Source organism: Frankia nepalensis (assembly GCF_016786325.1).
GTDB classification, from domain to species: domain Bacteria; phylum Actinomycetota; class Actinomycetes; order Frankiales; family Frankiaceae; genus Pseudofrankia; species Pseudofrankia nepalensis.
In genome coordinates this window covers 1-42,893 of record NZ_JADWYU010000151.1, presented here as the reverse complement: position 1 = coordinate 42,893, position 42,893 = coordinate 1, and the positions used below count along the sequence as shown (strand labels likewise).

At 74.9% G+C, this 42,893-nt stretch carries 32 protein-coding genes and 1 pseudogene; 13 read left to right on the top strand and 20 right to left on the bottom strand.

Annotation, left to right across the window (positions count from 1 at the left end; translation table 11 throughout):
* Nucleotides 1-280 (bottom strand): annotated as a pseudogene (locus I6A81_RS43800) (hypothetical protein); the annotation flags it as partial.
* Here I6A81_RS43800 and I6A81_RS23755 point away from each other — a divergent pair.
* Together I6A81_RS23755 and I6A81_RS23750 are read left to right on the top strand one after the other, a co-directional pair.
* The gene (locus I6A81_RS23755) at nucleotides 279-2,600 is read left to right on the top strand and encodes a sensor histidine kinase (RefSeq protein WP_203007608.1); all 2,322 of its coding nucleotides are present in this window, start codon (nucleotides 279-281) and stop codon (nucleotides 2,598-2,600) included. The pseudogene I6A81_RS43800 and the gene I6A81_RS23755 sit on opposite strands and share 2 nt — an antisense overlap.
* Before the next feature lie 103 nt (nucleotides 2,601-2,703).
* Nucleotides 2,704-3,354, top strand: a complete 651-nt coding sequence (locus I6A81_RS23750; protein WP_203007607.1) for a response regulator transcription factor — start codon at nucleotides 2,704-2,706, stop codon at nucleotides 3,352-3,354.
* Nucleotides 3,355-3,368: 14 nt separating this feature from the next.
* Here I6A81_RS23750 and I6A81_RS23745 read toward each other — a convergent pair whose 3' ends face one another.
* Both I6A81_RS23745 and I6A81_RS23740 read right to left on the bottom strand, forming a co-directional pair.
* Nucleotides 3,369-4,064 carry a DNA-3-methyladenine glycosylase I gene (locus tag I6A81_RS23745; protein WP_203007609.1) on the bottom strand — a complete coding sequence of 232 codons (696 nt, stop codon included), beginning with the start codon at nucleotides 4,062-4,064 and terminating at the stop codon, nucleotides 3,369-3,371.
* A 365-nt stretch (nucleotides 4,065-4,429) separates the two neighbouring features.
* Nucleotides 4,430-5,545 carry an adenosine deaminase gene (locus tag I6A81_RS23740; protein WP_203007606.1) on the bottom strand — a complete coding sequence of 372 codons (1,116 nt, stop codon included), beginning with the start codon at nucleotides 5,543-5,545 and terminating at the stop codon, nucleotides 4,430-4,432.
* A 213-nt stretch (nucleotides 5,546-5,758) separates the two neighbouring features.
* Here I6A81_RS23740 and I6A81_RS23735 point away from each other — a divergent pair, with 213 nt between their 5' ends.
* Together I6A81_RS23735 and I6A81_RS23730 are read left to right on the top strand one after the other, a co-directional pair.
* Nucleotides 5,759-8,119, top strand: a complete 2,361-nt coding sequence (locus tag I6A81_RS23735) for a serine/threonine-protein kinase (RefSeq protein WP_203010307.1) — start codon at nucleotides 5,759-5,761, stop codon at nucleotides 8,117-8,119.
* A gap of 111 nt (nucleotides 8,120-8,230) precedes the next feature.
* A complete protein-coding gene (locus I6A81_RS23730; RefSeq protein WP_203007491.1) occupies nucleotides 8,231-9,772 on the top strand; it encodes a serine/threonine-protein kinase in 1,542 nt (513 codons plus the stop codon).
* 144 nt (nucleotides 9,773-9,916) lie between these two features.
* Here I6A81_RS23730 and I6A81_RS23725 read toward each other — a convergent pair whose 3' ends face one another.
* The 3 genes from I6A81_RS23725 to I6A81_RS23715 all read right to left on the bottom strand — a co-directional run bounded on the left by I6A81_RS23725 (nucleotide 9,917) and on the right by I6A81_RS23715 (nucleotide 12,403).
* The gene (locus tag I6A81_RS23725; protein ID WP_203007490.1) at nucleotides 9,917-10,285 is read right to left on the bottom strand and encodes a hypothetical protein; all 369 of its coding nucleotides are present in this window, start codon (nucleotides 10,283-10,285) and stop codon (nucleotides 9,917-9,919) included.
* A 930-nt stretch (nucleotides 10,286-11,215) separates the two neighbouring features.
* A complete protein-coding gene (locus tag I6A81_RS23720; RefSeq protein WP_203007489.1) occupies nucleotides 11,216-11,716 on the bottom strand; it encodes a GNAT family N-acetyltransferase in 501 nt (166 codons plus the stop codon).
* A 63-nt stretch (nucleotides 11,717-11,779) separates the two neighbouring features.
* A complete protein-coding gene (locus I6A81_RS23715) occupies nucleotides 11,780-12,403 on the bottom strand; it encodes a LysE family translocator (RefSeq protein ID WP_203030094.1) in 624 nt (207 codons plus the stop codon).
* 143 nt (nucleotides 12,404-12,546) lie between these two features.
* Between I6A81_RS23715 and I6A81_RS23710 the strand changes: the two genes are divergently transcribed.
* Nucleotides 12,547-15,102 (top strand): RecQ family ATP-dependent DNA helicase, encoded by a 2,556-nt coding sequence (locus I6A81_RS23710; protein WP_203007487.1) that lies wholly within the window; start codon nucleotides 12,547-12,549, stop codon nucleotides 15,100-15,102.
* Nucleotides 15,103-15,180: 78 nt separating this feature from the next.
* On the opposite strand, the gene I6A81_RS23705 is transcribed toward I6A81_RS23710, so the two are convergent.
* The 3 genes from I6A81_RS23705 to I6A81_RS23695 all read right to left on the bottom strand — a co-directional run bounded on the left by I6A81_RS23705 (nucleotide 15,181) and on the right by I6A81_RS23695 (nucleotide 18,082).
* The gene (locus tag I6A81_RS23705) at nucleotides 15,181-15,456 is read right to left on the bottom strand and encodes an SCO4848 family membrane protein (protein WP_203007789.1); all 276 of its coding nucleotides are present in this window, start codon (nucleotides 15,454-15,456) and stop codon (nucleotides 15,181-15,183) included.
* A gap of 190 nt (nucleotides 15,457-15,646) precedes the next feature.
* Complete coding sequence (locus I6A81_RS23700) at nucleotides 15,647-17,113, bottom strand: D-alanyl-D-alanine carboxypeptidase family protein (RefSeq protein WP_307874862.1); 1,467 nt, start codon at nucleotides 17,111-17,113, stop codon at nucleotides 15,647-15,649.
* Nucleotides 17,114-17,239: 126 nt separating this feature from the next.
* Nucleotides 17,240-18,082, bottom strand: a complete 843-nt coding sequence (locus I6A81_RS23695; protein ID WP_203007787.1) for a DUF1003 domain-containing protein — start codon at nucleotides 18,080-18,082, stop codon at nucleotides 17,240-17,242.
* 670 nt (nucleotides 18,083-18,752) lie between these two features.
* On the opposite strand from I6A81_RS23695, the gene I6A81_RS23690 reads away from it, so the two are divergent.
* Entirely contained in the window at nucleotides 18,753-18,977 is a 225-nt protein-coding gene (locus tag I6A81_RS23690; RefSeq protein ID WP_203007798.1) for a type II toxin-antitoxin system HicB family antitoxin, read from the top strand.
* Between the two features lie 32 nt (nucleotides 18,978-19,009).
* Here I6A81_RS23690 and I6A81_RS23685 read toward each other — a convergent pair whose 3' ends face one another.
* Nucleotides 19,010-20,335 (bottom strand): NAD(P)/FAD-dependent oxidoreductase, encoded by a 1,326-nt coding sequence (locus I6A81_RS23685; protein ID WP_203007785.1) that lies wholly within the window; start codon nucleotides 20,333-20,335, stop codon nucleotides 19,010-19,012.
* Nucleotides 20,336-20,655: 320 nt separating this feature from the next.
* On the opposite strand from I6A81_RS23685, the gene I6A81_RS23680 reads away from it, so the two are divergent.
* Nucleotides 20,656-21,486 (top strand): serine hydrolase domain-containing protein, encoded by an 831-nt coding sequence (locus I6A81_RS23680; protein WP_203006420.1) that lies wholly within the window; start codon nucleotides 20,656-20,658, stop codon nucleotides 21,484-21,486.
* Nucleotides 21,487-21,595: 109 nt separating this feature from the next.
* Nucleotides 21,596-22,990, top strand: a complete 1,395-nt coding sequence (locus I6A81_RS23675; RefSeq protein ID WP_203006421.1) for a YhjD/YihY/BrkB family envelope integrity protein — start codon at nucleotides 21,596-21,598, stop codon at nucleotides 22,988-22,990.
* On the opposite strand, the gene I6A81_RS23670 is transcribed toward I6A81_RS23675, so the two are convergent.
* Nucleotides 22,987-25,206, bottom strand: a complete 2,220-nt coding sequence (locus I6A81_RS23670; RefSeq protein WP_203006422.1) for an NADP-dependent isocitrate dehydrogenase — start codon at nucleotides 25,204-25,206, stop codon at nucleotides 22,987-22,989. The two genes, I6A81_RS23675 and I6A81_RS23670, sit on opposite strands and share 4 nt — an antisense overlap.
* A 328-nt stretch (nucleotides 25,207-25,534) precedes the next feature.
* A complete protein-coding gene (locus tag I6A81_RS45050; protein WP_307874861.1) occupies nucleotides 25,535-26,026 on the bottom strand; it encodes a DUF3017 domain-containing protein in 492 nt (163 codons plus the stop codon).
* A 126-nt stretch (nucleotides 26,027-26,152) separates the two neighbouring features.
* Between I6A81_RS45050 and I6A81_RS23660 the strand changes: the two genes are divergently transcribed.
* On the top strand, nucleotides 26,153-26,485 hold the full coding sequence (locus tag I6A81_RS23660) for a hypothetical protein (RefSeq protein WP_203006423.1): 333 nt from the start codon (nucleotides 26,153-26,155) through the stop codon (nucleotides 26,483-26,485).
* A gap of 382 nt (nucleotides 26,486-26,867) precedes the next feature.
* On the opposite strand, the gene purH is transcribed toward I6A81_RS23660, so the two are convergent.
* The 8 genes from purH to I6A81_RS23620 all read right to left on the bottom strand — a co-directional run bounded on the left by purH (nucleotide 26,868) and on the right by I6A81_RS23620 (nucleotide 37,334).
* Nucleotides 26,868-28,517, bottom strand: a complete 1,650-nt coding sequence (purH, locus tag I6A81_RS23655) for a bifunctional phosphoribosylaminoimidazolecarboxamide formyltransferase/IMP cyclohydrolase (RefSeq protein WP_238430570.1) — start codon at nucleotides 28,515-28,517, stop codon at nucleotides 26,868-26,870.
* 146 nt (nucleotides 28,518-28,663) lie between these two features.
* On the bottom strand, nucleotides 28,664-29,248 hold the full coding sequence (purN, locus tag I6A81_RS23650) for a phosphoribosylglycinamide formyltransferase (RefSeq protein WP_307874860.1): 585 nt from the start codon (nucleotides 29,246-29,248) through the stop codon (nucleotides 28,664-28,666).
* A 183-nt stretch (nucleotides 29,249-29,431) separates the two neighbouring features.
* Nucleotides 29,432-29,995 (bottom strand): helix-turn-helix domain-containing protein, encoded by a 564-nt coding sequence (locus tag I6A81_RS23645; RefSeq protein WP_307874859.1) that lies wholly within the window; start codon nucleotides 29,993-29,995, stop codon nucleotides 29,432-29,434.
* Between the two features lie 203 nt (nucleotides 29,996-30,198).
* The gene (locus tag I6A81_RS23640; RefSeq protein WP_203006425.1) at nucleotides 30,199-31,647 is read right to left on the bottom strand and encodes a cell division protein PerM; all 1,449 of its coding nucleotides are present in this window, start codon (nucleotides 31,645-31,647) and stop codon (nucleotides 30,199-30,201) included.
* Nucleotides 31,648-31,749: 102 nt separating this feature from the next.
* A complete protein-coding gene (locus I6A81_RS23635) occupies nucleotides 31,750-32,610 on the bottom strand; it encodes a hypothetical protein (protein WP_203006426.1) in 861 nt (286 codons plus the stop codon).
* A gap of 522 nt (nucleotides 32,611-33,132) precedes the next feature.
* Nucleotides 33,133-34,005: a succinate--CoA ligase subunit alpha gene (gene sucD / locus I6A81_RS23630; protein ID WP_203006427.1), complete on the bottom strand. Its 873-nt coding sequence runs from the start codon at nucleotides 34,003-34,005 to the stop codon at nucleotides 33,133-33,135.
* Between the two features lie 22 nt (nucleotides 34,006-34,027).
* Nucleotides 34,028-35,194 carry an ADP-forming succinate--CoA ligase subunit beta gene (gene sucC / locus I6A81_RS23625; RefSeq protein ID WP_203006428.1) on the bottom strand — a complete coding sequence of 389 codons (1,167 nt, stop codon included), beginning with the start codon at nucleotides 35,192-35,194 and terminating at the stop codon, nucleotides 34,028-34,030.
* Between the two features lie 367 nt (nucleotides 35,195-35,561).
* The gene (locus tag I6A81_RS23620) at nucleotides 35,562-37,334 is read right to left on the bottom strand and encodes a serine/threonine-protein kinase (protein ID WP_203010306.1); all 1,773 of its coding nucleotides are present in this window, start codon (nucleotides 37,332-37,334) and stop codon (nucleotides 35,562-35,564) included.
* Nucleotides 37,335-37,853: 519 nt separating this feature from the next.
* Here I6A81_RS23620 and I6A81_RS23615 point away from each other — a divergent pair.
* The 4 genes from I6A81_RS23615 (at nucleotide 37,854) to groL (ending at nucleotide 42,771) form a co-directional block, all read left to right on the top strand.
* Nucleotides 37,854-39,380, top strand: a complete 1,527-nt coding sequence (locus I6A81_RS23615) for a carboxyl transferase domain-containing protein (RefSeq protein WP_203010305.1) — start codon at nucleotides 37,854-37,856, stop codon at nucleotides 39,378-39,380.
* 74 nt (nucleotides 39,381-39,454) lie between these two features.
* Nucleotides 39,455-40,405, top strand: coding sequence for a lipase family alpha/beta hydrolase (locus tag I6A81_RS23610; RefSeq protein WP_238431064.1), 951 nt, complete (start codon nucleotides 39,455-39,457; stop codon nucleotides 40,403-40,405).
* 202 nt (nucleotides 40,406-40,607) lie between these two features.
* Complete coding sequence (groES, locus tag I6A81_RS23605) at nucleotides 40,608-40,916, top strand: co-chaperone GroES (protein ID WP_041261824.1); 309 nt, start codon at nucleotides 40,608-40,610, stop codon at nucleotides 40,914-40,916.
* A 211-nt stretch (nucleotides 40,917-41,127) separates the two neighbouring features.
* On the top strand, nucleotides 41,128-42,771 hold the full coding sequence (gene groL, locus I6A81_RS23600) for a chaperonin GroEL (protein WP_203007732.1): 1,644 nt from the start codon (nucleotides 41,128-41,130) through the stop codon (nucleotides 42,769-42,771).
* Nucleotides 42,772-42,893: the final 122 nt, after the last annotated feature.

Sequence of the window (42,893 nt, the reverse complement as noted above, 5' to 3'; positions counted from 1 at the left end):
GGGGCGGCGGGGGGCCCCCCACCCCCCCGCGCGCCGCCCACCCCCCCGGGCCCCCCGCGGGCGCGGCCGGGGCGCCGCCGGCGGGCGGCGCCGCGACCCCGCCGCCGGAGGCCGGCGCGCCAACCGCCACGGCCACGGCCTCCGTACCCCTGACCGCGACGGTCCCGGCCACCACATCCCCGACCAGCGCATCCCCGGCCACCGTGTCCCCGGCCACCGTGTCCCCCGCCGCCGCGTCCCTGGCCGCCGCGTCCCTGGCCGCCAAGGTTCCGACCGCCATGGGTCCCAGCACCACGACGGCGACCGCCACCGCGCCGGCCGCCGGCCTGGCTGGGCCCGGCTCAGGCCGGCGCGCCGCCGGCGGGGAGAACGCGACGGTCGACGAGGCCGCGGGTGCCGCGCCCGCGGCCGCCACCCCTGTGGTGGTCGCGGGATCGGTGCTGGCCGTCACGCTGGCGCTGCTGTCGGTCTGTTGCGCGGTCGGCGCGATCGTCCTGCACCGCTACGTCATCGACCGGACGTCGCAGCCGGTCGGGCTCATGGCGGAGGACGTGGTGATGGCCACCGCGTTCCCGCTGGTCGCCGCCCTCCTGCTGCTTTACCAGCCGCGCAACCGGGTCGGCTGGGTCCTGCTGTCGACGGCGCTGACGGGCCCGTACCTGCTGGCGACGCAGTACGCGGCGCTCGCCCTGGTACCCGGCAAGGACGGGCTGCCGCTGCAGGAGGCCGCCACCTGGTTCGCGGTCTGGGGCTACGTCCCGTACCTGGTGCTGTGGGGGCTCGTTCCGCCGCTTTTCCCGGACGGGCGGCTCCCGTCCCGCCGGTGGCGCTGGGTCGTGGGCGCCATCGCCGTCATCATCGCCGGTCACCTGCTGGTCCGGATGTTCTCCCCCACGGCCACCGATGTCTCCGCGGAGCTGGCGAACCCGCTCGGGGTCGAGGGCGCCCGCTGGCTGCTGTACTCCACCCTGTACAGCTCCGTCGCCGCGATCCTCGGCGGCGGGCTGGTGGGGCTCGCGGCCGTGGTGACACGCCTGCGCCGGTCGGCCGGGCAGGAGCGCGCGCGGCTGCAGTGGCTGGTCGCCGGGGTCGCCGGCCTGATCGGCGCGCCCCTGGTCGGCGTGGTGCTCGAGGACGGCTCGACGCGCGACGGTGCCAGCATCGGCATCAGCATGGGCACCGGGATGGCGCTGCTGATCGCCGCGATCGGCGTCGGCGCCGTCCGCCACCACCTGTTCGACATCGGTACGGCGCTGTCCCGAACGGTCGTCTACGGGCTGCTCACCGCCTTCCTGTTGGTCGCCTACGCGGCGACGGTCGCGGCCGCCGGCGCGATCATGCCCGGGCACCGGGTCGCCTACGCCGTCCTCGCGGTCGCGGCGCTGGTCGCGGCGGCGGCCCGCGACCAGGTCCAGCGGGTCGTGGACCGGCTCCTGTTCGGCACGGGGCGCGACCCGTACGCGATGCTCGCCGTGCTGGGCGGCCGGCTCGACCTGGCCACCGGGCCGATGGACGCCCTGACCCAGCTGGCGGAGGGGACGCGCCGCGCGCTCAAGCTGCCCTACATCGCCGCCCTGGCCATCGACGAGCGGCTGCCCGTGGTGGAGGCGGGAGGGCCCGTGGAGGCGGTCGAGCGGCTGCCACTGCTCGCCAGGACCCGGCCGGTGGGCACGCTGGTGGTGGGCCGGCGCCACCCGGCCGACCTGTTCACCGACGCGGAGCGGGCGATCCTCGACGACGTGGCCCGGCGGGCCGGTGACCTGCTCGACGCGGCCGCCCTGCAGCACGACCTGCGCCGCAGCCGGGACCGGCTCGTCGTCGCGCGGGAGGAGGAGCGCCGCCGGCTGCGCCGGGACCTGCACGACGGCATCGGCCCGCAGCTCGCGGCGATGGCGATGCAGCTCGACCTGCTGGCGGACGGGCTCGAGGAGCGGGCCGACCCGGCGGCGGCGCGGGCCGCGCTGCTGCGCGACCGGCTGCGCGACACCGTGCGGGACATCCGTCACGTCGTCGAGGACCTGCGCCCGCCGGCGCTCGACGAGGGCGGGCTCGCCGTCGCGCTCGCGCAGGTGGTCGCCCCGTTCGCGCCGGTCGTGGCGTTCGAGGCACCGGCCGGCCTGGCCGACGTCGCGCTGCCGGCCGCGACCGAGGTGGCCGCCTATCGGATCGTCGCGGAGGCCGTGACCAACGCGGTCCGCCACTCGGGCTGCGAGCGTTGCGTGGTCCACGTCCGTCCCGAGGCGCCGTGGCTGGTGATCGAGGTGTCCGACGACGGCACGGGCCTCGCCGCCGACGCCGTGCCCGGCGTCGGCCTCCAGAGCATCCGCGAGCGCGCGAGCGAGGTGGGCGGCCGCCTGGAGGTCCTCACCCCGCGTGCACGACAGCGCGTCAGCCCTCAGGGCCAGGATTCGGCGCCCGCAGCGCCTCTGATGCCTGACACGATTGGCCCTGACGCCGGACGGGACGGGCTCGCGGCCCGCCGGGCAGCGCGGCCGTCGCCGCCGGGCACGGCATCGGACGCCCCGGGCCAACCGGGAACCGCGGGCGCCGCGGGCGGCGGGACGCTGGTCCGGGCGCGGCTGCCGCTGGACCCGGCGTGACCCGGCCCGCGGTTTCCGTGGGGTCAGCGCTCGTGAACCCAGCGCTCGTGAACCCAGCGCTCATGGAAGCGACGGCGCTCATGGAAGGGACGGTGGCTTCCTCATGACCGCGCCGCGGGTCGTCATCGCGGACGACCACGAGCTGTTCCGGGATGGCCTGCGCGGCCTGCTCACCGGGCTCGGCGCGACGGTCGTGGCCGACGTCGGGGACGGCCACGCCGCGGTGGAGGCCGCGGCGCTCCACCGGCCCGACGTGGTGTTCATGGACCTGCGGATGCCGGGCCTGGGCGGCATCGAGGCGACGGCCCGGATCGGCGAGCGGGCGCCCCAGACGGCCGTCGTCGTGCTGACCATGAGCGAGGACACGGCGTCGCTGCAGGCCGCGCTGCAGGCGGGGGCACGCGGCTACCTGCTGAAGGAGTCGTCGAAGGCGGACGTGGCCCGGGCGCTGGAGGCCGTCACCGGCGGGGGGATGGTCATCGGGACCGGTGTCGCGGACAAGGTCCGCCACGCCGTGGGCGGGCTGTCGGCGGGGGTGTTCCCGCAGTTGTCGGACGCCGAGGTGCGGGTGCTGGAACTGGTGGCGGACGGGCTGGACAACCGGGCGATCGCCGGCCGGCTGTTTCTCGCCGAGAAGACGGTCCGCAACCGGGTGTCGTCGATCCTCGCGAAGCTGGACGTGGCGACCCGCGCCGAGGCCATCGTCCGCGCCCGCGCCGCCGGCCTCGGCGGGGGCACCGAGAACGCCAGGTAGCGGCGTCGACCTCGTCAGGCCCGCGCCAGGGGACCCGGGGGTTCCAGCTCGGCGCCGCCCGAACCTCGAGCGAAGCAGTCGGCGAGGTGGTCGTCGACGAGGCCACAGGCCTGCATGAGCGCGTAGCCGGTGGTCGGCCCGACGAACACCAGGCCGCGCCGGCGCAGCTCCTTGGCGAGCGCCACGGAGGCTGGCGTCTTCGCCGGGACGTCGGCGAGCGTGCGCGGGGCGGGCGCGCCCGGGCCTGGCGCGAACGCCCAGATGACGTCCTCCAGCGGCTCGTCCAGCGCGACGATCGCGCGGGCGTTGATGATCGTCGCCTCGACCTTGCGCCGGTTGCGCACGATCGAGGCGTCCGCCAGCAGCCGCTCGACGTCACCCTCGCCGAACGCGGCGACGGCCTCCGGGTCGAACCCGGCGAACGCCCGCCGGAACCCTTCCCGCTTGCGCAGGATCGTCAGCCACGACAGCCCCGACTGGAACGCCTCCAGGCTCAGCCGCTCGAACAGCCCCACCGTGTCCCGGACGGGCCGCCCCCACTCCTCGTCGTGGTAGGCGACGTAGTCCGCGGTGCTCAGCGCCCACGGGCACCGCGCGACCCCGTCCGCCCCGACCTTCGGGCCGCCCGCGGGCCCCGCGCCGACGGCATCGGCTCCTGAGGTCGCGAGCGCCTCCGCCACGGGTTCCTCCGCACCGACCTGAGCAGTCATGCCAGCCTCCCGGACGCTCGCCTCCAGCACGGCGAGCATCGCACCGAGGTCCGACACTTCTCCCCGGCCATACGACGCCGACCGCGCCCTCTCCTACCGGACCCGCGCGGCTCAGGCAGGCGGCGCCGGTCCACCTGGGCACGGCGTCATCTGCCGGCCGTCCCAGACACGACCGCTGGCCAACACAACAGCTTCGCGAGGCTTCGTCGAGCTTCGCGAGGCTTCGTCGAGCTTCGCGAGGCTCGACGAGACCGAGCACGGTGGCCCGGCCCGTCTCGGGGCTCTCAATCTTCCACGGTCACGAGTGGAGCGGTCGCCGGTGCTGGTGGCCGCTCGTCCGGCGGGTGCCCGCCATCCTGAGCCGCTCAGGTTCTTGGTGTCGAGTTGGCCGCCAAGGCGTCGAAGCCTGGCTTGATGACTTTGTTGATCAGGTCGAGACGCTGGTCGAAGGGCAGGAAGGCGGACTTCATCGCGTTGATGGTGAACCAGCGAATGTCGGCCCAGCCGTAGCCGAACGTCTCGACCAGAGTCGCGAACTCGCTGGTCAGGGAGACGTCGCTCATCAGCCGGTTGTCGGTGTTGACCGTGACCCGGAAACTCAGGTCACGCAGCAGCCCGATCGGATGCGTGGCGATGCTGGCCGCCGCGCCCGTGTGCACGTTCGACGACGGGCACATCTCCAGCGGCACGCGGGTGTCGCGGACGTAGTTCGCCAGCGGCCCGAGGGTGGCCTTCCCGTCCGGGTCGACGGCGATGTCGTCGACGATGCGCACGCCGTGGCCGAGCCGGTCGGCGTTGCACCACTGCACCGCCTCCCAGATCGACGGCAGCCCGAACGCCTCGCCGGCGTGGATCGTGTAGTGGCCGTTGGCCCGCTGGATGTACTGGAAGGCGTCGAGGTGGCGGGTGGGCGGGTTGCCCGCCTCCGCGCCCGCGATGTCGAAGCCGACGACGCCCCGGTCCCGCCAGCGGATGGCGAGCTCGGCGATCTCCAGCGAGCGGGCCTGGTGACGCATGGCGGTGAGCAGCACCCGGGCGTGCAGACCGGTGCCGCCGGCGCCGACCCGCAGGCCGTCGACCACGGCCTCGACGATCTCGTCCAGCGACAGGCCGCGCTCGATGTGCAGTTCGGGAGCGAACCGGATCTCGGCGTAGACGACGCCGTCGGCCGCGAGGTCCTCGGCGCACTCGCGGGCCACCCGGGACAGCGCGTCCGCGGTCTGCATCACGGCGACCGTGTGCCGGAACGTCTCCAGGTAGCGTTCCAGGGAGCCGCTGTGCGAGGACGCGCGCGAGGGGCCCCGGAACCAGCCGCCGAGCTTGTCGACGTCGGTGCTCGGCAGCCCGGTGTACCCGTAGGCGTCCGCCAGCTCGATCACCGTCGCCGGCCGCGGGCCGCCGTCAAGATGGTCATGCAGCAGCACCTTCGGCGCGCGTCGGATCTCCTCGGCCGTCGGCCGCCGGCCGTCTGTTGTCGTCATCGTCACGAGACTAGGCCAGCGGTATGACTGATCCGCGTCCGCGGATCCGGCGACGCGCCCGGCGGGCACGGGTCGGACAATCGGGAGGTGCATGGTCGCGCCTCGTAAAGGGGATGGGCCACACGCCGAGGCGGTCGGGCACGGCCGGGCGTGACCGGGGGGTGGACCGGGCGCGGCCGGGTGTCGGCCGCGACGACGAGAAGGGACGACGAGATGTCAGGCGAAGGCCGGTCAGCGCCGGAAGCCGGCCAGCCGGGCGGCTCCGTCGCGCATGCCCCCGGGACCGTCGTCGGCCGGCGTTACCGGCTCGAGGCCGTGATCGGTGAGGGCGGCATGGGCGTGGTGCACCGCGCCACCGACCAGATCATGCGCCGGGCGGTCGCGATCAAGCAGGTGCGGATGCCCGCCGCCGGCGGCGACGCGAACGCGCAGGCCCGGGAACGGGTGCTACGGGAGGCACGCGCCGCCGGCCGGGTGCACCACCCGGGAGCGGTGGGCGTGCTGGACGTCATCGACGACGGCGAGCTGCCCTGGATCGTGATGGAGCTCGTGGAAGGCGAGTCGCTGTCGACGCAGGTCGAGCGGACCGGCGGGCTGCCGGTCGACCGCGTCGCCCAGATCGGGGTCTCGCTCGCCTACGCCCTGGACGCGGCGCACCGCCTCCGCGTCATCCACCGCGACGTCAAGCCGAGCAACGTCCTCATCACTCGCGACGGGCAGGCCAGGCTCACCGACTTCGGAATCGCGGTCGCCGAGGGCGACCCGCGGCTCACCAGGACGGGCGAGGTCATCGGCTCACCGGCCTACCTGTCGCCGGAACGGGCTCATGGGGAGGCCGGCGGCCCGGAGAGCGACGTCTGGGGCCTCGGCGCCACTCTCTACGCGGCGGTCGAGGGTGAGCCCCCCTTCCTCGGGAACACTCCGCTGGACATCCTCACCGCCGTCGTGGACGGCCGGGTCCGGGTCGCCACCCGCGCGGGACGGCTCTGGCCGGTCCTGGAGGCGATGCTGTCCCAGCGGGAGATCGACCGGCCGTCGCTGACCAGCGTCCGCGCGCGGCTGCGCGAGCTGGCCGGCGAGGCACCGAACCGGCCGGTGGCCACCCGCCCCAGGGCCACCAGGCCGGGCACCGCGGCGCCCCCGCCCGCCCGGCCGCCGTCGCCCGCCAGGCCACGACCGGAGGCGGGCCGGGCCACGCCGGTACCGCCCCCGCAGACACCCCCGCTACAGACACCACCCACGCAGACACCACCCACGCCGGCCCGCCCGCCCGCGCCCCCCAGCCGCGCCGCGAAGCCGGCCAGCTCGCCGTCGGCGGCCAGCCCGCCGGCCGGCGGGTCGCCGGCCGACGGCCAGGCCGTCGCGGCGGCCGGCGGCGAGGTGGCCGCGACCCGTGTCATCGGCGACGTCGGTGACCTCGATCCGGCCACGGCCACGGCCACGGCCGGAGCCGGCGCCGCCGTCCTCGGGATGGCCGATGGCGATCTGGCCACCACCCGGGTCGCCGCGGGCCCGCCCGGCGCGCCGCCCGCGGACCTCGCGCCCACGCCCACGCCGGCGGCACCGGGGGACCTGGCGGACGCGCCGCGCGCGGCACCGGCGGGCCCGGGGATCGAGGCCGCCGGCGCGGACGCCGGGGCCGGCGACGGCACGGCGGTTCTGGACGGGCAGGCCGCCGGCGCGCCGGTGCCGGACGCGGCCGAGCCCGAGCAGGAGGAGGACCTCGACCCCGCCGAGCTGGACAAGCTCGCCGGCTACTGGCCGCCGGGCACCGGGCTGGCGGCCAGGGCCGCGGCGCCCCCGGCACCGGGCGGCGAGCCCACCGCCGACGGCGCCCGGCCCGAGCGGGATGCCCGGCGGGCCGCTCCGACCCGGCACCGCGCGCACCAGTCGCGCTCGGCCGGGCAGCAGCCGCGGTCGCGCACGGAGCGGCAGGTCATGGTCGGGCTGGTCGCGCTGATCGTGATCCTCACGCTGGCGCTACTGGTCGTCCGGGTGTCCGGTTCCACCGGCGACGACGAGGGCTCCTTCGTCGGGCCAGGGGCGGTATCCACGCTGACGGCCGGCGTTCCCAGCGGGCCCACCGGCGACGAGCCGGTGGCGACGGATCCGACGCCGGCGGTCGCGCCGCCCGGCTGGCTGTCCTACACCGACCCGGCCGGCTGGTCGGTCGCGTACCCGGCGCAGTGGCAGCGACGGCTCGGCGCCGGCGCCCCGGGAACGGTTGATTTCGTCGATCCCGGCACTGGTACCTTCTTGCGGGTCGGTAGTGTCGCGCAGGCGCCGAATTCGGTTCTGGGCGACTGGTTGAAGAACTTCGAGGCGGCGATGCGCGGCGGGTTCCAGGACTACCGGCTGGTGCGCCTCGCGGCGACCGACGGAGGCAACGGCGCCTCCCAGGCCGACTGGGAGTACACGTACCGCGCCGACAGAGGGAAGGTCCATGTGCTCGACCGAGGCGCGGCCCGCGGCGGCCGTGGCTACCTGCTCTACTGGGAGACCATGGAAGAGCGATGGACCAGCGACGAGTCGCTGAGGCGCCAGGTGTTCGCCTCCTTCCGCCCGGCGCCGTGACGGCGCCAAGGGCGATGAGCCCCATCCCCGCGGACCCGTCCGCGTGTCTGTCAGCCCCGCGTCAGGAGGGCTACGTGCACCGCGTTCGCCCCGTCTGTCAGACTTGACAAGATGGCCAGATCGGCGAGCGTGCCACCGGAGACCTCCCGCAGTGGCACACCCAGTATTGTCGCCGGACGTTACCGCCTCGACGCACCGATCGGGCGCGGTGGCGCCGGCGTCGTGTGGCGCGGTGAGGACGAGGTCCTCCAGCGCCTTGTAGCGGTCAAGGAGATCCTCGTCCCCCTGGCCGGCGCCCAGCAGGACCGGGACGCGCTCCGCGCCCGCGTGCTCCGTGAGGCGCGCGCGCTCGCGCGCCTGAACAGCCCCGCCATCGTGTCCGTTCACGATGTGGTGGAGGAGGCCGAGCGTCACTGGATCATCATGGAGCTGGTCGACGCGGAGAGCCTGGGCGACGTCATCCGCGCCCAGGGCTCGCTGCCGCCCGGCCAGGTCGCGGCGATCGGCCTCGCGCTCGTCGAGGCGCTCAGCGCCGCCCATGAGAAGGGCGTGCTGCACCGGGACGTCAAACCAGGCAACGTGCTGCTCGGCCGGGACGGCCGCGTCCGGCTGACCGACTTCGGCATCGCCGCGACCGAGGGCGACATGACGCTCACCGGCACCGGCGCGCTCGTCGGCTCGCCGGCCTACATCGCTCCGGAACGGATCCGCGGGTCGTCGGGCAGCCCGGCCAGCGACCTGTGGGGGCTCGGCGCGACGCTGTACTCGGCTGTCGAGGGAACGCCGCCCTACGAGGGCCCGGAGACCTACGCCGTACTGTCCGCGGTCGTCGAGGGCCGTCGGCGGCCGTTCCGCAACGCGGGGCCGCTGCGCAGCCTGCTGGGTGACCTGCTCGACAAGCCGGCGGAGGAGCGGCCGAACGCCGAAGAGGTCCGCCAGCGGCTGATCCCGATCGCGCGCAGCAGCGAGCCCGTCCCGCTCTCGGTCATCAACGGCACCATGACCGGGGCCCGCGACGGGGACGACGCCGGGCTGGAGAACGTCACCGGCGCCGGCTCCGAGAGTGACGGCGCCCACGAGGGCGGCCCGGTGAAGGCCGCCGCCGCCCAGCGCGCGCTCGAGGAGGAGATCTCCAGCACCAGCTCCGACCAGCTCTCCGGCCTGGAGTCGGTCTCCGGGGGCCCGTTCGCCGGCCAGCGGCCGTCGGGGCGCCGGTCGTCCCGGCAGGACGAGAACAAGCGCGCGCTGGTGATCGCCGCGGTCGCCGCCGCGGTGGCCGTCTGCGCGGCGATCGTGGTCACCCTGCTGCTCGCCGACCGCGGCAACTCGTCGGAGCAGCCGTCGTCGGTGACCCCGGGGACGGGGTCGGTGACGGTGCCCGCGACGACGTTCTCGTCGCCACCCGCCGCGGCTCCGACGACGGACCCGCCCGCGTCGGCGACGGCGACGCCCAGCCACCGGCCCACCGCGCCGCGGACGGCTGCTCGCACGTCGACCTCGCCGGCCGTGGTCGTCCCGGAGACCACCCCGCCGGTCACCACGACCACGACGCCGCCGCCGGCCAGCAGCTCGCCGACCCCCACGAAGCCGCCGACCACGCCGCCCGTGAGCACCTCCACGTCCCCGTGGGTTCCCCCGTGGCTGAGGGGCTGACCGGCCCACGAGCTTCGCGCAGGCCTCCTCGAGGGCGCTTCCCACCGGAAGCGTCCTCGACGTGCTGAGCCCTCCAGGACCAGCCCCGAGACAGGGGCGGTCCTGGAGGGCTCAGCACGTGGATGTGGTGCCCGAGGATGGTGGTCAGCTGGCGCGCGGCATCAGGTCCTGGGCTCGCAGCACCCGGAGCAGGTCCTCCGGGTCGATGATCAGGCGGCCGGTCGGCGGGCGGGTCGGGTCGCTGTCGTCGTACTGAAGCTCGACCTGCAGGCTGTAGAAGTCGGCGAGGTGGCGTCCCAGCTCCCACAGGCGCCGTTCGGTGGCCTTCTGGTTGCGCCAGCGGCGCTCGGCCTCCGCGTCGGTCTCGACGCTGCCCTCGCGCTCGAGGCGGTGTGCCCGGCACAGGCCGTCGGGGTCATTGCGCAGGGCACGTTTGCCGCACCGGTGCGCGACGTATCCCCGGCCGCCGCCCATGACCATCGCCGTGCAGCGGTTGTCCTCTTCCCACACCATCCCGGACTGCCACCCGCCTTCCTGTCCGCCAGTCAGAACAAGCCGCGGCACCAAGGCTAGGGGCTTTCAGCCAGATGTCCATGGCCAGCCCCCTTAGTTCACAACGGCGATACATGGGAGGACGATCTCGGCCAGGTCCACCGTGAACCCGCTGCCATCTAGCGGAAATCTGCCCGGCCAGCAGCACGCCGATGACCACTCCGGGCGGCTATTCAAGGACCAGACGTGACAACACGGGGACCATTTACCGTCAGCCACGGGCACGCTCGCCGGTTACCCATCGAATCTTCAACGAAAAGGTGTGACTCGCGCCACTAAATGCGCATGGCGCCGTCCGGAGAACATGTCGGCGGCGTACCGGCGGCCCCGCGCCGCGCGCGAGAGAGGACCGGCCGGCCCGCCTGGGCGCCGGCGGCGCCCGGGCGTGGAGCCGCTCCAGCGAGCCGCCGAGCCCACGAACCGAGCCCCACGAACCAGTCCCGCGAGCCCAGCCGCGGGCAGTCCCCGCGAGCCGGGCCGCGGGTGGGTCTCCAGCCGACACGCGCCCGCGAGGACGACCCGGCAGGCGACTTCGCCTGCCCGCCCGCCCCGGCCCGCGCCCGCCGGCGGGCCGCGACGAGGACGGCGGCGGACGGCGCCCGAATCCGCGCCCAGGTTCGCCGCGCGCAATTCCGCCAGCATTTGTTTACCTGGAAAAAATGTGTTCGTTCCATTCCCGTGACAAACGTGGGAGCCGCCGCGCGGCGGCGTACCGGCGCGGGGTGGTCCGAGCACGCCAGGGCGGCGCCCGGGCCAGCGCGTTCACGTCGCGCGCCGCCATGTCCGGCATCGGATCCCGAATAGTCGCCGCGGCCCCGTCGTCCCCATACGCAGACCGAACACCGATCGAACATGTGACCGCCTTCGGCCGCCTTTCGCGCGCCCGGACGGTCAGAGGAAGCGGTGCATGATGTGCATGTCGACCTCGCCGTGAACGGCGTGCCGGAAGCCCCTGGGCACGGTGCCGACGATGATGAAGCCCAGGGACCGCCACAGCTGTAGCGACGCGGTGTTGGTCGTCACGACCGCGTTGAACTGCATCGCCCGGTAGCCGAGCTCCCGGGCGGCGTTCAGGCAGTGCTCGCCGAGCCGTCGGCCGACCCCCTGCCCGCGCAGCTCCGGGTCGACCATGAACCCCGCGTTCGCGACATGGTCACCGAGCTTCAGCTGGTTCGGCTTGAGCTGGTACGTGCCCACGATCCCGCCGTTCGGCGCGACGGCCACCCAGGTGTACGCGGGCGGCGGCGCGAACCACATCGCCCGCCCCGCCTCGCTGGTCGTCTCGGGGTCGTACGGATACGTCTCCCCCGCCGCGACCACCGCGTGCCACAGCGGCCACAGTCCCGCCCAGTCCTCGTCCGCCGCCGGCCGGACCACGATCTCGCCACCCACGGCCCCATTGTCCCGGAGAGACGAGCCGCGCCGTTCCGGTCGGCCGTTCGGCGCCGGGCCGGATCAGGCCTCCGACGCCGCGCGGGAGCCGAGAAGGCCGGCGTAGGCCACCATGCCGACGCCGGCCAGCGCGTCGACGGCACGTACCGCGCCGGCGGGGAGGCGGCGGCGGGTGAGCGCGGTGACGGCCGCCAGCAGGCTGACCGCGGTCAGGCTGCCGAGCCCGATGCCGGCGACGAGGGCGACCGCGCCGCTCGCCGTGGCCGCCACGCCGGCGACCGAGGCGCCGGCGAACAGCGCGGCCCACGAGGCGATCGTCAACGGGTTCGACGCGGTGGCGCCAAGCGACGTCACGAACGCACGCCACGGCGCCGCGACCTCGAGGTCGGTCTCACCACCCGCGCGGACGCGCCACGCGCTCCACAGGGTCCGCACGCCCAGCACGGCCAGTACCGCCGCGCCGCAGGCACCGAGGATGGTGCGCAGGCTGCCGATCGACAGCACGGGCGCGGCGCCGGCGGCGCCCGCCACGGCGTAGAGGAAGTCCATCGCCGCGATGCCGGCGCCGATCGCCAGCCCGGTGCGCAGGCCGCCGCGCAGCGTCGACCGAATCAGGAACAACGACATTGGCCCGATCTGGGCCGCCACCAGGAATCCAAGCCCAAGCCCTACCAACAGCGCGTGCATGCCGCCACAGCCTGCCGGCGGGGCCGCGGCCCGTCGACGGGTTTTCCGGTCGGGGTCCGGGCCGGCTTGTCGGACGGGTCGGATAGACAGGGCGGTGACAGCCGGCGGGGTACGCCGGGACGCCGGGCGGGTGAGGTGGCCGGATGCCGATCAAGGCGGAGACGGTGGCGGTCGGGTCCACGGCCGGCGGGGGCGGCCCCTCCACCGGCCGCGAGCGGGCCGAGGAGCTGCTGCGGCGGCTGGCCGGGCCGCGGGCGCGGCTGCGCGAGGACCAGTGGCAGGCGATCGACGCGCTCGTCAACGGCCGTCGCCGGGTGTTGTTGGTGCAGCGCACCGGGTGGGGCAAGTCGGCCGTCTACTTCCTCGCGACGGCGCTGCTGCGCGAACGGGGCGCGCTCGCGACGCCCGGCGGGCCTCCGGGCGGTCACGCGGTCCCGGGCGGCGGCACCGACGCGGTCACGCCGCCGGCCGAACCGTGGCCCGGCGAGCCCGCGGACCACCAGGACGACTTCGCGTACCCGGAGTACGACCCCGGGTACGACGACGTCGAGCCGCCCGACTTCGACGAGACGACGGTCCCCCAGGCCCCCGACGACCTGGCCGAGGGCTGGGCCGCCGCCGACGCGCGTCCCGGCGAGCCGGGCGCGGGCCGGGGGCGGGCGTGGACCGCCGCGGCGCGCAACCGGGTGGGGCCGACGGTCATCGTCTCGCCGCTGCTCGCGCTGATCCGCAACCAGGCGCAGGCCGCGGCGCGCCTGGGCGTGCGGGCCGGCGAGATCCACTCCGGCAACGTGACCGAGTGGGACGAGGTGTACGAGGCGCTGCGCGCCGGCGAGCTCGACGTGCTGCTCGTCGGTCCCGAGCGGCTGAACAACCCGGCCTTCCGGAACGACTACCTGCCGGAGCTGGCCGCGTCGACCGGCCTGCTGGTGATCGACGAGGCGCACTGCATCTCCGACTGGGGCCACGACTTCCGGCCCGACTACCGGCGGCTGCGCACCCTCGTCGCCGGGCTCGCCCCCGACGTCCCGGTGCTCGCCACGACCGCGACCGCGAACAGCCGGGTGGTCGACGACGTCGCCGAGCAGCTCGGGGTCGCCGCCTCCCGGCGGCCCGGCGGCCCGGCGGCCACCGGCCCGGCCGGCCACCCGGCCGGCCACCCGGACAGTCACCCGCACGGGGACGTGTCAGGGCCGCTGGTGCTGCGCGGCTCGCTGGACCGGGAGAGCCTGCGGCTCGCCGTCGTCGCGCTGCCCTCCGCCGAGGCCCGGTTCGGCTGGCTCGCCGAGCATCTCGACCGGCTGCCTGGCTCGGGGATCGTCTACACGCTCACCAAGCCGGCCGCCGAGGAGCTGACGGCCTTCCTGCGTGCCCAGGGGCACACGGTCGCCGTCTACCACGGAGGCACCGAGCAGGCCGAGCGGATCGCCGCGGAGGAGGATCTGCTCGCCAACCGGGTGAAGGCGCTGGTCGCGACGTCGGCGCTCGGAATGGGCTTCGACAAGCCGGATCTGGGCTTCGTCGTCCACGTCGGCGCGCCGAGCTCGCCGATCAGCTACTACCAGCAGATCGGACGCGCCGGCCGTGCTGTCGACAAGGCCGACGTCGTGCTGCTCCCCGCCGCCGAGGACCGCGACATCTGGCAGTACTTCGCCGACACCTCGTTCCCCCCGGAGCAGGTGGTGCGCGACGTGCTCGAGACGCTCGCCCGGGCCGGCCGGACGATGTCGACGCAGGCGCTGCTCGCCGCGGTCAACATCGGCCCGGGCCGGCTGGAGTCGATGCTGAAGGTCCTCGACGTCGACGGCGCGGTCCGGCGGGTGAAGGGTGGCTGGGAGTCGACCGGGCAGCCATGGCACTACGACGCCGAGCGCTACCGCCGGCTGGCCGAGGCCCGCGCCGCCGAGCAGCGGTCGATGCTCGACTACATCGCCACCACCGGCTGCCGGATGGAGTTCCTGCGCCGCCAGCTCGACGACCCCTACGCGGCGCCCTGCGGCCGCTGCGACCGGTGCTCCGGGCAGGTCTGGGACGCCGAGGTGTCCCAGACGGCCCGCGAGCGTGCCAGGGCCGAGCTGCGCAGGCCCGGCGTCGTGGTCGAGCCGCGCAAGATGTGGCCGACCGGCATGAAGACGCTCGGAGTGAACCTGTCCGGGCGGATCCCCGCCGGCGTGGCCGCCGAGCCCGGCCGGGCGCTCGCCCGGCTCAACGACGTCGGCTGGGGCAACCGGCTACGGCCGATGTTCGCGGGACTGGCCGACCCCGGCGCGGCGGGCCACGCGGACGGCCCCCTGCCGGAGGACGTGGTCGAGGCGGTCGTCGGCACGCTCAAGGCATGGGGCTGGCAGCGACGCCCCACGGCGGTCGTCGCGGTCGGGTCCCGGTCGCGGCCCCAGCTGGTCGAGAGCCTCGCCGGGCGGATCGCCGCGATCGGCCGGCTGCCGCTGCTGGGCACGCTCGAGCGGGTCGCCGACTCGCCGCCGGCCAGGTCGGTGCACAACAGCGCGCACCGGCTCGCCGGCCTGGGCGGCGCCTTCGCGGTGCCGCCGGACGTCGCCGCCGGCCTGGGCGGCGGCCCGGTTCTGCTGGTGGACGATCTGATCGTCACCGGCTGGACGATGACCGTCGCCGCCCGCCTGCTGCGCGAGGCCGGCGCCCCGGCCGTCCTGCCGTTCGCGCTCGCCGTCGAGACCGGCTGATCGCCGGGCAGCCGAGGGCTGGCTCGGCCGGCGCCGGACCGCCCGCTGCCCGGGCGGACCGGCGCCGGACCGGCGAGGTCAACGGCCCGAGCCGACCAGCCGCTCGGACGAGGCGCTCGCGCCGGTCTCCGCGCCGCGGCCGGCGCGCGTCCCGCGCAGGCCAAGCCAGGCGACGGCGGTGCCGATGGCGAGGGAGACCACCGTCAGGACGAGGTGAACCAGGAAGAAGCCGGTCGGGCCGTCGTCCCAGGAGCGGTCGTCCTTCCAGATGTTGCGCAGGAAGGTCGGCCAGATCACCCACGACCACACGCCCACCGCCACGAGGAACCAGGAGGCCCGCTTCGACAGAGTCACGCGTCCACCTTCGCAGCCCGCGAGCCGCGCGCGCCGGGCCGGCGGCCACCCGGGCGCATGAGAGACGCCACGCGACCGGTGCCCGGGTCACCGACGCGCCACCGCGCCAGCCCCGCCGACCGCGCCAGCCCCGCCGTGGGACCGACGCCGGGCCGCCTGCCGGGCCGACGTCGGCGGGCCGCCCACGCGGTCACGCGCGGCTGGCTGGCCGGCGCCGCCGCCGCTGGCGGGACGCGCCGCCGTTCGCTCCTCCCCGGCTCCGCCCGGCCGGCTCGCCGCCGGCGCGTCCGGCGGGTCGGCGCTGGGAGGGCACGAGCCGAAGCCGGGGCTCCCGCCGGGTCGGCTTCGCCGATCCTGCGGTTCCGGACTGGCTGGGCCGGTGCCCGGCCTGGCGCCGCTGCCCCCGCCGGTGACGCGGCCGATGGCTGAGCCGTGCCCGGCGGCGCGCCGGGCGCTGGCGGGCGTGGTGACCCAGCGCGGTCAGGACGAGGGCGACGACGGTGATGGCGAGGGCCGTCCAGGTGACCCAGCCGACGCCGGATCCCTCGCCGCCGGAGGACTGCCCGCCGGACGACTGGCCCGCGGACGACTGGCCGCCAGGAACGGTCGGCCGCGCGGCCGCGCTGGCCGGCCCGCCGACGGCCACGGCGCCGTCGTCCTGAGGGCCGGTGGGCGGGCGTGGGGCGGGCAGGGTGCCGATCGGGCGTATCTGGCCGTCGTGGGCGAAGCCCCAGTCGAGCAGGGCGCGGGCATCCGCGCCGTAGTTCGGGGCCGCCCGCAGCAGCGCGACCAGCAGCGTCCGCTCGCCCCGCCGGGCGGCACCGACGAAGGTCGCGCCCGCGGCGACGGTGTAGCCGTTCTTCACCCCGAGCGTGCCCTCGTAGGTGCCCAGCAGCAGGTTGTGGTTCTGGATCTCGAACCGGCCGCCGTCCCTGGTGGGCAGCGCGGCCCGCGGGATCGTCAGGTAGCGGCTGACCGCCGGTTCCGCGAGCGCCGCCCGGCCGAGGATCGCCAGGTCACGCACCGAGGTGAGCTGGCCGGGCGCGTCCAGGCCGGTCGGGTCGCCGGCGACGGTGTCCGTGGCGCCGAGCTCGGCGGCCAGCGCGTTCATCCGGGCCAGCACCGCCGCGCGCCCACCGGCCGCGTTGACGAGCGCCACGGTGGCGTCGTTGCCGCTCGAGATGAGCATCGCGGTCGCCAGGTCGCGGACCAGGTAGGAGTTGCCGGGCAGGAGCCCGACCTTGGTCCCGTCCACCTCCGCCGCGTCGGTGCCGACCACGACCCGGGTCTCGGGCGAGAGCGTGGGCAGCACCACCAGCGCGGTGAGGATCTTCATGGTGCTGGCGGGCAGGTCGCGGACGCGGGGGCCCTTGGCCGCCAGGATCTCCCCGGTCCCGGCGTCGGCGACCAGCCAGCTCCCCGCGGTGAGCCGCGCCGGGAGCTCGCTCTCGGCCGTGGGGGCGCCGCCCGGGCCGGCCTGACCCTGGGCTCCCGCCGGAGCGGCCGGCACCGGCGCCGATGCCGCCGCGGGCGCCGGGACCGCCGATGTCGCCGCGGCGGGTCCGGTGGCGAGCGTGGACGCGCCGAGCGCGGTCAGCGTCGCGGCCATGACCAGCCTGATCAGGGCGCGCGGCGCCGTGGGGATGCGCGCGCTCACCGAAAGTGCCGGTTCCCGAGAGCAACAGCGTGCACGCTGTCACGTTACGTCATCAGGCGAACACGCTACAACACGGGGCGGGGGACTCGAAGGACGGCCCGAGCGGGCCTCGCCGCGCGGCCGACATCACCCCGTGTGCTCGGAACGGCCGAGCAGGTCGCCGCCCCGGCGGTACCCGGGTGAGAGCATCGCGCTGGACGACGGCGTGCCGGGCGCCCGCCGCCGCTCGCCGCCGGCGCGGTGACCACCGCCCGCGCGGGTGCCGGCCGAGCGGTCGCCGCCGCGGCCGCCACGCCGGCCGACCGCCCCGTTCAGCGGGCCGTCGGCCGGCTCGTGCGCGCCGTCCCGGCCGCCCTTCGGCCGTCCCGACGCGCCCCGCGCGGCCGGCTCCCCGGCCACCGGCGCGGCCCCGGCGGGCGCCTGCGCGGACAGAGTGGTCCGGACCGCTTCGAGCACCAGACCGCGCAGGTCGACGCGCAGGTCGTCGAGCTGGTGCGCGAGTTCGCCGCGCAGGTACTGGCGGGTGGCCGCGTCGCTCTGGGCCAGCCGCAGCGCGGCCACCTCGCGGGCGAGGAACTCGGTGTCCTCGCGGGCGCGCAGCGCGGCGGCCCGGTCCTCGGCGAGCGAGGCGCGGTCCCGGTCGTCCTGGCGGTTCTGCGCCAGCAGGATCAGCGGGGCCGCGTAGGCGGCCTGGGTGGAGAAGGCCAGGTTCAGCAGGATGAAGGGGTACGGGTCCCAGCGCAGGAACGGCATGGCGACGTTCAGCCCGATCCACACGACCACGAGCACCGTCTGGACGGCCAGGTAGCGTCCCGTGCCGAGGAACCGGGCGACGCGCTCGGCGCCGCGGCTGAACGCCTCGCGGTTCACCGAGCGGGGCAGGAGGGCGATCCGGCCGGCGACCGGAACGTCGAGACGCTCCGCCGCGCGGCGGGACACGACTCGGGTGGCGGTGGTCGTGATGCTCATGGGAGGTCCCCGTTCCGCGCGCCGGACCGCCCGGAACCAAGGCCGGTGACGCTGGCGCGCATGTCAAGAACAAGGCCGCGCGGAGCGACCCGGGCCGAACGTGCGGAAATCGGCCAACCCCACCAGAAACGACGCCAGACGTGTGCCGGGTGCGTGCCCGGGCATGCGGCGGGGGCGCGAATCGGGTCGCGCCCTGTGACGTGGACTCGCCGGGCCTCGGTCGCGTCTCGCGAACCGGCCCTGACTGCTGCTACGCCGCGTTGCTCTCGTCGGACGTCAGGTGGCGGTGGCCGTAACTAGAGCACCCGCTCGAACTCACAGCGGCCACCTCCTCGCGGTCGTCCTCGCTAGAGGATCCGACGGGTCTTGTCAAGGATAACCGGCTACCTTCCGCGCGCCCCACCCGGGGCAGCCGTGATCTGCGTCCATTAGCCGACGCCGGCATCCCCACGACTCGGCGGAGCCAACCGGCGCCGTCCCGTTCATCCCGTTCGTCCCGTACCGGCGCGCGGCCGCCGACACCAGCCCGGCCCCGGGCAGGCCCCGCGGAACCGGGACATTCGACCTGGCGCCCCGGCCGAACCGGCCATCGGCGGCCAGGACGGGAAAGCCCTCTTGGTGGGCGTTTGAGCACGTCGCGGGCCGTGACTGCCTGTTCTAGCGTGGTCACATGGAACGCGCGGTACGGCTGACTGCCGTCATCACCCGTCGGAACGACACGTTCTCCGCCCGGGCGGCCGAGGTGGACGTCGCCGCCCAGGGCCACTCCGTCGAGGAGTCGCTCGTGGCGCTCCGCGAGGCCCTGGAGGTCTACTTCGAGGACGCCGCGCTGCCGGCCTGCGACCCGGACGGCCCGATCATCGCCCCCGTGAACGTCCGCCTGGCCGACGAGTAGCGCGCGGGCAGGGCGCCGGCGGCCCGCACCGCTCAGCGGCCCAGGCGCAGGGCGCGGCGGGCCGCGAGCCGGGCCAGGGAGGCCGCCGGGATGGTGCCACGGCCGAGCCCGATCTCGACGAGGGTGTCGTAGAGCTCGGTGCGGCGGCTGGCCGACCGCACCGTCGCGTCCATCAGCGCCCGGTGCCGGCCGACGAGGCCGGCCAGCAGCGCGGTGTGCCGCAGATGCCGGCCCAGCTCACCGGCGAGCGCGCGGCGGTAGGCGGCCCCCGCCTGGCCCGGCCGGCCGGCGAGCACCGCCTCCATCGCGGCGTGACCAGCGAGCGACCCGGACAGCAGGGCGTAGTAGATCCCCTCACCGGTCAGCGGGTTGATCAGCGAGGCCGCGTCGCCAGCGAGCAGCACCTGGCCATCGGGCTGCCGGGGGCGCCACGTGGACATCGGCAGGTGATGGGCCCGCGACGTGCCCGGGTAGGCGGGCTGCTCGGGCAGGATCCGGGCGAGCGTCCCGTGCAGCACCGCCCGGCCGGAGACCGCGGCGGCGGACTTGCCCTCCCCGGCGGCACCCCCCGCGGCCGTCGCGCCCAGCTGGGCACGCAGCATGCCGAAACCGATGTTCGCCCGCCCGTCGCCGATCGGGAACGACCAGGCATAGGCCGGCCAGCCCTCGTCGGTCATCTCGATGTACTGCTCGGGCGGCAGGTCGGCCTTGGGCGCGTCGGCGTAGGCCCGCACGGCGATCGCCAGGGCCTCCGGCGGGTTCACCCCGATGCCCAGCGCCCGGCGCACCGCGGAGTTCGCGCCGTCCGCGCCGATGAGGACGCGCGCGGTGAGCGCGCCGCCGTCGACGGCGACGGCCGGCGCGCCGTCGACGGTGGTGGCCGCGAAGCCGCGCACCCGGTGGCGCACGACGCGCGCCCCGCGGGCGCGCGCGGCGGCGACGAGACGGGCGTCGAACACCATCCGGGGGATGACGTGGGTGGCCCGCGCGGACGGGGTGGCCACCTCGGCGCCGCCCGGGGTGCGCAGCCGCATCCGGTCGACCGGGCGGAAGCCGGTCGCCGCGTCCGCGACCCCCAGGTGGCGCAGCACGTCGAGGCCGTGCGGCGCGACGCCGTCGCCGCAGGTCTTGTCCCGGGGGAAGCCGGCCAGGTCGGCGATCACCACGGTCGCCTCGGGCCGCACGCGCAGCGCCGCCAGCGCCGCGGCGGCGCCGGCCGGGCCGCCGCCGACGACCAGCACGTCGACGAGCCGCCCGCGCAGCTCGGCGAGGTCGCCGACCGGCACGGTCGGAGCCTCGACCGGCGCGGCGGCCGGCCGGCCGGCCGGGACGGGTCCCACGGCGGTGGTCGTGCTCACGCGGCGCTCCTGGCGGTCCGCTCGGCGGCGGCGGTCGCGGCGCGGGCCGCGCGCGCCGTCACGACATGTGGGAGGGACTCCGGGAGAGGCACCACCCAAGTGTCCCAGCCTGGTCCGGGACCGGGCGGGGCCGGTCCCGGACCGCGACGCGAGATCCGTCACCGCCGGGCCGCCCACCGGCGTCTTCGCGCACCACGCCAGCTCGCGCACCACGCCAGCCCGCGCACCACGCCAGCCCGTGGACCACGCCAGCCCGCGCACCATGCCAGTTCGCGCACCACGTCAGTTCGCGGACCACGCCAGTTCGTAAAGTTCGGGACGTGCAGGCGTTGAAGCAGGTTGCCGACTGGCCGGTCCGGAACGCCGCCGCCGCGGTGCTCGCGCGCGCGCAGGACGGCTCGGTGCGCCGCGTGGGCGAGATCGGCGACCCGGCGGCCCGGTTCCCGCTGGCGTCCGTGTCCAAGCCGGTGTCCGCGTACGCGGCGCTCGTCGCCCTCGAGGAGGGCGCGTTCGCGCTCGACGACCCCGCCGGCCCGCCCGGCTCGACCGTCGCCCACCTGCTCGCGCACGCCTCAGGGCTCGCCTTCTCCGAACCGGGCGTGCTCGCCCGCCCGGGCACCCGCCGGATCTACTCGAACACCGGCTTCGAGGAGCTCGGCCGGGCGCTGGAGGCGGCCACCGGGATCGGCTTCGCCGAGTACCTGGCCGAGGCGGTGCTCGCGCCGCTCGGGATGACCTCGTCGGCGCTGGAGTCGTCGCCCGCCTACGGCGTCTCCTCGACGCTCGACGACATGGCCGCGTTCGCGGCCGAACTGCTGCGCCCGACGCTGCTCGCGCCGGAGACGTTCACCGCGGCGACGACCGTCGCCTTCCGTGGGCTCGACGGCGTGCTACCCGGCTTCGGGATGCAGCGGCCCAACGACTGGGGGCTGGGCTTCGAGCTGCGCGGCCGCAAGACGCCGCACTGGACCGGGTCGGCGAACTCGCCGGCGACGTTCGGCCACTTCGGCCGGTCGGGCACGTTCCTCTGGGTGGACCCGGCGGCCGGGGCCGCCTGCGTGTGCCTGACCGACCGCGACTTCGGCTCCTGGGCGGCGGAGGCCTGGCCGCCGCTGTCGGACGCCGTCCTCGCCGAGCTCCCGCCCCGGTGACCGACGCGCCGCGGCCGTCGGACGAGGCGCGCGGCGTCCGGTCGGGATCACGACGGCACTGGCGATGATGGCACGGTTCCGCTGGCGTGCCAGGGGGTAACCAGGGTTTGTGGCCGGTATCCGGGAGACGTTTGATCGGGCCCGCGGCGGCGTCTCTGGAGGCATCTCCGCGACGCGCCGACGGGTCCCCGCGCTCGACCACACGATTCGCGCCTACAGCCGTTATACCTCCGAAGGGGGCGACCGGCTGGCCGCCGCCGCCACCTACTTCGCCTTCCTGTCGTTCTTCCCGATCATCGCGTTGCTGTTCGCGATCGCCGGTTTCGTCGTCGACGCCTATCCGGACGTCCGAGAGAAGCTTGTCGAGCAGATCAACGGTTACTTGCCGGGGCTCGCTGACAAGCTGAACGTCGAAGGACTCGGCTCGGCGAAGGTCGGGGTCGGACTTATCGGTCTCGTCGGTCTGGTGCTCGCCGGAGAGGCGTGTGTATCGGCCCTGCGCGACGCGATCCGCCTGATGTGGCACCAGAGCACCGAGGCCGGCAACCTCGTCACCCGGCGGCTGCGCGACATCCGCGTGCTCGCCGGCCTGGGCCTGCTGCTGGTGGTGTCGCTCGCGCTGACGAGCGTCGCGACGTCGGCCAACGACCTGCTGCTGCGCGCTACGGGGATGCAGGGCAGCACGACGGCCGCGTGGCTCGCCGCTCTGGTCGGCTTCCTGCTGGCGCTGGTCGCCAACACCCTGGTGTTCCTGTACCTGTTCTGGCGGCTGCCCGCCCAGACGAACCGGCGCGCGGTCGTGCGCGCCGCCCTGCTCGGGGCGGTCGGCCTCGAGGTGCTCAAGCTGCTCGGCACCTGGCTGATCGGCAAGACCACCAGCAACCCGATCTACGGCACGTTCGCGGTCATCGTCGGGCTGCTGATCTGGATCAACATCCTGATGCGGTGGACGATGTTCGCCGCCGCGTGGGCGGTCACCGCGCGAGGTGACTCCGATGTCTACCCGTCCGGCACCGCCGAGCGGCGCAAGGCGGGCGAGCCGGCGGACGAGCAGGCACCCGAGCCGTCCAGCGACGCTCCGGCCGACCAGACCGACCAGGACCGCCAGACCGACCAGGACCGCCAGGGGGACCAGGACGGCCAGGAGGACCAGCCCGACCGGACCGGCCAGCCCGACCGGGACGCGGCGGCGCGGCCGCCGGACCAGGTGCCGTCACCCGCCCGGGGCGGCGGCGGCCGGGCCCACCGCAACGGCGACCAGGCAGACCAGGACGGCCAGGGCAACGCCCGCTGGGTGGCCGACAGAGCCTCCCCGCCGATTCCGCACCCTGACAGCGAAGGCGCACCCTCCAGCAACGGGCGGAATCGGCGGGGACCCCTGCTTCGCCGGATCGTGCTCCGCCGGCCCGCGGCCGCGCCGGAGCCCGGCGAGGACCGGTCGGAGAAGGCGCCGGTCGCCCCCACCCCCGGCGGGGGCGAGGGCGGCCGGCCCGGTGACCGCTAGGCGAGGCTCGCGAGGGCCTCGTTGAAGGTCGCCGAGGGACGCATGACGGCGCCGGCCTTGGCGGGGTCGGGCTGGTAGTAGCCACCGACGTCGGCCGGCGAGCCCTGCACGGCGAGCAGCTCGGCGGCGATCTTCTCCTCCTGCTCGGCCAGCGTCTTGGCCAGGCTCGCGAACGCGGCCGCCAACTGCTCGTCGGCGGTCTGCGCGGCGAGTTCCTGGGCCCAGTAGAGGGCCAGGTAGAAGTGGCTGCCGCGGTTGTCGATCCCGCCGACGCGCCGGGCCGGGGACTTGTTCTCGTTGAGGAACGTGCCGGTCGCCCGGTCGAGCGTCTCCCCGAGCACCTTGGCGCGGGAGTTGCCGGTGACGGTCGCGAACTGCTCGAAGCTGACGGCGAGCGCCAGGAACTCGCCCAGGCTGTCCCAGCGCAGGTAGTTCTCCTTGACCAGCTGCTGGACGTGCTTGGGCGCCGAGCCGCCGGCGCCGGTCTCGAACAGGCCGCCGCCGGCCATCAGCGGAACGACCGAGAGCATCTTGGCGCTGGTGCCCAGCTCCAGGATCGGGAACAGGTCGGTCAGGTAGTCGCGCAGCACGTTGCCGGTGACCGAGATCGTGTTCAGGCCCTTCCGGATCCGCTCGAGCGAGTACGCGGTGGCCTTGACCGGCGACAGGATCTCGATGGTCAGGCCCTCGGTGTCGTGCTCGGGCAGGTAGGCCTGGACCTTCTTGATCAGCTGGGCGTCGTGCGCGCGGTCCTCGTTGAGCCAGAACACGGCCGGGTCGCCGGTGGCGCGGGCGCGGGTGACGGCGAGCTTCACCCAGTCCCGGATCGGGGCGTCCTTGACCTGGCACACCCGGAAGATGTCGCCCTTGGAGACCGGCTGCTCCAGGATCGCGGCGCCCGACAGGTCGACCACCCGCACGGTGCCGTCCGTCGGGATCTCGAACGTCTTGTCGTGGCTGCCGTACTCCTCGGCCTTCTGGGCCATCAGGCCGACGTTCGGCACGGATCCCATCGTCGCCGGGTCGTAGGCACCGTTCGCCCGGCAGTCGTCGATGACGACCTGGTAGACGCCGGCGTAGCTGCTGTCCGGCAGCACGGCCAGGGTGTCGGCCTCGTTGCCGTCCGGGCCCCACATGTGGCCAGAAGTGCGGATCATCGCCGGCATCGAGGCGTCGACGATGACGTCGCTCGGCACGTGCAGGTTGGTGATGCCGCGGTCGGAGTCGACCATGGCCAGCGCCGGGCCGTCGGCCAGCTCCGCGTCGAAGGAGGCTTTGATCGCCTCACCTTCGGGCAGCGCGGCCAGGCCGGCGAGGACGGCGCCGAGGCCGTCGTTCGGGTTCAGGCCGGCGGCGGCAAGAGTGTCACCGTAGGTGGCGAACGTCTTCGGGAAGAACACGCGAACCACGTGGCCGAAGATGATCGGGTCGGAGACCTTCATCATCGTGGCCTTCAGGTGCACGGAGAACAGCACGCCCTCGGCCTTGGCGCGGGCGATCTGCTCGGCCAGGAACGCGCGCAGCGGGCCGACGCGCAGCACGGCGGCGTCGACGACCTCGCCGGCGAGGACCTTGACGGTCTCCTTCAGCACGGTGGTCGCGCCGTCCGCGCCGACGAGCTCGATGCGCAGCGCGCCGTCGGCGGCGACCGTGGCCGACTTCTCGGTGCTGGCGAAGTCGTCGTGGCCCAGGGTCGCGACGTTCGTCTTCGAGTCGGCGCTCCAGGCGCCCATCCGGTGCGGGTGGGTGCGCGCGTAGCTCTTCACCGACGCGGGCGCGCGCCGGTCGGAGTTGCCCTCGCGCAGCACCGGGTTGACCGCGCTTCCCTTGATCTTGTCGTAGCGGGCGCGGACCTCGCGCTCCTCGTCGGTCTTCGGGTCGTCCGGGTAGTCCGGCAGCGCGTAGCCCTTGCCCTGCAGCTCGGCGATCGCCGCCTTCAGCTGCGGGATCGAGGCCGAGATGTTCGGCAGCTTGATGATGTTCGCCTCGGGCCGCAGCGCCAGCTCGCCGAGCTCGGCGAGCGCGTCCCCGATCCGCTGCGACTCCTCCAGGTAGTCCGGGAACGTGGCGATGATCCGGCCCGCGAGCGAGATGTCACGACTATCGACAGGTACACCGGCGGTCGCGGCGTAGGCCTGGATCACCGGCAGGAAGGAGTACGTCGCCAGTGCCGGCGCCTCGTCGGTGAACGTGTAGATGATCGTCGAATCTGTCACCGCTACTCCGCTTCGCGTTCGCTGCGTCTCGCCAACAACTGTTCACCAACCTATGTCCCGCTCATTTCACGGGCGCCGGCTCGGGGGGCCGGTCGGGGCGGGCTGGCGAGCATCGCACGGTGACCGACCGACGAGCGCGACCAGTCACGGCGCGTGCGGTTCTGGCGCGTGCCCGTGAGCCCTGGCGGCAGGGTGGGCGCACGCGAGGCTACCGCGCGCGGAGCCCGGGTGGTGACCCAGTGTGGGTGAAATTGCAGCTGGTCACGGACCGCCGGGGAGATGCCGGTACAGGCTCCGGCGCCCGGATTGCCGGAGAGTGCCCAAACGACTACGGGCCTGGGATCGGCACCGTGAGGGTCAGGCCGATCACGCCACCGCCGAACGCGAGCAGCGCGACGACATCGAACAGCCGGCCACGGACCGCGAGCGCGCCGACGCGGCGGGCGGGGAGAACGAGCCGCGCCAGCGCCATCACCAGCAGCACCGTGCCCACCCCGAACAGGCCCGTGCGCCACCGTTCCCGCTCGACCATGACAAGCCCGGCGCCCACTCCCACCAGGGCGAGGGTGAGCGCCGCCTCACGCACGAACCATGGCGCGCGGCTGCGCCGCTCGGCGGCCCTGGCCGCCTTCGCCCGCGCCCGCGGGCCCTGCCCTCCCGGCCCCGCCGCCTCGGGCGGCCGGGGCGCGTTCGACGGGTCCCGCGACGGGTCCAAGGCACCGAACCAGCTCGTCGGGCCGGACGAGCCGTCGCCTCGCTCCGCGCCCTGCCCCGCGGGGGGCGGGCGCCACCCGGACGCCTCTCGCTCACCCGCGCGCACTCCCGCAGTGTAGGGAGAAGGCGAGGAACCGGGCACGGCCGGCCACGTTTTTCCACCCCACCTGACGGCGCCCAGGCGGACTAGGGCAGACTGCCCCGTCAGGTCCCACAGCAGGAGGAGCGTGACGTGGCAGACGAGTCGCCACACAGCAAGAAGCTTCAGGAGCTGATGTTCCGGGCGTGGGAGACCTTCGGGGACGCCCGGCACCTCGACAGCGACGACCGCGTGTTCGTCCAGGCCCTGGCGCGCCAGACCGCCGACCGAATCTCGGTTCTCTACGGCGCGTCCTGGCGGGAGGCGCTCGACTGGGTCTCCCAGCGCTACGTGCCGAACAGCGACACGCCCGGCGGTCCGGCCACCGCCACCACCACCACGGCGACCGGCGCGGCCACCTCGACGACCGGCGCCACGAGCACGGTCCGGCGGGGCACCACGGCCGCGGAGTCGACGAGCGTCTGAACAGCTGGCGCCGGCCGGCGGCCACCAGCCGCCGATCCCAGGTCCACCGATCCGGGACGCACCGCCGTCCCGCCTACCGACCCGCCAGATCTGGCGACGTCGGTGGGCGGTCCGGAGACGTCGCCGGCTGGAGCCACCGACCAGCGCTCACCACAGCCGTCGCCCGACCAGCCCGGTCGGACGACGGACGGTCCCGTCATGCCCGGTGACCCCCGGCCGCGGCGGGAACGCCGCGGCGACCGACGCGAGGGCGGCCCCGGCCGCGGCGGGCGGAACAAGCGTGGCGGCCCCGGCTCGGGCGGTGGCCGGCGAGGCTGACACCTCGCCGGCCGCCCGCGCGGTCCGGTTCACGCCGTCCCGCGCCCCGGCGCGGAACGCACCGCTAGTGCGCGAAGTGGCGCACGCCGGTGAAGTACAGGGTTACCCCCGCCTCGCGGGCCGCGGCGACCACGAGCTCATCCCGCACCGAGCCGCCCGGCTCGACGACCGCCCGCACCCCCGCGTCGGCGAGCACCTGGAAGCCGTCCGGGAACGGGAAGTAGGCGTCGCTGGCGGCGACCGCGCCCTTCGTCCGGTCACCGGCGCGGCTGACCGCGAGCCGCGCGGCGTCGACCCGGTTCACCTGGCCCATGCCGACCCCGACGGTCGCCCCCTCCGCGGCGATCAGGATCGCGTTCGACTTGACCGAGCGCACCGCCCGCCAGGCGAACCGCAGGTCGGCCAGCGTGGCCTCGTCCGCGGGGGTGCCGGCCTCCAGCGTCCAGGACGTGGGCTCGTCCCCCGGCGAGTCCAGGGCGTCCCGGGACTGCAGCAGCAGCCCACCGCTCACCTGGCGCAGCTCGACCCCGCGCGCGTGCGGCGGCGGCGCGCATTCCAGCAGCCGGATCGACGGTTTGCGCGCGAGGATCTCCACGGCGCCCGGCTCGTAGGCCGGCGCCACGACGACCTCGGTGAAGATCTCCGCGATCTGCTCGGCGAGCTCGACGGTGACCGGCCGGTTCGTCGCGATCACACCGCCGAACGCCGACACCGGGTCGCAGGCGTGCGCCTTGCGATGCGCCGCGGCGATGTCGGCGGCGACGGCGATGCCGCACGGGTTGGCGTGCTTGATGATCGCCACGGCCGGCTCGGCGAAGTCGTGGACGGCGCGCCGGGCGGCGTCGGTGTCGGTGTAGTTGTTGTAGGACATCTGCTTGCCGTGCAGTTGCCGCGCGGTCGCGAGCCCCGGGGTGTGGTCGTCGGTGGCGACGTAGAGCGCGGCCCGCTGGTGCGGGTTCTCGCCGTAGCGGAGCACGTCGGCGCGCCGCCACTGGGCGGTCAGCACGTCCGGCCAGCCCGTCTCGCGGGCCGTCTCGTCGGGCGCGACGACGCTGGCGAACCAGGACGCGACGGCGGCGTCGTAGCCCGCCGTGTGAGCGAACGCCCTGGCGGCGAGCCGACGCCTGGCCGGAAGGTCGAATCCGGAACCCCGGACGGCCTCGATGAGCGCCGGGTAGTCGTCCGGCTCGACGACGACCGCGACCGAGGGGTGGTTCTTCGCGGCGGCCCGGATCATCGCCGGCCCGCCGATGTCGATCTGCTCGACCGCCTCGTCCTCGGTCGCGCCGCCCGCCACCGTCTCCCGGAACGGGTACAGGTTGACGACGACGAGGTCGAACGGCTCGATCTCCAGCTCGGCCAGCGCCTCGGCGTGCCCGGTCTTGCGCAGGTCGGCCAACAGGCCCGCGTGCACCCGCGGGTGCAGCGTCTTCACCCGGCCGCCGAGCACCTCGGGGAAGCCGGTCAGCGTGCTGACCGGCGTGACGGCCAGGCCGTGGCGGGACAGCACCTCGGCGGTCGAGCCGGTGGACACGACCTCCACGCCCGCCGCCAGGAACGCCTCGGCGAGCTCGCCCAGCCCCGACTTGTCGTAGACGCTCACCAGTGCCCGGCGCAGTCGGCGCCGACCGGTCGCGACCACCTCGGTGCCCGCGGTCGACGACTCCGCCGGGCCGTCGGCCGTGGCCGTCGTCGGATCCTGCGGCCTCGTCATTTCTCCTCCTCCTGCGGATCTGTCACGGTTCCCGGGCGTCCTCGCCCAGGCCCGGTTACTCCTGCTGGCGCCCCGCCGCCGACCGGCGGGACCGCCGGCGCGCGGCACCCGTGGCGCCGGGTGGCGCCGCGTGGGCGGGCGTACGGCTACCCGGCGCCGCCCTCGGGCCCCGCGCGCAGAACCCGCCCGATCGTGTCGACATAGAGGCCGCGCTCGACCGCCTGGATCCGCGCGTGCAGGGTGTCCTCGGTGTCTTCCCGCCGGATCTCGACCGCCGCCTGCGCGATGATCGGCCCGGTGTCGACCCCCTCGTCCACCCAGTGGACGGTCACCCCGCTGATCTTGACACCGTGGGCCAGCGCGTCGCGGACCGCGTGCGCGCCGGGGAACGACGGCAGCAGCGACGGGTGGGTGTTGACCGTCCGAAACCGACCGATGACCTGCTTGTCGAGAATCTTCATATACCCAGCGAGTACCAGCAGGTCGGGACGCGCCGCGGCGATCCGGTCGGCGGTGGCCGCGTTGAACGCGTCCCTGTCCGGGTGGTCCGCCAGCCGGACGGTGAACACCGGCACGCCGGCGGCCCGGGCCCGCCGCTCGGCGCCGGTATCCGGCCGGTCGGTGCCCACCGCGACGACCGTGGCCCCGTAGGCCGGGTCCTGGCAGGCGTCAAGGATGGCCTGCAGGGTGGTGCCGGCCCCGGAGGCGAGAACGACCAGGCGAGCAGACACGGAACTCTCCGATGGCAGCAGGGTCATCTCCCAGGCAGGGGCCGTAGGGGCGCGAAACGGGCTTCTCGCGCCGCCGGAGGCCTCCAGCAGACACTGTGCCCAGGCGCGCGGGCGCCAGCCGCCCCACCGGCCCGCGCGTTCGCGACGATCCCCGGCCGTCGCGACGATCCCCGACTGTACTGACTAGCCCGCCAAGACGTCCTCCGTCGCGCCCGACGGGGGCTCCTGGGCCGCGGCCACGAGCTGCTGGCCGAAGGCCATACCGAGATCCAGTTCGAAGTCCGGGTCCGGCGGCACGGCAAGGCCGTTGGCGGCCGGAACGGCGCCTACCCGGCCGGGCGGGCCCGGCTGGCAGCCGCCGCCCGGCCAGCAACGACCGCCGGGCGCCTCGTCGGCGTCGAGCCCGGGGTCCAGGACGCCGTGGTCGACGCCGTCGAGCAGGTCACCCGGCCGGCACAGGTACAGCTCGGCGAGGCGCGCCAGGGTCCTGGGCGAGGGCGCGCGGCCGCCGGAACCGGGCCAGGTCTCCCAGTAGCTGAAGGACTTGGCGGTCTTCGGGTCGGCCGGCCAACGCGCGTTCCAGCGCCAGGCGGCCTCCTCCTGCGTCCAGCCGTGCGCCAGCCGGAACGCCAGCAGCGCGCCCAGCCGGTAGGCCAGCTGCCAGTGGGTGGCGATACGCCGGTACGACCAGCCCAGGCCACGCAGGTCGGCGGACCGCGCGCGCAGCTGGGTCAGGGTCGGTGTCACGGTGACCAGGAGGTCATGGTGGTCAGGGACACGGTGGCCAGGGGCATGGTGGCCTCCTCCCGAACGGTCCTCGCGGGCGCCCGGCCAGGCGATCACACGGTAACCACCGGCTCCGACATTCGGCCCCGGCGCGAACGCCGTCCCGAGGACGCCCGCCGCGGCTCCCGACCAGTCAGCGCGGCCGAAGAGCCAGCAGACACGTCTTAGTCGCGACGACCGACGAGTTCGACGACGCTGGTCACCAGGGCGCCGGCCATCGCCACCTCCAGGAGCGTGGCCAGCATCGCCCAGCCAGGGGCCGGCCCGACCTCGGCGGCCGCGCCCGTGCCGACGCCACCGCCGGACAGCGCCGCGAGCAGGCCGACCAGCGCCGCGCAGGTCGCCGCGCCGGCGACCACCAGGCCGAGGCGGCCGACCAGGGGCGCCCCCGGCGTGGCCCGGCGCACCGACAGCGCGAGCGCCGTCCCGGCCGCGAGCGGCGCCACGGCGAGCACCAGCCAGGCCCAGCCGGGCAGCGGCGCCGTCGGCAGCAGCCGCAGCACCGGGAGGTCCGGCAGGCTGTTCGGGGCGGCGGTGGTCGGGGTCAGCGTCACGGCCCGCCCGGCGGCGAACCCGGTGCCGAGCGCGTAGCAGACCGCCCACACGACCAGGTTGGGCAGGAGCGCGAGCTGGACGGCCAGCAGGCCCACTCCGCCGACCACGCCGGGGTCGAGGCCCTCCGCCGCGGCGGACACGCTGCCCGCCCGGACGATCAGCAGGACGGTGAGGCCCAGCGCGCCGACGGCGACCAGTGCCGCGACCGCGGCCAGCCCCGCCGACAGCGGCACCCGCAGCACCGTGGGCACCATCCGCCAGGCCGCGCCCGGCCCGCGGGCACCCGCGAGCACGCCGATGGTCGCGCCCAGGCCGGAAAGGCAGGCCGCGCCGAGCAGCGCGGACACGATCGAGGGGTGCGCCCGCGGGCTCGCCGCCGCGAGGCAGACGACGCCGACCAGCGTGGTCTGCGCGACCATGACGGCCGTGGCGTACAGGACGACCCGGCGCCCGGACGTCGCGGCGCCCCTCGCCGATCGCCGGCCTCCCAGCTCGGCTTCACCGATCCGGGAGGAACCCCGAGCTCCGCCCATCTGGGAGGAGCCCCGCCGCCGATCCGGCGGGAGCCGGCGTGCCCGAGGGCGCGTGCTCGACGCCGCCGCCCCGGTCGCCTGGGCGAGCGCGCCCCGGCCCGCGAGGCCGGGACGCAGCCGGGAGCCGAACCGGCCCGCGAGGCCCGCCCGGTCGGTCACGTCCCTTCGCGGGCGTGGCGCACCCGCGCGCGCGGCCGTGAGCCGGTATCCGGACGAGGCGGCGACCAGAACCGGCAGCATCGCCAGCCCCATCGGGAGGATGTCGACCTCGCCGTCCGGCAGCCGCAGGGTCGTCCCGTGCGCCAGCAGCCACAGGTCCGCGCCGACCCGGAGTGCCTCGCCGGCGCCGGCCCGCGCCCTCGTGTCCGCTCCCCACGCGACGAGCACCAGTAGCTGGACGGCGACCAGACCGGCGGCGCCAGCCACGGCCGGCGCGGGCAACGCGGCGCCGAACGTGCGCGCGAGCCGGGCGAACCGGGCTAGCCGGACCGCCGCGGCGCCGCGCGAGACGACAGGGTGGGCCACAGGGACGACGCTCGCATGCCGCCGCGGCCGGGCCCTTCCAACACGCCGGGCCATCGCCCGGAATTGGACCTATCCGACGAAAATCGACGGTCGGCGGCCGGCCTAGCCAGGCTGCTGGCCGTAGGGCTGACCCGCCGGAGGCTGCTGGTTCGGGTCATAGGGCGGCGCCGGCGGCTGACCGTAGCCGGGACCGGGCGGCTGCCCGTAGGGCGAGGGCTGGCCGTAGGGGGCCGGGGTCGCCGGCGGCTGGCCATATCCACCGGGTGCCGGCGCCGGAGGCTGGCCGTACCCGGGCGTGGCCGTCGGCTGGGTGTAGCCGCTGGGCGCGGGCTGCTGCCCGTAACCAGGCGCCGGGGTCGGCTGGGGGTAGCTGGGGGGCGGCTGCTGCTGCCCATAGGGCGCGGCGGGCTGCTGGTAGCCGTAGGGCTGACCGTAGGGCTGCTGCCCCGGCCCGTACGGCGGCTGGGGGCTCCAGGGCCCGCCCGGTCCGCCTGTCGGGCCGCCCGGCCCGGCCGGACCGCCGCCCGCCCCGCGGCCCGGGAACGGCTCCCCGCTGGCGAGCAGGCCCAGGACGCTGAAGCCGGTCAGCGCCGCGGCCCCGATGAGGCCGAAGTAGAGGCCGAACTTCGAGTCGTACGGGTCGACGGTGATCAGCCTCAGGAGGATGAAGAGCGTCGCGACGCCGCCGAGGATCACGTTGAGCAGCGCCGGGCCGACCGGGCCGAGCGCCGGCACCCGCGTGTTGCCGAAGACCCGGGCCGCCACCAGCCCGGCGACGGCGACGCTGAGCAGGATCGCCAGCACCGCGAGCGCGCCGGAGGACCAGCCCATGTGGTTGGTGCTGCGGTAGTAGTACCAGTCGATCCCCATCCAGGGCATGAAGCTGGAGATAAGCACCACTAGGCCGCCGGCCAGGGTGCCGACGTCACTGGTGGCGACGTCGCGACCAGCTATCTTGACCATCGGGACCAACCCCACTTCTTCCGGTACCGTCCGAGCCCCTAGTTCATCAAGCACGGACGTGAAAGCGCTACAGCATTCGCCCAACGGCGGGGCAACCGGCCCCGTCCAAAGGCTGTCATGTCACGTCGGCGACTGGCCGGTCACCCCGGCGCCCAAGATGCCAGCGCCGGGGTGGCCGGGTCCTCACCCGGTCACCCCGGCGCCAGAAGCGTCCGACAGGCCCTCCCTGAGCGGGCAGACTCGCGGCCCACCCAGCCACCTCACCGAGCCGCGACCGGGGCCAGCCCCCGAACCGGGCACCGACCCCGCGACCAGATCATCGGGCGCGAAGCGTCCGACAGGTCCTCTCTGAGGTGGGCGGACTCGCGGCACCCCACCAGGCACCGAACGCGGCCCACCCAGCCACCTCACCGAGCCGCGACCGGGCCAGCCCCCGAACCGGGCACCGACCCCGCGACCAGATCGTCGGGCGCGAAGCGTCCGACAGGTCCTCTCTGAGGTGGGGCGCTCCGCGCCCCAGCCTCAGAGGGACCGCATGATCTCGGCCATCAGGCGCGCGGTCTCCGACGGCGTCTTGCCGACCCGCACGCCGGCCTTCTCCAGCGCTTCCTTCTTGGCCTGCGCGGTGCCGGAGGAGCCGGAGACGATGGCGCCCGCGTGGCCCATCGTCTTGCCCTCGGGCGCGGTGAAGCCGGCGACGTAGCCGACGACCGGCTTGGTGATGTGCGCCTCGATGTGCGCGGCGGCCCGCTCCTCGGCGTCGCCGCCGATCTCGCCGATCATCACGATCGCCGCGGTCTCCGGGTCCGCCTCGAACGCGTCGAGCGCGTCGATGTGGATGGTCCCGATGACCGGGTCGCCGCCGATGCCGACGCCGGTCGAGAAGCCGAACTCGCGCAGCTCGTACATCATCTGGTAGGTCAGCGTGCCGCTCTTGCTGACCAGGCCGATCCGCCCGCCCGGGGTGATGTCGGCCGGGATGATGCCGGCGTTCGACTTGCCGGGGCTGATGATGCCGGGGCAGTTCGGGCCGATGATGCGCGTCTTGCCCTTGCCCTGCGCGTAGGCGAAGAACTCGGTGGTGTCGTGCACCGGGACGCCCTCGGTGATGACGACCGCGAGCGGGATCTCGGCGTCGACCGCCTCGATCGCCGCGTCCTTGGTGAACTTCGGCGGGACGAAGATGACGGAGACGTTGGCCCCGGTCTTCTCGATCGCCTCGGTGACGGACGCGAACACCGGCACGCCGTCCTGGGACTGGCCGGCCTTGCGGGCGTTCACGCCGGCGACGATGTTCGCGCCGGACGCCGCCATGCGCTTGGCGTGCTTGCTGCCTTCGGAACCGGTGATGCCCTGCACCACGATCCGGCTGTTCTCGTCGAGCCAGATGGCCATCGCGAGGGAGTCCTTTCTCGACTCAGGCCGCGGCGGCGGCGAGCTCGGCGGCGAGTTTCGCCGCGCCGTCCATGGTGTCCACGGGCTTGACGACCGCGAGGTTGGCCTCGGCGAGGATCCGCCGGCCCTCCTCGGCGTTGTTGCCGTCGAGGCGGACCACCAGCGGGGTGGTCACCTCGCCGACCAGCTCGAGAGCCTTGACGATGCCGTTGGCGACCGCGTCGCAGGCGGTGATGCCGCCGAAGATGTTGACGAAGACGCTCTTGACCGACGGGTCGGAGAGAATGATCGACAGACCGTTCGCCATGACCTCGGCCGAGGCGCCACCGCCGATGTCGAGGAAGTTCGCCGGGCGCTGCCCGCCGAACTCCTCACCGGCATAGGTGACGACGTCGAGGGTCGACATGACCAGGCCCGCGCCGTTGCCGATGATGCCGACCGAGCCGGTCAGCTTGACGTAGTTGAGGCCCTTTTCCTTGGCCTTCTGCTCCAGCGGGTCGACCGCGGCGACGTCGACGAGCGCCTCGTTCTCCGGGTGGCGGAAGTCGGCGTTCTCGTCCAGGGTCACCTTGCCGTCGAGCGCGACCACCCGGCCGTCACCGGTCAGGATCAGCGGGTTGACCTCGACGAGGGTGGCGTCCGCCTTGACGAACGTCTCCCACAGCTTGGCGAGAAGCTCGGCCGCGCCGTCGAGGGCGGCCTCGGGAAGCTTCGCGGCGACGGCGATCTCGCGGGCCTTCGCCAGGTCGACGCCGGTCAGCGGGTCGATGTGGATCCTGGCGAGGGCCTCGGGGTTGGTGGCGGCGACCTCCTCGATCTCCATGCCACCTTCACGGGACGCCATCGCGAGGAAGGTACGGTTCGCGCGGTCCAGCAGGAACGACGCGTAGTACTCCTCCGCGATGTTGCTCGCCTGCTCGACCAGCACCGAGTGGACGGTGTGGCCCTTGATGTCCATCCCGAGGATGTTGGTCGCCTTCTCGAAGGCGTCGTCCGGCCCGTCGGCGACCTTGACGCCGCCGGCCTTGCCACGGCCACCGGTCTTGACCTGGGCCTTCACGACGACCTTCCCGCCGAGCTCCGCGGCGATCGCGCGGGCCTCGTCCGGGGTTGTGGCGATCTTGCCGGTGGGCACCGGGACGCCATGCTCGGCGAAGAGTGCCTTCGCCTGGTATTCGAAGAGATCCACGGTCCGTCCAGTCGGGTGCGGTCGGTCAGGGATGCACGGAACGGATGCGAGCCTACTGACGCACCCGTCGTGACGCGCGCCCGCGCGGCCAGGCCCACAGTGACGCTGTGGCGTCGTCAGTGGCGAGGCCGCGCAGTCGAAGCGGGTCCTCGCCGGCCACCGACGGGCCCACGGACCGCCAGCACGCCGACGTCATCCGCGCACGCGCGGCAGAACCGTACAAAACCGCTGGCCGTGGGGTCGCCACCGGTATCGGCCACCTTCGAAGCGCCGCCTCCCGAGCGGCGCGTCCCACCCCGCCGCGGCGTCTCGCCGCGCGTCATGTATGTCCGATCTCACAGGGCGTGGTTCTCGGCCGCCAGGCGGGTCAGCCGGCCGCGACGATCCCGAGCAGGACGATGGCGGCGAGGACGCCCGGCCAGCCGAGCAGGATCCCCACCGCCGCCAGCCGGTCCCCGCGCCGCCGACCGCGGCTGGCCGCGGCCCGGCCCTGGTAACCGAGGTAGATGCCGAGCGCGCTGCCGACGCCGAACAGCCAGGCCACGGCGAGCAGCGCCGAGAACAGGGCCGGCAGGTTCCACCCGGCGCGCGGGGATCGGTGGGACCGCTCGCCGCCGCGAGCCCGTGACCCGCCGCGCGCCGGGGCGACCGGTGGCCCCGGCCGGACAGGGCCCGCGACGCCGGCCGCACCCGGCGCTGGCGGCTCGGGCCAGGAGCGCGCCGCCTGGTGGGCGGGTTCCTGATACGCGGGTTCCCGATACGTGGACGCCTGATGCACGGACGCCTGGTGCGTGGGCTCCTGGTGGGCGGACGCCTGCCGCGGCGCGGGTTCTGGGTTCCCGCCGTGCTCCGGAGGGCGTACCGCGCGGTCCTGCTCCCGGTCGGGGCCCGCTATGGCGAGAGGCTGCCGCTCCCACGGGCCCATCGCCGGGCCGGGGCGCGGCGGTGACGGGCGGAACGCCTCCGCCGGGGGCGGCGGGCCGAGCGAGCCGGCGCGGGCCACCCGCCAGTCCGCGTCCTCGGCCGGCCGGGAACGCGCCGGCGGCAGCGGCGCGGCCGCGGACGGCTGGCTCGGGTGAGGCGCGCCGGTCGACCGGTCGACGGCCGCGGGGCGCGCCCGCGCGGGTGCCGACGGTGGCGGCGACGGGCGCGCCGGCGGGTCCCAGGAGCCCGACGGCGGTTGCGCGGGGGAGGGCACCCACGCGCCCTGACCCGACTGGCCCGCCTCCCCGTGCGAGGACGACGAACGCCGCTCCCCGATGCCGGGTACCCGGCCGGCCCAGTCTCGCTCCAGCACCGTCTCCGTCGCGCGATGCGCCTCGCTCATGCTGCGCACCGGGCGACCGGAGAGGTCCGCGAGCAGGGCGACCGCCGACGGGCGTAACCGCGGGTCCTTCTCCAGCGCCGGCGCGACCGTGCCGAACAGGTAGCCGGGCAGGCGGTCAAGGTCCGGCGGGTCACGCTGGATCCGGAACGCCAGCACCTCGGCCCGGTCCGCGTGGAAGGGGTGCCGGCCGGTCGCCGCGTAGGCGACGCAGCAGCCCCAGGAGAAGATGTCGGCTGGCGGGCCGGCCTGCTCGCCGCGCATCTGCTCGGGCGCCATCCAGGCGAGCGTGCCGACGACGTGGCCCGTCCGGGTGAGCGTGGCGTTGCCGTCCAGCTGCGCGATCCCGAAGTCGATGACCTTGGGCCCGTCCCAGGCGAGCAGGATGTTCGACGGCTTGAGGTCGCGGTGCACGACCCCCACCTCGTGGATCGCCACCAGCGCGTCGGCGAGCCCCGCCGCGAGACCCCTGACCAGCCGTTCGGCCAGCGGGCCGCGCTGGCGTACCGCGTCGGCCAGGCTGATGCCCTCCACGTACTCGGTGACCATCCAGGGCCGCTCGGAGCCGGTGTCGGCGTCGAGGACGGCCGCGACCGCCCCTCCCCTGACCCGTTGCGCGGCCCGCACCTCCCGCTGGAACCGACGGCGGAACTCGTCGTCCTCGGACAGCTCGGCGGAGGCGACCTTGACCGCCACGGGCTGACGCCCGGCGGTGAACGCGAGGTAGACGGTGCCCATGCCGCCCTCGCCGATCCGGTTCTGCAGCCGGTACGGACCGATCATGACGGGATCGTCGTTCGTGAGCGGTGTCAGCATGGGCCCCCCTCGCGCTGGCCGGGCCCGCTGGGGACGCGAAGAGCTGGCGTCCTCGCGCCTCCGCTGGTCAGCGGTGCCGGCCGCCCTTCCGCGGGGTCGGCATCCGACCGATGTCGACCATCCGGCCGCGAACGGCGACGCTGCCCGACGGGGCCGTGCCCGTGACCCGCCGAGCCGACCTGATGATCGACCCTCAGGGTGGACCAGAGCCAACCCGGACAATCCGCCGCTACCGGCATGATGGCGACTCCGGACAGTATGCCGAACGATCGCACGCCACGCGCATGTGCACCGGGGTCTATGCGTCCGTGCTCGGAGGGTCGCGGCGCCCAACGCACGGGAGCCGTCGAGGGACGTCTCCGCCCGTCCCCGCGCCCATCCTCCCCTCGTCACCCCGCCCGTCGCCCCCGTTCGCCGTCTCCCGTTCACGCGAACGTCCGCGGCCGAGGAGGCGCCGCCGACCTCACGACCCCGCGGGCAACGCGGGCGCCCGAAGCCCCAGGGCGTCACCATGCGGTCATGCCCGATCGCGATCCGACGTCGACCGAGCGCCTTCCCAGCAACCACCTGGCCCCCGGCCTCGCGGATGCCACCGGCCGGCCCGCGCCCGGCGGCACCGACTGGCGGGCCGGCCTGCTCGCCGCGGTGACCCCACGGCGTGGCGGGGACGCCCGCGCGGCGACGCCGAACCGGCTGGGCTGGCCCGGCTACGCCAGCGCCCCCGCGGTGTGGTGGGGGGAAGGACCGGTGGCGGGCCTGGACTGTGTGGTCGCCGTCTGGGAGTTCGACGTGTACGGCGGCAGCTTCGGTGAGATCGACGCCGCCGCGTTCGCCGCCGCCGCGGACCACGCCGCCGCCACCGGACGCCCGCTGCTCTCGTTCCTGCGCAGCGGCGGCACCCGGCTGCAGGAGGGCGTCGCGGGCCTGGTCGGGCTCCCGAGGGCCACGCTCGCCGCCGCCGCGCTCGACGACGCGCGCGTGCCGCACGTCGCGGTCGTCGACCACCCGACCACCGGCGGGGTGTGGGTGACGATCGCCGCGCGCGCGGACCTGCGCTGCGCGGTGGCCGGGGCGACGGTCGGCTTCGCCGGTCCGCGGGTGGTGGCGGCGGTCACCGGCACCCCGCCGCCGGCGGGCAGCCATACCGCCGAGGCGGCGCGGGCCGCCGGGCTGGTCGACGCCGTCGTCGAACCGGCGGACGTCGGGAGCTGGCTCGCCACCGCGCTGGCGGCCGCCGCCGGCGGCCATACCCGGCGCGCCGGCCCGGACGACGCGCCGGCGGGATCGGGAACCGCGGCACCCGGGCTCACCGGCGCCCGCCCGGACGGCGAGGCCGCCAGCCGCGGTGGCTGGCGGCAGGTGCTCGCGGCCCGGGCGGCCGGGCGGCCGGGCGGCGGCGCCTTCCTGGAGGCGCTGCTGCCGAGAGGCGTCGAGCTGGCCGGCGGCGACCCCGGCGTGCGCGCCCGGCTGGGGCCGCCCGGCCTGGTGGCGGTGGCGGTGGCGGCCGAGCCCGGCGGCGCGCCGGGTCCCGCCGGCTACCGGCTGCTCGCCCGGGCCGCCCGGCTAGCCGGCAAGCTCGGTCTGGCGCTGGTCACCTTCGTCGACACCCCCGGCGCCGACCCCGGCCCGTCCGCCGAGGCCGGCGGTGTCGCGCCGGCGATCGGCGCGGCGATGGAGGCGGTGCTGCGCTGCCCGAGCCCGACCGTGGCGGTCGTGGTCGGCGAGGGCGGCTCGGGCGGGGCGCTCGCCGCGGCCTGCGCCGACACGGTGCTGATGGCCCCCGACAGCTACCTGACCGCGCTGTCCCCGGAGGGGGCCGCCACGACGCTGCGCATCCCCGTCGACCGCGCGGCCGACCTGGCGGGCCTGCGGCCCGTCGACCTGCTCCGGCTCGGCTTCGCCGACCGGGTGCTCGGCTCGGGCCGCCCCGGCGCGGTGGCCGGCGCGGTCACCACGGCGCTGGCCGAGCTCGCCGCCCTGGGTCAGGAGGCGCGGCTCTCCGCCAGACGGCGGCGCTGGTCGACAGCCCTGCCCGGTCATCTGTAATCTCACGGCCCACCTGTCGCAGAGACAATCCCCCACTTGTCGCAGAGAAAGTAGCCACGGGCATCGGAACTCGCTTGCTGAACCAGCTGGGCCAGCTGGGGAACGCCGCGGGCCGGTACACGCGGAACGTCACGACGGCTCCCCTTGGCGTCCTGACGCGGCGGATCGGCGCGGCGCCAGCGGCCGTGCGCGGCCTGGTCACCGAGGCGGCCAGCATGGCCACGCATGCGGCCTTCTACCCGGCCGGGGTGCGGCCCGCCCGGTCGGCGGCACCCGATCCCTACAGCCTGGCCGGGCTCGCCCCGCTGCAGCGCGGCCTGCTGGTCGGCAACCTGACGGCGGCCGGCATGCCGATCCTGCTGGTGCACGGGCTGGTCGACAACCGCTCGATCTTCGCCCGGTTGCAGCGCACCCTGCGCCGCCGCGGGTTCCGGCACGTCGAGACGCTCAACCTGCCGCTGTACGCGACGGACGTGCCGCACGCGGCGCTGATGCTCGCGGCCGCCGTCACCGACGTCTGCGCCCGGACGGGCTACCACCAAGCGCACATCGTCGCCCACTCGCTCGGCGGGCTGGTCGCGCGCTACTACGTGCAGTGCCTCGGCGGCGACGAGCGGGTGCACACACTGGTCACCCTCGGCACGCCCCATGGCGGCACCCGGCTCGCCCACCTGGTGCCCCGCGTCGTCCCGTACCGGCTGGTCGCCTCGTTGCGGCCCGGCTCGCCGCTGCTGACGGAGCTCGCCGCGCCGGTGCCCGGCTGCCGGACCCGGTTCCTGGCGGTCGGCGGCGGCCTGGACTCGCTGGTGCGCCCAGAATCCGCGGCGCTGCGCCATCCCGACCTGGCCGCGCGCAACGTGACGGTCCCCGGGCTCGGGCACCACGCGGTGGCGTTCAACGGCGACGTCGCCCATGGCATCGCCACGGTCCTCGCCCGGCTCGACGGCCCCGTCGCCTGGCCCGCCGGCTCGGCCCCGCCGCCGGCCCCCCGGCCCTCGGCGCCGTCGAGCGAGCGGCCCGGCTGAGTCCCTGGTTCACTTCGTCGCCGCGCCCGCCCCGACGCTCACCGCCCGGACTTGACAGAAACGACCGGCTCGGTTGACGAGGGCGACACTGATGCTAAGTTGGCACTCGGCACGGGAGAGTGCCAGCGACATCGGCGCCTGTTCACCCGCGACGGCAGGCCGCCAGGGTCGCTCTCTCATCCAGCGTAGGAAGGGGAGGTCGATCGTGACGACCGCCACCAAGGTTGCCATCAAGCCGCTCGAGGACCGCATCGTCGTCCAGCCGTCGGACGCGGAGACGACCACCGCCTCGGGCATCGTGATCCCGGACACCGCGAAGGAGAAGCCGCAGGAGGGCAAGGTCCTCGCGGTGGGCCCGGGCCGGTTCGAGGACGGCAAGCGCGTCCCGCTCGACGTCAAGGTCGGCGACGTCGTTCTGTACAGCAAGTACGGCGGCACCGAGGTCAAGTACGCCGGCGAGGAGTACCTGGTCCTCTCCGCCCGCGACGTCCTCGCGATCATCGAGAAGTAGCCGGAGTGGATCGGGCCAGCCGTGTCAGCCGCCCTGGCGGCTTCCCGGTTGCCCCGCTCCATGAGGCCCACGGGGACGGCCCCCGGATTCCCGGTGTCGAGTTTCGCGATCTGGGGGTCCGGGGGTCGTCCCTTTCGGGGCGGGCCGGTTTTCGACACGCGCCCTTCGACGTCTTCGTCGGTCAACGGCGGCGGGAGGAACCGCAAACCACATGAGCAAGATCATTAGTTTTCACGAGGACGCGCGCCACGCGCTCGAGCACGGGGTGAACACCCTGGCGGACGCGGTCAAGGTGACGATCGGCCCGCGCGGCCGCAACGTCGTCCTGGACAAGTCGTACGGCGCGCCGACGATCACCAACGACGGCGTGACGATCGCCCGCGAGGTGGAGCTCAAGGACCCGTACCAGAACCTTGGCGCGCAGCTCGTCAAGGAGGTCGCGACCAAGACCAACGACGTCGCTGGCGACGGCACGACGACGGCGACGGTGCTGGCGCAGGCCATGGTCCGCGAGGGCCTGAAGCTGGTCACCGCCGGCGCGGCGCCGGTGTCGCTCAAGGTCGGCATCGAGGCCGCCGTCGAGGCCGTCTCGGCGGCGCTGCTCGACTCCGCGGTCGAGGTCGCCGAGAAGGAGACGATCGCGCAGGTCGCGGCGATCTCCGCGCAGGACTCGCGGGTCGGCGAGCTGATCGCCGAGGCGATCGACAAGATCGGCAAGGATGGTGTCATCACCATCGAGGAGAGCCAGACCATGGGTCTGGAGCTCGAGCTCACCGAGGGGATGCAGTTCGACAAGGGCTACATCTCCCCGTACTTCGTCACCGACCCGGAGCGGATGGAGGCCGTCCTCGAGGACGCCTACGTCCTGCTGCACCCCGGCAAGATCGGCGCCCTGAACGACCTGCTCCCGGTGCTCGAGCTGGTGGTGCAGGCCCGCAAGCCGCTGCTGATCATCGCCGAGGACATCGAGGGCGAGGCCCTGTCGACCCTGGTCGTCAACTCGGTCCGCAAGACCTTCCAGGTCGTGGCCGTCAAGGCGCCCGGGTTCGGCGACCGCCGCAAGGCGATGCTGCAGGACCTGGCCGTGCTGACCGGCGGCCAGGTCATCGCCGAGGAGGTCGGCCTCAAGCTCGACGCGGTCACCCTGGAGGACCTCGGCCAGATCCGCCGGGTCGTCGTCGACAAGGACACCACCACGCTGGTCGACGGCGCTGGCGACGAGGAGGCGGTCTCCGCCCGGGTCAAGCAGATCCGGGCGGAGATCGAGGCCAGCGACTCCGACTGGGACAAGGAGAAGCTGCAGGAGCGGCTGGCGAAGCTCGCCGGCGGCGTCGCGGTCATCCGGGTCGGCGCGGCCACCGAGGTCGAGCTCAAGGAGAAGAAGCACCGTCTCGAGGACGCGGTCTCGGCCACCAGGGCCGCGATCGACGAGGGTGTCGTCGCCGGCGGCGGCTCGGCCCTCGTGCACGTCGCCTCGGTGCTCGACGGCGGTCTCGGCAAGACCGGTGACGAGCGCTCCGGGGTCAACCTGGTGCGCTCCGCGCTGTCCGCCCCGCTGTACTGGATCGCGCGCAACGCCGGCCTCGAGGGCCCGGTCATCGTGCACAAGGTCGTCGACCAGCCGGTCAACCACGGCTTCAACGCGGCGACCAAGACCTACGGCGACCTGATCGCGGACGGCGTCATCGACCCGGTCAAGGTGACCCGGTCGGCCGTCGCCAACGCGGCGTCGATCACCGCGCTGCTGTTGACCACGGAGGCGCTGGTCGCGGAGAAGCCGGCCGAGCCGGCGCCCGCCGGCCACGACCACGGGCACGGCCACGGGCACGGGCACAGCCACGGCCCCGGCTTCTAGTCCACCAGGAACCAGGATCGGGGCGGGGGGGGGGGGGGGGCGCCCCCGGCCGGCTCGCCGGGCGGCGCGGCGGCCTGGCGGCGGTGGGTGCCGGCGCGCGTACTCTTCGGAGAACCCGCTGA

Bases quoted from the DNA above. Each gene is read 5' to 3' on its own strand.
- I6A81_RS23755 (WP_203007608.1), top strand. From the start codon at position 279: ATGGGTCCCAGCACCACGACGGCGACCGCCACCGCGCCGGCCGCCGGC.
- I6A81_RS23750 (WP_203007607.1), top strand. From the start codon at position 2,704: ATGACCGCGCCGCGGGTCGTCATCGCGGACGACCACGAGCTGTTCCGG.
- I6A81_RS23745 (WP_203007609.1), bottom strand. From the start codon at position 4,064: ATGACTGCTCAGGTCGGTGCGGAGGAACCCGTGGCGGAGGCGCTCGCG.
- I6A81_RS23740 (WP_203007606.1), bottom strand. From the start codon at position 5,545: ATGACGACAACAGACGGCCGGCGGCCGACGGCCGAGGAGATCCGACGC.
- I6A81_RS23735 (WP_203010307.1), top strand. From the start codon at position 5,759: ATGTCAGGCGAAGGCCGGTCAGCGCCGGAAGCCGGCCAGCCGGGCGGC.
- I6A81_RS23730 (WP_203007491.1), top strand. From the start codon at position 8,231: ATGGCCAGATCGGCGAGCGTGCCACCGGAGACCTCCCGCAGTGGCACA.
- I6A81_RS23725 (WP_203007490.1), bottom strand. From the start codon at position 10,285: ATGGTGTGGGAAGAGGACAACCGCTGCACGGCGATGGTCATGGGCGGC.
- I6A81_RS23715 (WP_203030094.1), bottom strand. From the start codon at position 12,403: ATGCACGCGCTGTTGGTAGGGCTTGGGCTTGGATTCCTGGTGGCGGCC.
- I6A81_RS23710 (WP_203007487.1), top strand. From the start codon at position 12,547: ATGCCGATCAAGGCGGAGACGGTGGCGGTCGGGTCCACGGCCGGCGGG.
- I6A81_RS23695 (WP_203007787.1), bottom strand. From the start codon at position 18,082: ATGAGCATCACGACCACCGCCACCCGAGTCGTGTCCCGCCGCGCGGCG.
- I6A81_RS23690 (WP_203007798.1), top strand. From the start codon at position 18,753: ATGGAACGCGCGGTACGGCTGACTGCCGTCATCACCCGTCGGAACGAC.
- purH (WP_238430570.1), bottom strand. From the start codon at position 28,517: ATGACGAGGCCGCAGGATCCGACGACGGCCACGGCCGACGGCCCGGCG.
- I6A81_RS23635 (WP_203006426.1), bottom strand. From the start codon at position 32,610: ATGGTCAAGATAGCTGGTCGCGACGTCGCCACCAGTGACGTCGGCACC.
- sucD (WP_203006427.1), bottom strand. From the start codon at position 34,005: ATGGCCATCTGGCTCGACGAGAACAGCCGGATCGTGGTGCAGGGCATC.
- I6A81_RS23620 (WP_203010306.1), bottom strand. From the start codon at position 37,334: ATGCTGACACCGCTCACGAACGACGATCCCGTCATGATCGGTCCGTAC.
- I6A81_RS23615 (WP_203010305.1), top strand. From the start codon at position 37,854: ATGCCCGATCGCGATCCGACGTCGACCGAGCGCCTTCCCAGCAACCAC.
- groL (WP_203007732.1), top strand. From the start codon at position 41,128: ATGAGCAAGATCATTAGTTTTCACGAGGACGCGCGCCACGCGCTCGAG.